The sequence below is a fragment of the Actinosynnema sp. NPDC020468 genome (assembly GCF_040642015.1).
In the GTDB taxonomy this organism is placed as follows: Bacteria; Actinomycetota; Actinomycetes; order Mycobacteriales; family Pseudonocardiaceae; genus Actinosynnema.
This window is the reverse complement of sequence record NZ_JBFAEO010000014.1, coordinates 1-57,671: the sequence shown is the minus strand read 5'-3', so window position 1 is coordinate 57,671 and position 57,671 is coordinate 1. Positions and strand designations below refer to the sequence as shown.

Annotated in this window: 50 protein-coding genes (1 of these 50 running past the window's edge); 19 read left to right on the top strand and 31 right to left on the bottom strand. The window is 73.6% G+C overall.

The features are described from left to right. Positions 1–69, bottom strand: partial view of a cupin domain-containing protein gene (locus AB0G50_RS12850; RefSeq protein ID WP_360106308.1) — the 5' end (the start) only. The gene continues 456 nt to the left of window position 1, outside the view; 69 of the gene's 525 nt are visible here — the first part of the coding sequence; the start codon lies at positions 67–69; its stop codon lies off the left edge, out of view. A gap of 17 nt (positions 70–86) precedes the next feature. Here AB0G50_RS12850 and AB0G50_RS12845 point away from each other — a divergent pair, with 17 nt between their 5' ends. Both AB0G50_RS12845 and AB0G50_RS12840 read left to right on the top strand, forming a co-directional pair. Beyond that, complete coding sequence (locus AB0G50_RS12845) at positions 87–896, top strand: LysR substrate-binding domain-containing protein (protein WP_360106305.1); 810 nt, start codon at positions 87–89, stop codon at positions 894–896. 9 nt (positions 897–905) lie between these two features. Then, entirely contained in the window at positions 906–1,043 is a 138-nt protein-coding gene (locus AB0G50_RS12840; protein WP_360106302.1) for a hypothetical protein, read from the top strand. 9 nt (positions 1,044–1,052) lie between these two features. Here AB0G50_RS12840 and AB0G50_RS12835 read toward each other — a convergent pair whose 3' ends face one another. Then, positions 1,053–2,297, bottom strand: coding sequence for an MFS transporter (locus tag AB0G50_RS12835; RefSeq protein ID WP_360106299.1), 1,245 nt, complete (start codon positions 2,295–2,297; stop codon positions 1,053–1,055). Between the two features lie 52 nt (positions 2,298–2,349). Then, positions 2,350–4,266: an Hsp70 family protein gene (locus AB0G50_RS12830; RefSeq protein ID WP_360106296.1), complete on the bottom strand. Its 1,917-nt coding sequence runs from the start codon at positions 4,264–4,266 to the stop codon at positions 2,350–2,352. Positions 4,267–4,361: 95 nt separating this feature from the next. Between AB0G50_RS12830 and AB0G50_RS12825 the strand changes: the two genes are divergently transcribed. From AB0G50_RS12825 to AB0G50_RS12815, 3 genes are all read left to right on the top strand, one after another. Continuing rightward, entirely contained in the window at positions 4,362–9,179 is a 4,818-nt protein-coding gene (locus tag AB0G50_RS12825) for a DEAD/DEAH box helicase (protein WP_360106293.1), read from the top strand. Positions 9,180–9,919: 740 nt separating this feature from the next. Next, on the top strand, positions 9,920–10,366 hold the full coding sequence (locus AB0G50_RS12820) for a GNAT family N-acetyltransferase (RefSeq protein ID WP_360106290.1): 447 nt from the start codon (positions 9,920–9,922) through the stop codon (positions 10,364–10,366). Positions 10,367–10,430: 64 nt separating this feature from the next. After that, positions 10,431–11,243, top strand: coding sequence for a PHP domain-containing protein (locus tag AB0G50_RS12815; RefSeq protein WP_360106287.1), 813 nt, complete (start codon positions 10,431–10,433; stop codon positions 11,241–11,243). Here the strand turns inward: AB0G50_RS12815 and AB0G50_RS12810 are convergent. From AB0G50_RS12810 to AB0G50_RS12795, 4 genes are all read right to left on the bottom strand, one after another. Continuing rightward, the gene (locus AB0G50_RS12810; protein WP_360106284.1) at positions 11,240–12,235 is read right to left on the bottom strand and encodes a 1-aminocyclopropane-1-carboxylate deaminase; all 996 of its coding nucleotides are present in this window, start codon (positions 12,233–12,235) and stop codon (positions 11,240–11,242) included. The genes AB0G50_RS12815 and AB0G50_RS12810 overlap by 4 nt on opposite strands. 1 nt (position 12,236) lies before the next feature. Continuing rightward, the gene (locus tag AB0G50_RS12805; RefSeq protein WP_360106281.1) at positions 12,237–12,875 is read right to left on the bottom strand and encodes a GntR family transcriptional regulator; all 639 of its coding nucleotides are present in this window, start codon (positions 12,873–12,875) and stop codon (positions 12,237–12,239) included. A gap of 22 nt (positions 12,876–12,897) precedes the next feature. Next, the gene (locus tag AB0G50_RS12800) at positions 12,898–15,549 is read right to left on the bottom strand and encodes an ATP-binding protein (protein ID WP_360106279.1); all 2,652 of its coding nucleotides are present in this window, start codon (positions 15,547–15,549) and stop codon (positions 12,898–12,900) included. Positions 15,550–15,808: 259 nt separating this feature from the next. Continuing rightward, entirely contained in the window at positions 15,809–16,519 is a 711-nt protein-coding gene (locus AB0G50_RS12795) for a VOC family protein (protein WP_360106276.1), read from the bottom strand. A 24-nt stretch (positions 16,520–16,543) separates the two neighbouring features. Here AB0G50_RS12795 and AB0G50_RS12790 point away from each other — a divergent pair, with 24 nt between their 5' ends. Further along, positions 16,544–18,145 carry an alkaline phosphatase D family protein gene (locus AB0G50_RS12790; protein ID WP_360106274.1) on the top strand — a complete coding sequence of 534 codons (1,602 nt, stop codon included), beginning with the start codon at positions 16,544–16,546 and terminating at the stop codon, positions 18,143–18,145. On the opposite strand, the gene AB0G50_RS12785 is transcribed toward AB0G50_RS12790, so the two are convergent. Both AB0G50_RS12785 and AB0G50_RS12780 read right to left on the bottom strand, forming a co-directional pair. Beyond that, on the bottom strand, positions 18,135–18,896 hold the full coding sequence (locus AB0G50_RS12785) for a maleylpyruvate isomerase N-terminal domain-containing protein (protein ID WP_360106271.1): 762 nt from the start codon (positions 18,894–18,896) through the stop codon (positions 18,135–18,137). The genes AB0G50_RS12790 and AB0G50_RS12785 overlap by 11 nt on opposite strands. Next, positions 18,893–19,309 carry an SAV_6107 family HEPN domain-containing protein gene (locus AB0G50_RS12780; RefSeq protein WP_360106268.1) on the bottom strand — a complete coding sequence of 139 codons (417 nt, stop codon included), beginning with the start codon at positions 19,307–19,309 and terminating at the stop codon, positions 18,893–18,895. Before AB0G50_RS12780 ends, AB0G50_RS12785 begins: the two co-directional genes overlap by 4 nt. 178 nt (positions 19,310–19,487) lie before the next feature. Here AB0G50_RS12780 and AB0G50_RS12775 point away from each other — a divergent pair, with 178 nt between their 5' ends. Both AB0G50_RS12775 and AB0G50_RS12770 read left to right on the top strand, forming a co-directional pair. Then, positions 19,488–19,988, top strand: coding sequence for a YbaK/EbsC family protein (locus AB0G50_RS12775; RefSeq protein WP_360106265.1), 501 nt, complete (start codon positions 19,488–19,490; stop codon positions 19,986–19,988). Beyond that, on the top strand, positions 19,985–20,554 hold the full coding sequence (locus AB0G50_RS12770) for a GNAT family N-acetyltransferase (protein ID WP_360106262.1): 570 nt from the start codon (positions 19,985–19,987) through the stop codon (positions 20,552–20,554). The genes AB0G50_RS12775 and AB0G50_RS12770 overlap by 4 nt, the downstream gene beginning before the upstream one ends. Positions 20,555–20,603: 49 nt before the next feature. Here AB0G50_RS12770 and AB0G50_RS12765 read toward each other — a convergent pair whose 3' ends face one another. Beyond that, positions 20,604–22,283, bottom strand: a complete 1,680-nt coding sequence (locus AB0G50_RS12765; RefSeq protein WP_360106259.1) for a DUF885 domain-containing protein — start codon at positions 22,281–22,283, stop codon at positions 20,604–20,606. A gap of 103 nt (positions 22,284–22,386) precedes the next feature. Between AB0G50_RS12765 and AB0G50_RS12760 the strand changes: the two genes are divergently transcribed. Next, a complete protein-coding gene (locus AB0G50_RS12760; protein WP_360106256.1) occupies positions 22,387–23,037 on the top strand; it encodes a DUF3153 domain-containing protein in 651 nt (216 codons plus the stop codon). Here AB0G50_RS12760 and AB0G50_RS12755 read toward each other — a convergent pair. Next, on the bottom strand, positions 23,034–23,432 hold the full coding sequence (locus AB0G50_RS12755) for a VOC family protein (protein ID WP_360106253.1): 399 nt from the start codon (positions 23,430–23,432) through the stop codon (positions 23,034–23,036). The genes AB0G50_RS12760 and AB0G50_RS12755 overlap by 4 nt on opposite strands. A 35-nt stretch (positions 23,433–23,467) precedes the next feature. Further along, positions 23,468–24,352 carry a methylenetetrahydrofolate reductase gene (locus AB0G50_RS12750; RefSeq protein WP_360106250.1) on the bottom strand — a complete coding sequence of 295 codons (885 nt, stop codon included), beginning with the start codon at positions 24,350–24,352 and terminating at the stop codon, positions 23,468–23,470. 102 nt (positions 24,353–24,454) lie between these two features. Here AB0G50_RS12750 and AB0G50_RS12745 point away from each other — a divergent pair, with 102 nt between their 5' ends. Further along, entirely contained in the window at positions 24,455–25,522 is a 1,068-nt protein-coding gene (locus tag AB0G50_RS12745; protein WP_360106247.1) for a polyprenyl synthetase family protein, read from the top strand. Positions 25,523–25,524: 2 nt separating this feature from the next. After that, on the top strand, positions 25,525–27,024 hold the full coding sequence (gene crtI, locus AB0G50_RS12740; RefSeq protein ID WP_360106244.1) for a phytoene desaturase family protein: 1,500 nt from the start codon (positions 25,525–25,527) through the stop codon (positions 27,022–27,024). On the opposite strand, the gene AB0G50_RS12735 is transcribed toward crtI, so the two are convergent. Together AB0G50_RS12735 and AB0G50_RS12730 are read right to left on the bottom strand one after the other, a co-directional pair. Further along, on the bottom strand, positions 26,957–27,682 hold the full coding sequence (locus AB0G50_RS12735) for an ABC transporter permease (protein ID WP_360106241.1): 726 nt from the start codon (positions 27,680–27,682) through the stop codon (positions 26,957–26,959). The genes crtI and AB0G50_RS12735 overlap by 68 nt on opposite strands. Then, positions 27,679–28,392 (bottom strand): ABC transporter ATP-binding protein, encoded by a 714-nt coding sequence (locus AB0G50_RS12730; RefSeq protein WP_360106238.1) that lies wholly within the window; start codon positions 28,390–28,392, stop codon positions 27,679–27,681. Before AB0G50_RS12730 ends, AB0G50_RS12735 begins: the two co-directional genes overlap by 4 nt. A 243-nt stretch (positions 28,393–28,635) precedes the next feature. Between AB0G50_RS12730 and mptB the strand changes: the two genes are divergently transcribed. Further along, positions 28,636–30,117 (top strand): polyprenol phosphomannose-dependent alpha 1,6 mannosyltransferase MptB, encoded by a 1,482-nt coding sequence (gene mptB, locus AB0G50_RS12725; protein WP_360106235.1) that lies wholly within the window; start codon positions 28,636–28,638, stop codon positions 30,115–30,117. Then, positions 30,114–31,001, top strand: a complete 888-nt coding sequence (locus AB0G50_RS12720) for a phytoene/squalene synthase family protein (RefSeq protein ID WP_360106232.1) — start codon at positions 30,114–30,116, stop codon at positions 30,999–31,001. The genes mptB and AB0G50_RS12720 overlap by 4 nt, the downstream gene beginning before the upstream one ends. A 135-nt stretch (positions 31,002–31,136) precedes the next feature. On the opposite strand, the gene AB0G50_RS12715 is transcribed toward AB0G50_RS12720, so the two are convergent. Then, positions 31,137–31,502, bottom strand: a complete 366-nt coding sequence (locus AB0G50_RS12715; protein WP_360106229.1) for an Rv2175c family DNA-binding protein — start codon at positions 31,500–31,502, stop codon at positions 31,137–31,139. A 184-nt stretch (positions 31,503–31,686) separates the two neighbouring features. On the opposite strand from AB0G50_RS12715, the gene AB0G50_RS12710 reads away from it, so the two are divergent. Beyond that, complete coding sequence (locus AB0G50_RS12710; protein WP_360106226.1) at positions 31,687–33,696, top strand: PASTA domain-containing protein; 2,010 nt, start codon at positions 31,687–31,689, stop codon at positions 33,694–33,696. Between the two features lie 156 nt (positions 33,697–33,852). Here the strand turns inward: AB0G50_RS12710 and AB0G50_RS12705 are convergent, their stop codons facing one another. The 4 genes from AB0G50_RS12705 to AB0G50_RS12690 form a co-directional block, all read right to left on the bottom strand. Continuing rightward, entirely contained in the window at positions 33,853–35,241 is a 1,389-nt protein-coding gene (locus tag AB0G50_RS12705; RefSeq protein WP_360106223.1) for a class II 3-deoxy-7-phosphoheptulonate synthase, read from the bottom strand. Between the two features lie 160 nt (positions 35,242–35,401). Beyond that, positions 35,402–36,427, bottom strand: coding sequence for a 6-phosphofructokinase (locus tag AB0G50_RS12700; protein WP_360106220.1), 1,026 nt, complete (start codon positions 36,425–36,427; stop codon positions 35,402–35,404). Positions 36,428–36,529: 102 nt separating this feature from the next. Continuing rightward, positions 36,530–37,042 carry a polyadenylate-specific 3'-exoribonuclease AS gene (locus tag AB0G50_RS12695; RefSeq protein ID WP_360106217.1) on the bottom strand — a complete coding sequence of 171 codons (513 nt, stop codon included), beginning with the start codon at positions 37,040–37,042 and terminating at the stop codon, positions 36,530–36,532. Between the two features lie 20 nt (positions 37,043–37,062). Beyond that, complete coding sequence (locus tag AB0G50_RS12690; protein ID WP_360106574.1) at positions 37,063–37,785, bottom strand: lysophospholipid acyltransferase family protein; 723 nt, start codon at positions 37,783–37,785, stop codon at positions 37,063–37,065. 197 nt (positions 37,786–37,982) lie between these two features. On the opposite strand from AB0G50_RS12690, the gene AB0G50_RS12685 reads away from it, so the two are divergent. Then, positions 37,983–38,444: a hypothetical protein gene (locus tag AB0G50_RS12685; RefSeq protein WP_360106214.1), complete on the top strand. Its 462-nt coding sequence runs from the start codon at positions 37,983–37,985 to the stop codon at positions 38,442–38,444. Between the two features lie 152 nt (positions 38,445–38,596). On the opposite strand, the gene AB0G50_RS12680 is transcribed toward AB0G50_RS12685, so the two are convergent. From AB0G50_RS12680 to AB0G50_RS12645, 8 genes are all read right to left on the bottom strand, one after another. After that, positions 38,597–39,502 carry an anti-sigma factor RsbA family regulatory protein gene (locus AB0G50_RS12680; protein WP_360106211.1) on the bottom strand — a complete coding sequence of 302 codons (906 nt, stop codon included), beginning with the start codon at positions 39,500–39,502 and terminating at the stop codon, positions 38,597–38,599. Next, on the bottom strand, positions 39,499–40,302 hold the full coding sequence (locus tag AB0G50_RS12675; RefSeq protein ID WP_360106208.1) for an MEDS domain-containing protein: 804 nt from the start codon (positions 40,300–40,302) through the stop codon (positions 39,499–39,501). Before AB0G50_RS12675 ends, AB0G50_RS12680 begins: the two co-directional genes overlap by 4 nt. Positions 40,303–40,647: 345 nt before the next feature. Then, positions 40,648–41,586: an ROK family glucokinase gene (locus AB0G50_RS12670; RefSeq protein WP_360106206.1), complete on the bottom strand. Its 939-nt coding sequence runs from the start codon at positions 41,584–41,586 to the stop codon at positions 40,648–40,650. Then, the gene (locus AB0G50_RS12665) at positions 41,580–41,903 is read right to left on the bottom strand and encodes a hypothetical protein (protein WP_360106203.1); all 324 of its coding nucleotides are present in this window, start codon (positions 41,901–41,903) and stop codon (positions 41,580–41,582) included. The genes AB0G50_RS12670 and AB0G50_RS12665 overlap by 7 nt, the downstream gene beginning before the upstream one ends. Before the next feature lie 5 nt (positions 41,904–41,908). Then, positions 41,909–43,099: an ArsA family ATPase gene (locus AB0G50_RS12660; RefSeq protein WP_360106200.1), complete on the bottom strand. Its 1,191-nt coding sequence runs from the start codon at positions 43,097–43,099 to the stop codon at positions 41,909–41,911. Beyond that, entirely contained in the window at positions 43,096–43,533 is a 438-nt protein-coding gene (locus AB0G50_RS12655) for an SRPBCC family protein (protein ID WP_360106197.1), read from the bottom strand. Before AB0G50_RS12655 ends, AB0G50_RS12660 begins: the two co-directional genes overlap by 4 nt. 27 nt (positions 43,534–43,560) lie before the next feature. Beyond that, positions 43,561–44,349 carry a metallophosphoesterase gene (locus AB0G50_RS12650; protein ID WP_360106195.1) on the bottom strand — a complete coding sequence of 263 codons (789 nt, stop codon included), beginning with the start codon at positions 44,347–44,349 and terminating at the stop codon, positions 43,561–43,563. Between the two features lie 11 nt (positions 44,350–44,360). Beyond that, a complete protein-coding gene (locus tag AB0G50_RS12645; RefSeq protein WP_360106193.1) occupies positions 44,361–44,741 on the bottom strand; it encodes a polyketide cyclase / dehydrase and lipid transport in 381 nt (126 codons plus the stop codon). A gap of 113 nt (positions 44,742–44,854) precedes the next feature. On the opposite strand from AB0G50_RS12645, the gene AB0G50_RS12640 reads away from it, so the two are divergent. Further along, positions 44,855–46,663, top strand: a complete 1,809-nt coding sequence (locus AB0G50_RS12640) for a long-chain fatty acid--CoA ligase (RefSeq protein ID WP_360106190.1) — start codon at positions 44,855–44,857, stop codon at positions 46,661–46,663. Positions 46,664–46,913: 250 nt separating this feature from the next. Next, the gene (locus AB0G50_RS12635; protein WP_360106187.1) at positions 46,914–49,778 is read left to right on the top strand and encodes a BTAD domain-containing putative transcriptional regulator; all 2,865 of its coding nucleotides are present in this window, start codon (positions 46,914–46,916) and stop codon (positions 49,776–49,778) included. A 520-nt stretch (positions 49,779–50,298) separates the two neighbouring features. Here the strand turns inward: AB0G50_RS12635 and AB0G50_RS12630 are convergent. From AB0G50_RS12630 to AB0G50_RS12615, 4 genes are all read right to left on the bottom strand, one after another. Continuing rightward, complete coding sequence (locus tag AB0G50_RS12630; protein WP_360106184.1) at positions 50,299–51,408, bottom strand: glycosyltransferase family 4 protein; 1,110 nt, start codon at positions 51,406–51,408, stop codon at positions 50,299–50,301. 10 nt (positions 51,409–51,418) lie between these two features. Next, entirely contained in the window at positions 51,419–52,651 is a 1,233-nt protein-coding gene (locus AB0G50_RS12625) for a hypothetical protein (protein ID WP_360106182.1), read from the bottom strand. A 47-nt stretch (positions 52,652–52,698) separates the two neighbouring features. Next, entirely contained in the window at positions 52,699–53,652 is a 954-nt protein-coding gene (locus AB0G50_RS12620) for an NlpC/P60 family protein (protein WP_360106179.1), read from the bottom strand. A gap of 362 nt (positions 53,653–54,014) precedes the next feature. Then, on the bottom strand, positions 54,015–55,334 hold the full coding sequence (locus AB0G50_RS12615) for an NYN domain-containing protein (protein WP_360106571.1): 1,320 nt from the start codon (positions 55,332–55,334) through the stop codon (positions 54,015–54,017). Between the two features lie 145 nt (positions 55,335–55,479). On the opposite strand from AB0G50_RS12615, the gene AB0G50_RS12610 reads away from it, so the two are divergent. Next, a complete protein-coding gene (locus AB0G50_RS12610; RefSeq protein WP_360106176.1) occupies positions 55,480–57,183 on the top strand; it encodes a DEDD exonuclease domain-containing protein in 1,704 nt (567 codons plus the stop codon). A gap of 32 nt (positions 57,184–57,215) precedes the next feature. Beyond that, a complete protein-coding gene (locus AB0G50_RS12605; RefSeq protein WP_360106173.1) occupies positions 57,216–57,500 on the top strand; it encodes an Lrp/AsnC ligand binding domain-containing protein in 285 nt (94 codons plus the stop codon). The last annotated feature ends 171 nt before the right edge of the window (positions 57,501–57,671 follow it).

The following is a 57,671-nucleotide window of genomic DNA, read 5'->3' as shown; positions in this document are numbered from 1 at the left end:
ATCCCTGATCTCCACACCAGGAACGATCCCCCACCCCACCAGCGCGAACAACGCCGACTCGGGTATCAACCGATAACCTGAGGGTTATGGAACACCGGGACCTGGAGATCTTCCTGACCCTGGCCGAAGAACTCCACTTCAGCCGAACGGCAACCCGCCTGCACATCTCCCAGGCCCGGGTGAGCCAATCGATCAAACACCTGGAACGCCACGTCGGCGCGCCGCTGTTCACCAGAACCAGCCGCCGGGTGACCCTGACCCCGCTGGGCGCCCGACTCCGAGCCGACCTGGCCCCGGCCTACCAAGGCGTCCTCGACGCGATCTCCCGAGCCACCCGAGCAGCACGAGCCCACCTCAGAATCGGCTTCGAGGCGCCGGCACTGGCCGACCTCCTCCCCCACCTCCACGCCTACCGCAAATCCCACCCCACCACGGAAATCCACATCCGGGAGGCAGACTTCCGCACCCCGCTCGCCCTCCTCCGGTCGAACGAGGTGGACGTCCTGATCACCACCCGCCCGCCCACCCCGGACCTGATCCTCGGTCCCGCGGTCCTGACCGAACCCCTGGTCCTGGCCACCGCGACCACCCACCGCCTGGCCGAAGCCCCCACGATCACCCTGGCCGACCTGGCCGGCGAGGAGATCTTCACCGCCTCCTACACCCCTCCACTGCCCACGAGCCCCCGCGGCTTCGCCACCTTCCAGGAACTCCTGACCGCGATCGCCGCCGACGAGGGCGTGTGCCCCCTGGCCGCCCACGCCGCCACCTACTTCACCCGCCCGGGAATCACGTTCACCCCGATCAGCGACGCGCCACCCCTGCGCTGGTCCATGCTCTGGCGAAAATCCGACGAACCACCCACAGTGCGCGATTTCGCCGCGACAGCACGCTAATCTCGAGCCGTGCTGCTCCTCATGGACACCCTCACCGACGACCCCACGGGCATGTCCTCCCCGATCGCCACGATCGCGATCATCGCGGGCCTGGTGGCCGCCATCGTGGTGGGCCTCCGCGCCCTCTGGACCAACCGCAAGCGCTGACCCGCGGGATCAAGCCCTCCGCAGGGAGGCGAACAGGCACACCACCAACAACGGCAACGCGGTGAACCCGACGATCAACGCCAACGTCGCGTAGGACCACCCGGTCACCACGATCCCGGCGACCACCCCGCCGGCCGCACCACCGATGTTCATGCACAGGTCCGACAACCCCTGGGCAGCCGGCCGATCGGCCACCGCCACGGACTCGGTCAACAACGCCGAGCCCGACACGAGCCCGGCCGACCACCCGAGCCCCAACAGCGCCAACCCGACGGCCAACTGCGGCGCGTCGTGCGACTGGGCCATCCCGGCCACCCCGGACGCCGCCACCAGCAACGCGGCCCCGATCGCCAGCACGGTGATCCGCCCGATCCGGTCCGCCAGCCACCCGAACAGCGGACTGGCGATGTACATCGCCGCCACGTGCAGGCTGATCACCAGCCCCACCACCCGCAGCGACGACCCGGCGTGGTCCATGTGCACGGGCGTCATCGACATCAGCCCGACCATCGCCATGTGGCACAACACGACACCGGCCAGCGCCAACCGCGCCATCGCCGACAACGAGCGCCACAGCGTCAGCGCGCCCCGGGTGTCCCCACCCCCACCGGCGCAGTGCGCGGCGGGCGCGACCACCGCGGCCCGCGCCACGACCAGCGGATCCGGCCGCAACCCCCACAGCACGACCAGCGCCGCGCCGCCGAACAGCGCGAACGACAGCAGGTAGGGCCCGGCCCCGACCGGCAGCTGCACCCGCACGGCCAACCGCCCGGCCGGGTCGGCCAGGTTCGGCCCGAGCACCGCGCCCAGCGTCGCCGCCCACACCACGAGCGCCAACGACCGCGCCCGCCGCCGCGGGTCGGCCAGGTCCGTGCCCGCGTACCGGGCCGCCAGGTTCGCCCCGGACGCCGCGCCGAACAGCACCAGCGCCCCGACCAGCACGTACCACGACCCGAGCACCACGCCGCAGGCCGCGACCGCGGCGCCCGCGGCGCCGATCCCGTACCCCGCGACGAGCGCCGGGCGTCGGCCGAGCCGCTCGGCCACCCGGGCCGCCGGCAGCGCGAACAGCGCCGCGCCGACCACCGCGGCGGTCTGGGCGAGCCCGCCCACCGCGTCCGAGCCGGACAGCGCCGCGGCGATCAGCGTGCTGACCGCCAACCCGATCGTCACGCCCGCCGAACCCAGCACCTGGGTGACGGACAGCACGCGCAGCACCTTGCGCTGCACCTGGTCCACCGAGGTAGTCGTCATGGTCTGAAAACCGTCGCACGCACGCTCGGAGACCGGACAGCCGCCGTCCGGGTCAGGTGCCCGGCTGGACATGGGACTCGAAGAAGTCGGCGATCGCGTCGGCGGTGAGGTCGTCGCCGCCACCGCTCTTGGTGATGATGCCCAACAGCGGCCGGTCGTTCGCGGTGAACGCGAGCAGCCCCAGCCCGCCGTCGGCCGACGCGCGGTACTTGCCCTCGAGCCCGTTGCCCGACCACGGGGCCTCGACCACGTCGGCCTTGAGCGACCGCACCACCGCGTCCGCGCCCTGCTGGGCGCCGGTGACCGTCTCGGTGAGGATGTACTGCACGGCGTAGTCGTCCTGCAACGCGCAGCTCACGACGGTGCCCTTGATGGCGTCCAACCCGGACACGCCCGCCGAGCCGCCCACCTTGCAGGTGGCCGAGTCGGGCACCGCGCCCGCCAACTGGCGCAGGCACCGGGAGAAGCCCTTGTCGTCGGCGGCGGTGTCGTTCTTGCAGTCCGCGGCGCTCGGCACGGCCGAACCCGGGAACACGAAGATCCCGCCCACCACCAGCAGCGCGACGACGACCGCCGCGCCGACGCCCAGCAGCGCGCGGTGGGGCTTCTTCTTCTCCTCGCGGGTCACCGCCGGGAAGTTGAACTGCTGCTGCCCGACCCGGTACGGGCCGCTGACCGCCGGGTTCACCTGGTAGGGGCCACTGGCGTTCGGGTTGACCTGGTAGGGCCCGCTCGCGTGCGGGTTCACCTGGAACGGACCGCTCGCGTGCGGGTTGACCTGGTACGGACCGCTGACGGTCGGGTTGTGCGGACCGCTCGTGGCCGGATTCGGCGGCGGCGGCCCGACCGGCTTGGTGACCACCGTTGCCGGTTCGGCCGACTTGGGCGGCGAGTCCTGGGTGCGCGGGCTGATGCCGTCCTTGGGCACGTGGTGCGCGCCGAGCGCGACGGCCGTCTCCGGCTGGTCCAGGCTCGTCGGCACGACCCGGACCTGCTCCGCGATCATGGTCGCGACCAGCGGGATCCGGCTCGCGCCACCGACCAGGTAGATGCCCGCGAGGTGTTCGGGCGACATGCCCGTCGACCGGATCGTGGCGGCGAGCAGCTCGACGCTGCGCAGCATGCTCGGCCGGACCAGCGCCTCCAGGTCGGACCGGCTGACCAGCACGTCCTCGAACGGCTCGGGCATCGGCACCTCGGTGTGCGGGTGCCGGGACAGCGACTCCTTGGCCGCGCGCACGTCCTCCTGGAGCGCGCGCCTGGCCCGCCGGTCCGCGGTCGACTCGGGCCGCAGCAGGCGCTGCCAGCGCGCCGGGTCGCGGTGCGAGACCTGCCGGCCGACGTGCTCCAGCAGGGCCTGGTCGACGTCCAGGCCGCCGAGGTCGGGCAACCCGTTCTCGGCCAGCACGGTGAAGCCGCTCTGGGTGGCGCCGACGATCGCGACGTCGAACGTGCCCGCGCCGAGGTCGTAGACCGCGAGGGCCTGCCCGATGGACAGGGACGCGTAGTGCGACGCCGCCGCGACCGGTTCGGGCACCAGCACCAGCTCGCCGGACACGCCGGCCAGCCTGGCCGCGGACGCCAGCACGTTGCGCCTGGTGGGACCCCACTCGGCGGGGTGGGTGAGGCGGACCTCGTCCACGACCTCGCCGCCCAGTTGGCGCGCCGTCTCCTCCAGCACCCGGCGCAGCACGGCGGCCAGCGCGTCGGTGACCGGCACGACGTTCTCGCCCAGCAGCAGCGCGCCCTCGTCCACCCGGCGCTTGGGGTTGGGCTCGAACCGCGACGGGTCCAGCCGGGCGCGCCGCTCGGCGTCCCGGCCGACGACGAGGGTGCCGTCCTCCTCGCAGTAGACCGCGGAGGGCATGGTGGCGGACCCGTCGACCTCGACCACGCGCGGTGGCCTGCCGCGCGCGGCCAGCACCGCCACGGTGTTGGAAGTCCCCAGGTCGACGGACAGCACGCGCATGGGCACAGACTCTGCCACAGCGCTGATCACGCCGATGGCGGATACCGCCCCGGCCGTAATCGGAAATTGTCGTACCCCTCGGTCAAGATGTCACCGTGGACGTTCTGGCGGCTTTCTCCCCGGCGACCCGGCAGTGGTTCGCCGGGGCCTTCGCCGCGCCCACCGCCGCCCAGGCGGGCGCGTGGGCCGCGGCGGCCAAGGGCGAGCACGCGCTGGTCGTGGCGCCGACGGGCTCGGGCAAGACGCTGGCCGCGTTCCTCTGGGCGCTGGACAAACTCGCGTCCGGCCCGGCGCCCGCCGACCCGAGGCGACGCTGCCGGGTGCTCTACATCTCACCGCTGAAAGCGCTGGCCGTGGACGTGGAGCGGAACCTGCGCGCGCCGCTCGCGGGCATCCGGCAGGCCGCGCACCGGCTGTCGCTGCCCGAGCCCGCGATCACGGTCGGCATGCGCACCGGTGACACGCCGGCGGACGAGCGGCGGTCGTTCGCCCGCACGCCGCCGGACGTGCTGGTGACCACGCCCGAGTCGCTGTTCCTGGTGCTGACCTCGCAGGCGCGCGAGTCGCTGCGCGGGGTCGAGACGGTGATCGTGGACGAGGTGCACGCGGTCGCCGGCACCAAGCGCGGCGCGCACCTGGCGCTGTCCCTCGAACGGCTGGACGCGTTGTTGGAGCGGCCGGCCCAGCGGATCGGCCTGTCGGCGACGGTGCGGCCGGTCGAGGAGGTGAGCGCGTTCCTCGCGGGCGGGCGGCCGGTGACGCACGTGCAGCCGAAGATCGCCAAGACCATCGAGGTCGAGGTGGAGGTGCCGGTCGAGGACATGTCCGTGCTGGGCGAGCCGACGGGCGAGGTGTCGGGTTCGGCGGCGGGCGCGGAGCGGCGGGCGTCGATCTGGCCCGCGGTGGAGCAGCGGGTGCTGGACCTGGTCCGGCGGCACCGGTCCACGATCGTGTTCGCGAACTCGCGCCGGCTGGCCGAGCGGCTGACGGCGCGGCTGAACGAACTGGCCGAGGAGGAGGCCGAGCGGGCCGCCCTGCCCGACCTGGACCTGCCCGAGGGCGTGCCGGCGGACGAGCGGTGGCGCGACCTGGGCCTGGCCGACTTCGGCCGGCTGCCCGCCGACCTGCTGGACGACACCGACTCCCCCGACGCCGACTCGCCCGATACCGACGCGTCGTCCGACCGCCTCGGTCCGGTCTTCGCCACCGGCTTCCCCCGGGACGGGCGGCCCGACGTCGGCGCCGCGATCCGGGCCGAGGTCCGCACCGACGTCCGGCCGGACGAGCGGCGGGCGCGGCGGGAGAAGTTCGCGGCGGAGGCGGTGGGGCAGTCGGGGGTCACCACGCAGCGGGCGGCGACGATCGCGCGGGCGCACCACGGGTCCATGTCGCGCGAGCAGCGGACCGTCGTGGAGGAGGAGCTCAAGTCCGGCCGGCTGCCCTGCGTGGTCGCGACGTCGTCGCTCGAACTCGGCATCGACATGGGCGCGGTCGACCTCGTGGTCCAGGTCGAGGCGCCGCCCACGGTCGCCTCCGGGCTGCAACGCGTGGGGCGCGCCGGGCACCAGGTGGGCGCGGTGTCGCGCGGGATCATGTTCCCCAAGTTCCGGGGCGACCTGGTGTCGTGCGCGGTGGTCGCCGAGCGCATGCGGGACGGCGCGATCGAGGCCGTCCGCTACCCGCGCAACCCGCTGGACGTGCTGGCGCAGCACGTGGTCGCGATGGTCGCGATGGAGACGTGGACGGTCGAGGCGCTGGCCGGGCTGGTGCGCCGGGCCGCGCCGTTCGCCGCGCTGCCCGAGGCCGCGCTGCGCGCCGTGCTCGACATGCTGTCCGGCCGCTACCCGTCCGAGGAGTTCGGCGAGCTGCGGCCGCGGATCACCTGGGACCGGATCACCGGCGAGCTGCGCGGGCGGCCCGGCGCGCAGCGGCTGGCGGTGACCTCCGGCGGCACGATCCCCGACCGCGGCCTGTTCGCGGTGATGACGCCGTCGTCCGAGAGCGGTCCGGGTTCGCGGGTGGGCGAGCTGGACGAGGAGATGGTGTACGAGTCGCGGGTCGGCGACACGTTCCTGCTGGGCACCTCGTCGTGGCGGGTCGAGGACATCACCCACGACCGGGTGATCGTGGTGCCCGCGCCCGGTCAACCCGCGCGGATGCCGTTCTGGAAGGGCGACTCGCCCGGTCGTCCGCTGGAACTGGGGCGGGCGCTGGGGAAGTTCCTCCGCGAAGTGTCCACAATGGACCCCGAGGCGGCCGCCGAGCGGACCGCGCGGGCCGGGCTGGACGCGTGGGCGACCTCGAACCTGGTGGCGTACCTGACCGAGCAGCGCGAGGCGACCCGGCACGTGCCGAACGACCGCACGGTGCTGGTGGAGCGGTTCCGCGACGAGCTGGGCGACTGGCGGCTGGTGGTGCACTCGCCGTTCGGCGCGCAGGTCAACGCGCCGTGGGCGCTGGCGATCGCGGCCGGGTTGCGCGAGCGGCGCGGTGTCGAGGTGCAGACGGCGCACTCGGACGACGGCATCGTGATCCGGCTGCCGGACGCGGTCGACCTGGACGGTGCCGCGGTCGTGGCGGGCGCCGAGGACGTGCTGCTCGACCCGGACGAGGTCGAGCAGGTCGTGGTGGCCGAGGTGGGCGGCTCGGCGCTGTTCGCGGCCCGGTTCCGGGAGTGCGCGGCCCGGTCCCTGCTGCTGCCCCGCCGCGACCCGCGCCGCCGCACCCCGTTGTGGCAGCAGCGGCAGCGGTCGGCGCAACTGCTGTCGGTGGCGGCGAAGCACGAGAGCTTCCCCGTGGTGCTGGAGGCGATGCGCGAGTGCCTCCAGGACGTGTACGACGTGCCGGGGCTCAAGGAGCTGATGTCCGACGTGCGGGCGCGCCGGGTGCGGGTGGTCGAGGTGGAGACGCCGTCGCCGTCGCCGTTCGCGCGCAGCCTGCTGTTCGGCTACGTCGGCATGTTCCTCTACGACGCGGACACGCCGTTGGCCGAGCGCCGGGCCGCCGCGCTGTCGCTGGACTCGGCGCTGCTGGCGGAACTGCTGGGGTCCGAGGCCATCCGCGAGCTGCTCGACCCGGAGGTGGTCGAGGAGGTCGAGCGCGCGCTGCAACGCCTCGCTCCCGACCGGCACGCGCGGGACGCGGAGGGCGCCGCCGACCTGGTGCGGTTCCTGGGCGACCTGTCGGAGGCGGAGGCGGCCGAGCGCGGCGTCCGGCCGGAGTGGCTGGCGGACCTGGTGGCGCAGCGGCGGGTGCTGCGGGTGCGGATCGCCGGGCAGGAGCGGGTGATCGCGGTCGAGGACGCGGGCCGGGTGCGCGACGCGCTGGGCGTGGCGCTGCCGGTCGGGGTGCCCGAGGTGTTCACCGAGCCGGTCGCGGACCCGGTGGGAGATCTGCTGTCCCGGTACGCGCGCACGCACGGTCCGTTCCCCGCCGCGCAGGCCGCCGAGCGGTTCGGGCTGGGCGTGGCGGTGGTGACGGGCGTGCTGGAGCGGATGGCGGGCACCGGTCGGCTGGTGCGCGGCGAGCTGCGGCCGGGCGGCACGCACACCGAGTACTGCGACGCCGACGTGCTGCGGCGGTTGCGGCGGGCGTCGCTGGCGCGGCTGCGCGCCGAGGTGGAGCCGGTGGAGCCCGCCGCGCTCGGCCGGTTCCTGCCGGGCTGGCACGGGATCGGCGTGCGACGGCGGTCCGGGCCGACGGTCGACGACGTGTACTCGGTGGTCGAGCAGCTGGCCGGCGCGCCGCTGCCGGCGAGCGCCGTCGAGTCGCTGCTGCTGCCCTCGCGGCTGCCCGGCTACCACCCCGCGCTGCTGGACGAGCTGACCGCGTCGGGCGAGGTCACCTGGACGGGGTGCGGCTCGCTGTCCGGCGGTGACGGCTGGGTCGCGCTCGCGCCGACGGACGTGGCCGACCTGCTGCTGCCGGACCTGGTGCCCGAGGCGCGGCCGGAGTCGCCGCTGCACCTGGCGGTGCTGGAGTCGCTGGGCGGTGGCGCGCTGTTCTTCCGGCAGGTGGTCGACCGGGTGTCGCTCCAGGGGCCGACGTCCGACGGCGAGGTGGTCGGCGCGCTGTGGGACCTGGTGTGGGCGGGCGTGGTCACCAACGACACCCTCGCGCCGTTGCGCGCGCTGGTCGCGGGTGGCGGCGCGGCGCACAAACCCCGGCGTGCCGCGCCGCGCGGCCGGTACGCGCGGATGCGGGCGGGCCGGCCGGACCTGCCCAGCCGCACGGGTCCGCCGACGGTGGCCGGGCGGTGGTCGCTCGCCGTGCTGCCGGGCGCCGACCCGACCCGCCGGGCGCACGCGCGGGCCGAGGCGTTCCTGGAGCGGCACGGCGTGCTGACCAGGGGCGCGCTGGACACCGAACGGGTGACGGGCGGGTTCAGCGGGGTGTACCGGGTGCTGCGGATGATGGAGGAGTCCGGCCAGGTGGTGCGCGGTTACGTGGTCGAGGGCCTGGGCGCCGCGCAGTTCGCGGCCAAGGGCGCCGTGGACCGGCTGCGCGCGTCGTCCCGCGCGCCGGACCAGGACCACCTGGGCGACCCCCGTGCCGTGGTCCTGGCCGCCGCCGACCCGGCCCAGCCCTACGGCGCGGCGCTGTCGTGGCCGGACCCGGTCGGCGACACGAAACACCGCCCGGGCCGCAAGTCCGGCGCGCTGACCGTGCTGGCGGACGGCGTGCCCGCCCTGTACGTGGAACGCGGCGGCCGCTCGCTGCTGACCTTCACCGACGACGAACCGGCCCTCCGCGCCGCGGCCCAAGCCCTGAGCCGCGCGGTCCGGGACGGCTGGCTCGGCCGCCTGGCCGTGCAGAAGGCGGACGGGGAGGTGGCGCTGGGCACGAAACTGTCGACAATCCTCCAGGAAGCAGGCTTCCGAGCCACACCTCAGGGCCTACGCCTCCGCCCCTGACCACCCGCCCTCCGGCCACCGCCACGTCGACCGGCCCCGAACGCAGAGGTCGAGCCTGGCCGCTGGTCCAGGTACCTGAGGCCTGGGGTCTGAGGCCTGGACGCCGCCCGGAGGCCGCCGCCCGCGAGGCCTGGGGCCTGGGCGCAGCCCGATGGCCGCCAGTCGCGAAGCCTGGGCCGCCGGCGGGGATCCGGGGCCGCCGGTCACGAGGCCTGGGGCCTGGACGCAGCTCGGAGGCCGCCGGTCGCGAGGGCTGGGCCGCGCCGATCATGGGCCGCCGGCGGGGATCGGCAGTCGTGGGCGACGGCCGGGTGTCGGGCCGTAGGTCGCGGGGGCGGGCCACAGGCCGCTGGTCGGGTCCCGAAGCCTGGGACCGCGGATCGCGAGGCCTGGGCGCAGATCGGAGGCCGTCAGCCGCCGGTCGCGGAGGCTGGGCTGCCGAGCGGGGGCGCCGGCTGCGGTGCGGCGATCGCAAGGCGTCGGCTCGGGGGCGAGCACGTCGGTCGGGCGAGCGGCGTCGGTCGGGCGAGCGGCGCGGGCGTGGAGCGGGTTGGGTGTGCAAGTCGCGTGTCGGGGCACGGGTGCCTTCGCCTGACTGTGCCGGCGGCGGGAAACGTTGTCGTGCAACGGAAGTGCGCCTGCACGTGCCGGCGCGGTCCGAGTACGGGCCTCCGATGTCGCTCAACCCGGCGGAAAGCGCGGCGGGTCGGGTGGGGCCGGTTCTCGGGCAGGATGGGGGTGTGGTGGAGATCCGCGTGCTGACCGAACCCGACCGCGCCGAGTGGGAGGTGCTCGCCCGGGCTCACCACGGGCACTTCGGCGGCGAGATGGGCGACGACAGGTACGAGCGGACCTGGCGGCGGATCGTGGGGGTCGAGCGGGTGCGCGGGGTCGGGGCCCGGGTCGACGGCAGGATGGTCGGCATCGCGAACTACCTGTTCCACGACAGCGTCTGGTTCGGCGGGAAGTGCTACCTGGCGGACCTGTTCGTCGACCCGCGGGTGCGGCGGCGGGGTGTCGGGACGGCTCTGCTCGCGTGGGTGGCGCGGGACGCCGAGGAGCACGGGTTTCCCGGCCTGTACTGGAACACGCTGGAGGACGCGCCGGCACGGGCGTTGTACGACCGGGTGGCCAGGCACCACCAGGGGCTCGTGCTCTACACCTACCACCGCCGGGAACAGGTCTGAGGAACGCGGCCGGGACAGGGGTTCCGGTGCGCAACCCGTTCCACAAGTCGCACGTCCTGTGATCATGAGATCCTTGCCGCAGGACGGGCACGTGCACAGCGAGTGGTCCTGGGACGCGCCCGGCGGGGCGATGGCGGAGACGTGCGCGCGGGCGGTGCGGGTCGGGTTGGACTCGGTCGTGTTCACCGAGCACGCCGACTTCACGCCGTGGTTCGTGCCGGCCGAGGCGGTGCCGCGGTTGCCCGGGTTCCTCCGCGAGCGGCTCGGTGCGGACGGGGTGGTGCGGGCGCCCGCGTTCGACGTGAACGGCTACCTGGACCGGGTGCGCAAGTGCCGGGAGCTGTTCCCCGGCCTGCGGATCCTGACCGGGGTCGAGTTGGGCGAGCCGCACCTGCACCCGGCGGAGACCGCGGCCCTGCTCGGCGGTGACCGGTTCGACCGGGTGGTCGGCGCGGTGCACGCGGTGCGCGACGGGACGTGGTGGCGCGAGGTCGGCACGGTCGACGCGCCCGCCGCCGAGATCGTGCGCGGCTACCTCGCCGAGGTGCTGGAGCTGGTGGACTCCGCGGTGCCGTTCGAGGTGCTGGCCCACGTCGACTACCCGTTCCGCTACTACCGGGAGAACCCCGCCGACTTCGAGGAGGAGTTCCGGGTCGTGCTGCGGGCCCTCGCGCGCAGCGGCCGGGTGCTGGAGATCAACAGCCGGGTGCCGCTGTCCGAGCACGTCGTCCGCTGGTGGCGCGGCGTCGGCGGACGGGCGGTGGCGTTCGGCAGCGACGCGCACGAGCCGACCGAGGTCGGTCGGGGTTTCGCGCACGCCGCCGCCATCGCGCAGGCGCACGGCTTCCAGCCGGGCCCGGACTTCTGGACCCGCTAGCGGAACAACGCGCTGTAGGCGTTCACGGCCGGCTGCCCGCCCAGGTGCGCGTAGAGGACGTTCGAGTCGCGCGGGATCTCGCCCGTCGACACGAGTTCGACCAACCCGGCCAACGACTTGCCCTCGTACACCGGGTCGGTGATCATGCCCTCCAACCGGGCGCCCAGCCTCATGGCGTCCACGGTGGACTCGCCGGGGACGCCGTAGACGCCCTCGTGGAACCGCTCGTCCAGCAGCACGTCGGCGTCGGCCACCTCGACGTCGAGCAGCCGCCCGGTGGCCCGGGCGATCCGCAGCACCTGGTCCCGGGTCTCGGCGGGCTTGGCGGACGCGTCGACGCCGATGATCCGCCGACCCGACCCGACGAACCCGGCCACCATGCCCGCCTGCGTGCTGCCGGTCACCGAGCACACCACCACGGTGTCGAACCGGACACCCAGCTCGGCCTCCTGCCGTTCGACCTCGGCCGCCCACCCGGCGAACCCGAGCCCGCCGAGCGGGTGGTCCGACGCGCCCGCCGGGATCGGGTACGGCGTGCCGCCGGCCGCGCGCACGTCCTCGATCGCCTGTTCCCACGCGGGTTTCACGCCGATGCCGAACCCGGCCTCGACGAGTCGCACGTCCGCGCCCATCATCCGGCTCAGCAGGATGTTGCCGACCCGGTCGTACACCGCGTCCGGCCAGTCGACCCAGCTCTCCTGCACCAGCACGCACTTCAACCCGGCCCGCGCCGCCGCCGCGGCGACCTGCCTGGTGTGGTTGGACTGCACGCCGCCGATGGACACCAGGGTGTCGCAGCCGGTCGCCAGCGCGTCCGCCACCAGGTACTCGAGCTTGCGCGTCTTGTTGCCGCCGTAGGCGAGGCCGGAGTTGCAGTCCTCCCGCTTCGCCCACACCGACGCGCCGCCCAGGTGCCGGGTCAGCCGCTCCAGCGGGTGCACCGGCGACGGCCCGAACGTCAGGGGGAAGCGCGCGAAGTCGGTCAGCGCCATGTCAGTTCTCCTCCAGCAGTGCGGTCAGGGTCGCCCAGTTGCGCTCGGTCAGCCGTCCGGCCAGGTCCGCGTCACCGGCGGCGCAGGCGGTGACGATCTCCTCGTGCATGGCCACCGAGTGGCGGCCGGGCGGCGAGGAGAAGCGCAGCAGTTCCAGCCGCCGCACCAGCGGCGTGTAGCGCTCGATCGTGGCCGTGACGGCGAAGTTCGCGCCGACCCGCACCGCCACCCCGTGGAACCCGTCGTCCGCCGCGAGCGCGCCCGGCACGTCACCGGCCGCCAGCGCCGCCGCGAACCGGGCGTTGGCCTCGCGCATCTCCGCCACGTCCGCGCCGGTGAACCGCGGCACCGCCAGCCGCGCCGCGAGCGCGTGCATCGCCTGCACCACGGCGTGTGCGTCCTGCACCGCGCTCGTGTCCAACGGCGTCACGCGCGTGTAGCTGTGCGGCTTGGACTCCACGAGCCCCTCGTCGGTCAACCGCGCCAACGCCTCGCGCACCGGCGTCCGCGACAACCCGAGCCGCTCGGCCAGCTCGACGTCTTTGATGGGCGTGCCAGGAGCCAGTTCGCCGACCAGGATCGCGGCCCTGATCTGGGTCAACGCCTGATCCCGGTACAGCGCCCGGCCAATATATTGCATACCGCACCCTAGGCCGAACGGCTCACATCAGCAACAGGCCACTGGGGTACCTGCCGTGGTGGGCGAGGTTGTCGAGGTCGTCGGGCGTCCAGAGCTGCCCCAGGTCGGCCATGGCGGCGGTGAACGCGGTGGTGAGCGGACCCGGGCCGTTCACGTGCCCCAGGCCGCAGGCGAGGCGGTAGAGGCGAGCCTGCTCGAAGTCGTCGGCGGCCCGGAACGCGGTCCGGCGGGCGAAGGCCGCCGTGCGCTCGTCCGGGCCGTGGACGACGGTCTCGGCGACCCGCTCGGCCAGGACGAGGTGGTGGTAGAGGTGCAGTTCGCCCAGCCGGGAGGCGCGCGACCGGAGTTCCGCCCGGTCGGGTACCCGGTCGACCGCGGTGAGGACCTTCGGGTCCACGTCGTCCTGGAGGGTGATCCAGAGCCCGAGCACGGCCGCCTCGACCAGGTCGGCCAGGCCCGCCCGGACGTCGCGGTCGTCGTGGAACCACGCGGCGCTGCCGAGGAAGGCCTCGAAGGACTCCACCACGTTGCCGCCCTTGACGGTCGCCGAGACCCGGGAGAACCAGGCCCGACCGGACAGGAACCGGCTGGTGAAGTGGGGCCGGGGACCGTGCGACCGGAGGGACCTCAGGTGGCTGTCCGCGAGGACGGCCCACCACTTCTCGGCCTTGACGTGGTCGAACGCCTGGGAGTGGTGCTCGACCGCGGTCGCCGCGACGTCGAGCGCGGAGGACCACCGCTCGCCGTGGTCCTGGTCGGCGTTGGCGGTGATCAGGTCGAGCATCCGGGTCCAGATGTCGTCGGCGTCTCGGAGGTCACCCGTCCACGCCCGGGAGTCGGCGACGACGGCGCACGCCTCGCCGAACCGGCGCAGGGTGTCGGTGCGGAAGTGCTCGCCCGCCGATTCGGCGATGGCCGAGGCCCTGATCCAGGCGATCTCCGCGCGCTGGGAGTGCTGGTAGGACAGCGCGTAGAACGTCTCGGACGCCTCGGCCACACCCATGACCCGCTCGACCTCGTCCTGGTTCGCGACGAGGTGGCGCAGGTACTCGGCCCGGGTGGTCGCGCCGACGAGGCACTTGAAGCTCTCCGCCCAGAGCACGACGGCGGGCGGCAGGACGAGGTCGCCCCGCGCCTCGAGCCCCGCCAGGTGCCGCAGGAGCATCTCGCAGCCGAACCGCTCGCCCAGGGCGGTCAAACCGGTGCACGCCGCGAGCACGGTCGCCCGGAAGTCGACCTCCGGGTCGCGGGACAGCGGCGCCGCGAAGTGGTACAGCGCGTCGGCGAGCCGCCAGATCCACGGCAGGCGGGTGATCTCGTACGCGGCGGGGACCTTCTCGACGGGCAGCGCCGCGTAGGCGTGGACCACCGCGCGGGAGACGACCTCGCGGCGGGGCTCGAACAGGTCGGCGAAGATCCGACCGGTCAGGGTGTTCACCCGGACCAGGCCGCCGTGCCACCGGTCGAGGTTCAGCCGGGTGGTGACGACGTACAGGCAGCGCTCGAACTCCCCCGCGCGAAGCGGGTTCCCGGCCTCGTCGGCGAGCCGGGCGAGGACGTGGCGCAGCATCTCCTCGGAGGCCGGGCGGAACGCGGTGAGCGCGAGGACCGCGAGCAGTTCGTGTGCCCGGGGGTCGTGCTCGGCCAGTTCGGCGGCGAACGACTCGTAGGCGTGGACCACGGACCGCTCGCCTCGGCCGACCGAGGACAGCAGCGCGCGGGGCGAGGTCGACAGCTGGTCGCACAGCGCGTCGACCGTCATGCCGAGCGTGGCGAACACGCTCAGGCAGTCGATGACCACCCGCGGTTTGCCGCCGGTGTGCCACAGCACCCGCCGGGCGTCCTCGTCGCCGATGTCCGGGACGAACCGGCGCACCAGGGCGGTGCCGGCCGCCACCGACAGCGGCCCGACCCGGACGCACGTGTGCGGCACGTCGGGCGGCACGAGGTCGTGCGCCGCCGTGACGACCACCGTGTCGGCGACCTCGAGGAAGCGCTTGACCAGCGGGTACGCGACCACGTCGTCCAGCCCGACGACCACCGGGCCGCGCGCCCTCCGGGCCGCGAGGTGCGCCAGCAGGCGCGGCAGGACGTCGGCGGGCGCGTCGCCGGCCACCCGGTCGCCCAGCCGGCCGATGACGCTCTCCACCAGCGTCGGCTCGCTCTCGGCGCTGAACAGGTGCACGGTGCCGACCCGGTCCGCGTGCAGCCGGTTCAGCACCTCGTACACCAGGCGGGACTTCCCGTTGCCGGAGTCGCCGGTCACCACCACGAGCCGGACCGCCGGGTCGGCGACCGCGTCCGCGACGGACCCGCCGACGTCGTCGCGGTCGACGTAGGCGACCGCGGGCGCCACCGCCACCAGCGGGCGCTCGTCACCGCCGGTGGTCGCCGGCACGCCCTCGCGGTAGCGGCGCAACCAGTGCTCGGCGGACCGCTGCCCCGCGGTGAGGTCCGGGTCGGCGCGCCCGGACAGGAAGTGGACGCACGCCGACACGAAGGCGGCCACGGTCCGGGCCCGCGGCCTGCCCCTGCCGCCCAGCAGGTTGGCGAAGGCCTGATCGGACACCGGGTCGCCGTCGATCTCCGAGCGGCGGGCCAGGTCGGCGTACGAGGGACTGCCGCTGCGGCGGTGGAGGTCGAGCAGGACGTCCCGACCACCGTCGACACCCATCAAGGCCTCCCGTGCACCAAGAAAACCAAGTCCGCCAAGTGTGGCCGCCGGGCCCGGAACCGCTGCTTTCCTTGCCGCACAAGGACAAGGAGGCGGTAATGACGGAACTGCTCACGGAGGCCACCGCGTGGTTGTCGCTCACCACGACGCTGCTCCAGCTCTGCGCCGCGGTCGTGGCCGCGGCACGGGCCGGGCGTGAGGACCGGTCCGACTGACCGCGTCGACCGGGTCCGGCGAACCCCGCCGGACCCGGTCGGGGTCAGCGCGGGGTGAGAACGCAGAACTCGTGGGACTCGGGGTCGGACAGGACGGTCCAGCGGACCGCGGACTGACCCACGTCGGCGCGGCGGGCGCCCAGGGACTCCAGGCGGGCCACCTCGTGCCGGGTGTCGCCGCCGGGACCGGGCGCCACGTCCAGGTGCACGCGGTTCTTCACCGACTTGGGGGTCGTGGTGCGGACGAACTCCAGCCACGGTCCCGTTTCGGGGCGCAGCGAGGCGAACTCGTCGTGCGAGCGGGCCAGGGGCAGGCCGGTGGCGTGCGACCAGAACACCGCCGAGGCGCGCGGGTCGAGCGCGTCCACCACGATCGCGGCGACCGGGCCCAGGTCCAGGTACTCGTCGCGCGGCTCCAGCACGCAGAACTCGTTGCCCTCGGGATCGGCGAGGACGACCCAGGGCACGCCGCGCTGTCCGATGTCGACCCTCCGGGCGCCTAATGCCTCCGCCCGGGACACGATCGCCCGCTGGTCGCCCTCCGAGGCGGACGCCAGGTCCAGGTGCACCCGGTTCTTCACCTTCTTCGGCTCCGGCACCGGCACGAACACCAGGTCGAGGCCCCCGCCGAGGGCCACGCCCACCTCCCCGTCGTCCTCGACGACCGCCGTCAGCCCGAGCAGCCGGGCCCAGAACCGGCCCACCGCCGCCGGGGCCGCCGCATCCACCACCACGTTGCACAGCCTGGTAGCCACGGAGCAACGGTAACGTCTGCGGCCATGGCGGAGCTGGTTCTGGGCCCGGTGTTGCGGCACGTCGACGCGACCTCGGCGACCGTGTGGGTGGAAACCGACGGCACGTGCGAGGTGTCCGTCGCCGGGCACCGCGCGCGAACCTTCCAGGTGGGCGACCAGCACTTCGCCCTGGTGGTCGTGGAGGGGCTGGAGCCCGACACCTCGACCGCGTACGACGTGCGGCTGGACGACGAGGTGGTGTGGCCCGAACCGGGTTCGGACTTCCCGCCGTGCCGGATCCGGACGCACCCCGTCGAGCGGATCGTGTTCGGCTCGTGCCGGGCGGCCAAGGCCGTGCCGGGCGCGCTGGAGGCGGACAAGCTCGGCCCCGACGCGCTGGACGCGTACGCGCTGCGGATGAAGGACCAGCCCGAGGGGCAGTGGCCGCACGCGCTGCTGCTGCTCGGCGACCAGGTCTACGCCGACGAGCCGACGCCCCGGATCAAGGAGTGGCTCGCGCAACGGCGCGGCGACGAGGAGCCGGTGGGCGAGGTGGTGTCCTTCCGCGAGTACGCCGAGCTGTACCACGAGTCCTGGTCGGACCCCGAGATCCGCTGGCTGATGTCGACCGTGCCGACGTCGATGATCTTCGACGACCACGACGTGCGCGACGACTGGAACACCTCGCGGCCGTGGCGCGAGCAGATGGCGCGCACGCCGTGGTGGGGCCGGCGCATCCGGGCCGGTCTCGCGTCCTACTGGGTCTACCAGCACATCGGCAACCTCGGCCCGGAGGAGCTGGCCCGCAACGAGTTGTTCCGGCAGGTCACCGAGTCCACCGAGGACGTCCGGGGGTTGCTGGAGGACTTCGCCGAGCAGGCCGACAAGGAGGTGGACGGCCGCAAGTCGACCCGGTGGAGCTACCGCCGCGACTTCGGCCGGATCAGGCTGCTGGTGATCGACACCCGCAGCGGCCGGATCCTCGACGGCCCCGAGCGGCTCATGGTCGGCGACGAGGAGTTCGACTGGATCGAGGAGAACGCCTCCGGCGACTTCGACCACCTGCTGATCGGCTCGTCGCTGCCGTGGCTGATGCCGCACGGGCTGAGCCACCTCCAGTCGCTCAACGAGCGCGCGGCAGGTCTCCCGGGGTGGCGCGGCCGGCTCGGCGAGAAGGTCAGGCAGGTCGCCGACCTGGAGCACTGGCCCGCGTTCCGGGCGTCGTTCGAGCGGCTGGCCGGGCTGATCCACCGGCTGGGCAGCGCCGCCGACGCGCCGGCCACGATCTGCGTGCTGTCCGGGGACGTGCACCACAGCTACGCGGCGCAGGCCCGGTACGCCGAGCCCACCCGCTCCAGGGTGCTGCAACTGGTGTGCTCGCCGGTGCACAACGACCCGCCGAAGATCTTCCGCGCCGCGTTCGCGCTGTCCTGGGCGAAGCCGATCGCGAGCGCGCTGCGCCGGCTCGCGGACCTGCGCGGCATCTCGCCCGACCCGGTGGCCTGGCGGAAGGTGAGCGGCCCGCACTTCGGGAACTCGATCGCGTTCCTGGAGATCACGGGCCGCTCCTCCCGGTTCACCCTGGAGACCGCGCGGCAGGGGCGCGGTCTCGTCAAGGTGGCCGAGCTGGGGTTGCCTACTTCGTAGCCAGCCGCAGCAACGCCCACAACTGGGCGATCGCGTCGCGGTCGCCGCGGGTCACCACGTCGCGGTCCGGCAGCCGACCCCACAGCCAGCGGTACAGGGTGGTCGGCGGCGCGGTCACGTCGCCGTCCGCCGACCACGGCCCGTCGCGCGGCACCAGCCGGGCGGTCGCGGGCCGCGGACCGGAGCCCGCGAGCCACACCCGGCCGCCGGTGCGCAGCGACACGGTCGCCTCCCGGGTGCCGCGCACGCCCAGCACGTCCAGCCGGTGCCCGAGCCACAGCGACAGCACCTCGTCGACGCCGTCCACCGCCACGTCGTCGGCCACCGGCGAGAGCGGCAGCCCGGCCGCCGACTGCACGTCCATCCGGTGCACGGTCGACTCGTGCGCGAGCCGGCGCGCCCAGAACGCGTGGTTCTGCTCGTCGGGCCACCACGTGCGGCAGAACGCCTCGGGCTCGCGCACGGCCAACTCCTCGACCAGCGGGCCCGCGCCGGCGCGCACGTACTCGGCGAGCGTCTGCCCGTCGAACGGGTCCTGCTGCCACACCAGCGGCTGACTGCCCTCGCGCAGCCACGTCGTGACCATCCGGTAGGTGCTGCCCACGTGCCGCGCGGCCTCGCCCAGGTTCAGGCCGGGGCACGCCGGCACCTGCCGTTCGGGGCGCTGCCCGTCGACCGCGGCCGCCAGCAGCCCGGCCTCCGCGGTGATCACGTCCAGCAGCACCCGGTAGTCGACCAGTCCCCTGCTCACGGCCCGCCCTCGTACACGATTGCGTCGACCAGCCCGGTGAACTGCTCGGCCTGGCGGACCAGGTCGTCCGCCTCGCGCGGGGTGACGTGCCGGGTCACGCCCGCCAGGACCAGCGCCCGCGCCGCCGAGCAGGACGCGAAGAACGTCGCCCACTCGCGCAGCTCGGGCGCGAGCCCGGGCAGCAGCACCCACACGCTGGTCGGCTTGGCGCGGCCCCGGTGCGGACGACCGCGCACGGCGAGCACGGCCGCGGCGGCGCGCAACCCGGCCAGGTAGGCGGCCGCGAACCGCTGCGCGGGCTCGGGTTCGCGGTGCGCCTCGGCGACGCACCGCACGGCCTGGTGGAGGAGTTCGACCGCCGACGCGGGCGGGAGGGGAAGGGGAACTCGGTGGAAGTCGGTCGCAACGGACATCGGCGGCCTCCTCGCGGCGTCGGGACATCGACACCGCCGCGGGGAGACGGCGGCTCCTGGTGTGGGGCGCTTCCCCCGCCCCACACCAGGGCATAGCTCGAACAGATGTTCGAACCTCGCCAGCGTAACCCGTAAACCCGGAAGTCCTCAACCCGACCCCGCGTGGTCTCATGAACGCGTGAGCGCACTCGACCACCCCGGTATCCGCAAGGTCGCGGCGGCCCTCGCCGAGGCGGGCCACCACGAGTCGGCCGACGGCGTCCGCGTGCTGGCGGACGCCGTCCGCACCGCCGCCGAGGCCGCCGCCGCGGTGGACGTGCCCGTCGGGGCCATCGCCAACAGCCTGCTCTTCGCCGCCGAGCACGACGGCGTGACGACACCGCTGCTGGTGCTGACCTCGGGCGCGCACCGCGCGGACACCGACCTGCTGGCCGCCCTGACCGGCGCGGACGCCATCCGCCGGGCGACGCCGGAGTTCGTCCGCGAGCACACCGGCCAGGTCATCGGCGGCGTGTCGCCGGTCGGCCACCCGGCGCCGATCCGCACGTTCGTCGACGTCGACCTTCGGCAGTACGAGGTGGTGTGGGCGGCGGCCGGTCACCCGCACGCCGTCTACCCGACCACGTTCGACGGCCTCGTCGGGCTGACCGGCGGCACACCCGCCGAGGTGGCGAAGTGACCGCCGCGCCGGCCACGCGCGTGGTCCAGCTGTCGCCGCGCGAGCTGAACGCCCGGCTGAACGAGGCGCTGGCGCTGTACGTGAGCGCGATGGACTACCCGCCCGGCACCGCCGAGCAGCGCGCGCCCATGTGGTTGGCGCACATGCTGCGCGAGGGCTGGCGGTGCGTGGTGGCGCTGGGCGAGCACGACGAGCTGATCGGCATCGGCTACGGCTACCGCGGCTCGGTCGGCCAGTGGTGGCACGAGCAGGTGCGCCACGGGCTGACCCTGGTCGCCGGGCCCGGCGCGGTGGACGAGTGGATGCGCGACTACTTCGAACTGACCGAGCTGCACGTGCTGCCGCGCGCGCAGAGCCGGGGCATCGGCGAGCAGCTGCTGCGCAGCCTGCTCGACGGCGTGCCGACGGCGCGGGTGCTGCTGTCCACTCCGGAGGGTCCGAGCAAGGCCTGGCGGCTGTACCGCCGGATGGGCTTCGCGGACGTGCTGCGGCACTACCAGTTCACCGGTGACCCGAGGCCGTTCGCGGTGCTGGGTCGGGAACTGCCGGTCGAGCAGTCCTCTTAGGACCGCGAGGGCCGGCCGGGTGCGCCCCGACCGGCCCTCCGCGTACCGCTCAGAGCTCGGACAGGCGCTCGCGCAACGTGTCCAGGCCCATGGCGCCCATCTCCAGCGCCTGCTTGTGGAACGCCTTCAGGTCGAACGCCTCGCCGTGCCGGGCGCGGGCCTCGTCGCGGGCCGCGAGCCACAGCCGCTCGCCGAGCTTGTACGACGGCGCCTGACCCGGCCAGCCCAGGTAGCGGTCGATCTCGTCGTACACGTGGGCCGCGTCGGTGATGGTGCGGTTGAGCATGAACTCCAGGCCCAGCTCCGGCGTCCAGCGCTCGCCCTCGTGGAACCCGGTGCCCCGCGGGATCTCCAGCTCCAGGTGCATGCCGATGTCGACCACCACCCGGGCGGCGCGGAACAGGTGGGCGTCCAGCATGCCCAGCAGGTCGCCGTCGTCGCCGAGGTAGCCCAGCTCCCGCATCAGGCGCTCGGCGTAGAGCGCCCAGCCCTCGCCGTGGCCGGACACCCAGCACAGCAGCCGCTGGAAGTCGTTGAGCTTCGCCGCCTGGTACACCGCCGTGGCGACCTGGAGGTGGTGGCCGGGAACGCCCTCGTGGTAGACGGTCGTGACCTCGCGCCAGGTCGAGAACTCCTGCTTGTCCGCGGGCACCGACCACCACATCCGGCCCGGCCGGGAGAAGTCCGGCGTGGGACCGGTGTAGTACGCGCCGACGCCACCGCCGGGCGGCGCGATCCGGCACTCCAGCGCCATCAGCTCGTCGGGCAGTTCGAAGTGCACGTCGCGCACCGCGAGCAGCGCCTTGTCCGACAGGTCCTGCATCCACGACTGGAGCCCGGACTGGCCCTGGACGAGGTAGCGGCTGTCGGCGTCGAGCGCGGCGGCGGCCTCGGCGGGCGTCGCGCCCGGCCTGATCCGCGCGGCGACCTGCTTCATCTCGGTCTCGACGCGGGTGAACTCGGCCCAGCCCCACTCGTAGGCCTCGGCCAGGTCGAGCCGCGAGCCGATGAAGTACCGCGACCACAGGCGGTAGACGTCCTCGCCGACGGCGTCCTTCGACGGCGCGCGCGGCGCCAGGTCCTCGCGCAGGAACACGGCCAGGTCGGCGTAGGCCTCGGCGGCGGCCTTCGCGCCCGCCTCCAGGTCGGCCCGCAGCGCGGTGTCCTCGGGCGCGTCGGCGATGAAGTTCGCGAAGTACGAGCGGCCGTCGCCGCGACCCGCCCAGGTGTCGCACTGCGCGGCGACCTTGGTCACCTGGCGCAGCGCGGCGACCTTGCCCGCGTCGGCGGACGCGCCCAGACCCGCGCGCACCCCCGCGACCGCCTCCGGAACGGCGGCCAGCCGGCGGGCGATCACCGCCCAGTCCTCGGTGGTGGCGGTCGCCATCTGGTCGAACACCTCGCGCACCAGCTGCACCGGGCTCGCGATCACGTTGAGCTGGGCCGACATCTCGCCCGAGTCGGCCAGGTCGACGTCGACGCCCACGCGCTCGAGGAACACCGCCTTGGCGTCCGCCTCGGACTTGTCGACGGGGTCGGCGGCCGCCACCGCGGCCACCGCGCGCCGGGCCAGCTCGGCCCGGGCCTGCACACCGTCGGGTGAGAAGTCCGTCAACCGCTCGTCGTGTCCGGGAACACCGATCATGGTGGCCACGATCGGGTCCGCGGCGGCGTAGTCGGCCACGTACTGGTTGCTGATGCCGTGCACGCCGGCGGTCGAAGATGACATGACCGGCACGGTACCTCCGGCTCTTGTCACCCCGACAGGCGTTTAGCGACGCTCACGACCGCTCACGCGGGTCAACTTTTGACCCGGCCGGCAGGATGACCGCGTGCCCAGGGCCTCCGCGCTCCTCTTCCCGGTCTTCGTGCTGCTCGCGCTGTCGCTGAGCGGCTGCGTGCGACTGCACGCGGCGATGGCGATCTCCCCCGACGACCGGGTGTCCGGCGAGATCGTGGCCGCCACGCCGCCGACCCAGGACAACGACCCCGGGCCGCAGCTCAAGGTGCCCTCCGAGCTGGCCAGCCGGGTGACGACCAAGCCGTACAAGCAGGACAACTACGCCGGTACGCAGTTGAACTTCAGCGGGTTGACCTTCGAGGAGGTCCGCACGCTCTCGATGGCCACCAGCTCGTCGAGCAGCCGGTACCAGCTCAACTTCCGCCGGTCCGGCGACCTGGTGACGCTGTCCGGCTCGGTCGACCTGAGCACCGTCCCGGTGGACCGGGCGGACATCCAGGTGAAGATCAGCTTTCCGGGTGAGGTGATCGACACGAACGGGCGAGAGGAGGAGGACGCCACGGTCGCGTGGGCGCCGAAACCGGGCCAGGCCTCGATGATCACCGCCACGGTCCGCTACCCGGGCGAGAACGAACCCGCCTACGGCGGCTGGGCGCTGCTCGTCGCGGGGTTGACCGGCGGCGCGGCACTGATCGTGGTGATCCTCGCGCTGGTGTCGCACCGCCGGAGCCTGGTCGCCTAGTTGTAGTTGAGCTGCCAGCTGACGCCGAAACGGTCGCTGAGCCACCCGAACTTCTCGCTGAACCCGTAGTCGTCCAAGGGCATCAACGGCATTCCGCCGTCCGACAGGGCCGCGTACACCCGGTCGATCTCGTCCTCCGACTCGCACTCCACGAAGAGCGAGACCGACGGGGTGAAGGTGAAGTCGTGCGGGACTGAGCTGTCCATGCACATGTACTGCTGCCCGCCGATCCGGAAGGTGGCGTGCGACACCGATCCCTCCGATCCGGGCTGGTCGGGTCCGAAGTGGGTCACCGACAGCACCTCGCCGTCGTCGAAGAGCGACGTGTAGAACGTCATGGCCTCTTCGGCCTGGCCCTGGAACATCAGCAACGCGGTCACCTTTGGCGCGTTCACAGAGCACACCATAGGGCCATTACCGACATCTGCGGCTACGCCCGAGCGGACACCAGTCCCAGCCTGCCCACGACCTCCTTGGTCGCCTTGGAGCGGTTGAACGTGTAGAAGTGCAGACCCGGCACGCCCTCGGCGAGCAGCCGCTCCCCGACCTCCGTCACCAGGTCGATGCCCTCCTTGCGGAACCCGATCGGGTCGTCCGCGAACGGGTCCAGCCTGCGCGCCACCGAGTCCGGCACCGGCACGCCCGACAGCTCGGCGGTCTTGGCCAGCGTCCTGGCCGTGGTCAACGGCATCAGGCCGGGCAGCAGCGGCGCGTCGCAGCCCCGCGCGGCGAGCCGGTCGCGCATCCGCAGGAAGTCCTCGGGCTGGAAGAACAGCTGCGCGATCGCGAAGTCCGCGCCCGCGTCGAACTTGGCCACCAGGTGCCGGGTGTCGGTGTCCACGTCGCCCGACCGCGGGTGCCCGTAGGGGAACGCGGCCACGCCGACGCAGAAGTCGCCGAGCTCGCGGCACAGCCGGACCAGCTCCTCGGCGTAGGTCAGGCCGTCGGGGTGCCGCACCCACTCGCCGTTGGGGTCGCCGGGCGGGTCGCCCCGCACCGCGAGGATGTTGCGCACGCCGACCGCCGCGTACCAGCCGATCACATTGCGCAGCTCGGCGATCGAGTGCTCCACGGCGGTGAGGTGCGCCATGGGCGTCAGCGTCGTCTCCTGCACCACCCGGGCGGTGGTGCGGATGGTGCGGTCGCGCGACGAGCCGCCCGCGCCGTAGGTGATCGACACGAAGGCGGGGTCCCACGACTCCAGCTCGCGGATCGCCCGCCACAGCACGACCTCGTCCGCCTCGTCGCGAGGAGGGAAGAACTCGACGGAGAACACGGGTGAACCCCGGTCCAGGCGCTCGACCACCGACGTCATGGCACCAGCCTAGTGGGCGGCCGAGGCGTGGAAGACAACGTTCACGAGGTGGGACGACCCCCCGGTGAGGCGGCCGGACACCCCAGAGGTGACGATAGACGGGTGCCGCTCCACCCGTTGGACCTAGAACTGCCCAAGCACGTCGACACCGCGTTGGCGGACTACCTCGCCGACCGCCGAGAGCTGGGCGAGCGGATGGAGGAGAACTTCACCGGCGCGGTCGACGCGCTCGCCGACTTCGTCCTCGGCGGCGGCAAGCGGATCCGGCCCACCTTCGCGTGGTGGGGCTGGCGCGCCGCGGGCGGCGACCCCGAGGGCGCGCTGGCCGGCTCCGTGCTCACCGCCGTCAGCTCGCTCGAGCTGATCCAGGCGTGCGCGCTGGTGCACGACGACCTGATGGACGCCTCCGAGACCCGGCGCGGCATGCCGACCGTGCACATCCGGTTCGCCCGCGAGCACGTCGCGCGGGGCTGGCTCGGCGAGCCCGAGCGGTTCGGCCTGGCCGCCGCGGTGCTGATCGGCGACGTGGCGCTGGCCTGGGCCGACGACATGCTGTTCGCCGCCGGCCTGCCGACCGACGCGTTGCAGCGGCTGAGCCTGCCGTGGCGGGACATGCGCACCGAGATGCTCGCGGGCCAGTACCTGGACGTGCTGACCCAGGCCCGCGGCGACGCCTCGCCGGACGCCGCGCTGCGCATCGACCGGCTCAAGACCGCCGCGTACACCGTCGAACGGCCGCTGCACATGGGCGCCGCGATCGGCGGCGGCTCGCCGGAGCTGGTGGAGGGGTTGCGCTCGTTCGGCCGCGACATCGGCGTGGCGTTCCAGCTGCGCGACGACCTGTTGGGCGTGTTCGGCGACCCGGCGGTGACCGGCAAGCCCGCGGGCGACGACCTGCGCGAGGGCAAGCGGACGCTGCTCGTCGCGCTGGGCATGCGGTTCGGCGCGGACGTGCTGCACGAGGCGCTGGGCAAGCCGGACCTGGACGTGGCCGTGGTCGACGAGGTGCGCGCGCGGCTGGTCGAGGTCGGCGCGGTGGCCGCGGTCGAGGAGCGCATCGGCGAGCTGACCGCGTCCGCGCTGGCCGCCCTGGAGCGCGCGCCGGTGGCCGAGCCCGCGTGCGAGCGGCTGGCCGAGCTGGCGATCAGCGCCACGAAGCGGACCCGCTGAGCATGCGCGCGGTCACCGGTCGCACCGACCACGTCGTGGTGGTGGGCGCGGGGCTCGCGGGCCTCTCCGCGACGCTGCACCTGCTGGGCGCGGGCCGCCGGGTCACCGTCGTGGAACGGGACGAGGTGCCCGGCGGGCGGGCGGGCCGGCTCGACCTCGGCGGGTACTCCTTCGACACCGGCCCCACCGTGCTGACCATGCCCGAGCTGGTGGACGAGGCGCTGCACGCGGTGGGCGACTCGCTGGCCGACCGGCTGCCGCTGGACCCCGTCGACCCGGCCTACCGGGCCCGGTTCGCCGACGGCGCGGTGCTGGACGTGCACGCCGACGGCGACGCCATGGAGGAGGAGGTGCGCCGGTTCGCCGGTCCCGCCGAGGCGGCCGGCTACCGGGCGCTGCGGGCGTGGCTGACCGAGCTGTACCGGGTGGAGAAGGACGCGTTCATCGGCGCGAACTTCGACTCGCCGCTGAGCCTGGTCACGCCGGGGCTCGCGCGGTTGGCCGCGCTGGGCGGGTTCGCCAGGCTCGGCCCGTCGGTGGCCCGGTTCCTGCGCGACGAGCGCCTCCAGCGCGTCTTCTCCTTCCAGTCGCTGTACGCGGGTGTGCCGCCGCGCAAGGCCCTGGCCGCGTACGCGGTGATCGCGTACATGGACACGGTCGCGGGCGTCTACCACCCGCGCGGCGGGATGCGGGCGCTGCCGGACGCGCTGGCCGCCAGTGCCCGGGACGCGGGCGCGGACCTGCGGTTCTCGACCCGGGTGGCGTGGCTGGAGCGGATCGGCGGTCGGGTCACCGCGGTGCGCACCGCGCAGGGCGAGCGGATCCCGTGCGACGCGGTCGTGCTGACGCCGGACCTGCCCACGTCCTACCGGCTGCTCGGCCACCGACCGCGCCGGCCGGTGCGGATGACCTGGTCGCCGTCGGCGGTCGTGCTGCACGCGGGCACCCGGCGGCGCTGGCCGGAACTCGCCCACCACACGATCTTCTTCGGCCGCGAGTGGGACCGCACGTTCGAGGAGCTGACCCGGCGCGGCACCCTGATGAGCGACCCGTCGCTGCTGGTCAGCGCCCCGCCGGGGCAGGGCGTGTTCGTGCTGGCGCCGGCGCCGAACCTGCGGGTGGGCCCGATCGACTGGGAACGCGTCGGCCCGGCCTACCGGGACGAGCTGGTCGGCGTGCTGGAGTCGCGCGGGCTGACCGGGTTCGGCGCGTCGGTCGAGGTGGAGCGGCTGGTCACGCCGCGCGACTGGGCCCGGCTCGGGCTGGTCGCCGGCACCCCGTTCTCGGCCGCGCACACGTTCGCCCAGACCGGCCCGTTCCGACCGCGCAACCTGGTCTCCGGCCTGGAGAACGCGGTGCTCGCGGGCTGCGGCACCACGCCGGGCGTCGGCGTGCCGCCGGTGCTGATCTCCGGCCGGCTCGCCGCGCGGCGGATCACGGGGTCCGGCGCCGCAGCGTCGCCGCGCCGAGCAGCAAGGCCGCGAGCGCGCAGCCCGCGATGACCAGCAGGTTGCGCACCAGCGTGCCGTCGACGTCGGCGGACGTCGTCACGTGGGTCAACGCGTCGACCGCGTAGGACAGCGGCAGCACGTCGGACACCGCGCTCAGCACCGGCGCCATGTCACCGCGCGGGGTGAACAGCCCGCACAGCAGCACCTGCGGCATGACGATCGCGGGCATGAACTGCACGGCCTGGAACTCGGTGCGGGCGAACGCGCTGGCGAACAGGCCCAGCGCCGTGCCCAGCAGCGCGTCGAGCACCGCGATCAGCACCAGCAGCCACACCGGCCCGGCCACGTCCAGGCCGAGCCAGGTCAGCGCGACCACCGAGGCCACCGCCACCTGCGCCACCGCGACCAGCCCGAACGCGATCGCGTAGCCGAACAGCAGCTCGAGCCTGCCCATCGGCATGGTCATCAACCGCTCCAGCGTCGCGGTGAGCCGTTCCCGCAACGTGGTGATCGACGCCACGATGAACATGATCGCGAAGGGGAAGACGCCGAGCAGCGCGGGCGCGGCCCGGCCGAACGCCCGCTCCGAGTCGAACACGTAGCGCAGCAGCACGAGCAGCACCGACGGCATCAGCACCAGCAGTGCGACGGTGCGCCGGTCGTGCCGCAGCTGGGTGAGGATCCGCCGCGCGGTGGCCAGGGTGTTCACGCCGCCTCCTTCACCAGGGCCAGGAACGCCCGCTCCAGGTCGCGCTCGCCGGTCCGCTCGCGCAGCCGGTCCGGGGTGTCGTCGGCGAGCAGCGCGCCCGCGCGCATCAGCAGCAGCCGGTCGCACCGGGCCGCCTCGTCCATCACGTGGCTGGACACCAGCAGCGCCACGCCCGTCTCCGCCAGCCGGTGGAACAGGCCCCAGAGCTGTTCGCGCAGCACCGGGTCCAGGCCCATGGTCGGCTCGTCCAGCACGATCAACTCGGGCGCGCCGAGCAGGGCCACGGCGAGGCTCGCCCGACCGCGCTCGCCGCCGGAGAGCGTGCCGACGAGCTGCCCGGCGTGCCCGGTCAACCCGACGTCGTCGAGCACCCGGTCCACGTCGGAGGCGGGCGCGCGGAGCACGGACGCGAAGTAGCGCAGGTTCTCCACCACGGTCAGGTCCGCGTACACCGACGGGCTCTGGGTGGAGTAGCCGATCCGGGTCCGCAGCGCCGGGCTGCCCGCCGGCTCGCCGAGGACGGTCACCACGCCCGCGCGCACCGCCTGCACCCCGACGACGGACCGCAGCAGGGTCGTCTTGCCGCACCCGCTCGGTCCCAGCAACCCCGTGACCGAGCCGCGCGCGGCGGTGAAGCTCAGCCCGCGCACGACCTCGCGCCCACCCCGCGCGACGGTCAACCCGTCGACGTCGACCGCGTAATTGGACATGTGTTGAATTATTGCCCCGGCGACCGGCCGGCGGCAAGATCGGCGCTGGTCCCGGCGTCGGGAATAGGCCGACTGGGCCCTCGCCGTCGCGGGCGCGCGCGTGCGAGGATCCCCCGGGGTGTCACAACACCGTCACGCGAGTGCGCCATTGCGTGCCGACGCGCCGACCTGTTGTGCGACGATGTTGCCGCGATGGCCGCGACCCCGTCTCCTCCCCGATCGAGCGCCGCACCTGCCGACCCGGTGCCGTCCGCCGCTACCCAGGTGGACGACGCGCGCGGTCGACCGGACCCCGGCGGCATCCCGATCCGCACGATCCTGCTCGGCGTCGCGGGCGTCATGCTCGTGGCGCTCGGCGGCTCCGGCGCGGGCGCGATCCTCAAGCAGGACCCGCTGCTCACCGACACGTCGCTGAGCTGGATCCGCTACGGGCACGGCCGCGACCTCGCCACCGCCGTGCTGTACCTGGGCCTGGCGCTGGTGATCTGGGCGTGGGTGCGGCTGGGGCGCATGGTGCGCAACCGGCACGTGGGCAGCAACGCCGTGCTGACCGCCGTGGTCGCCTGGACGCTGCCGCTGCTGTTCGCGCCACCGCTGTTCTCCAAGGACATCTACAGCTACCTGGCGCAGGGCCAGCTCGCGCTCAACGGCCTCGACCCGTACGCGGTCGGACCGGCGGTGCTCCAGAGCTCGCTGTCGGACAACGTCAGCTGGGTCTGGCAGAACACCCCGGCGCCCTACGGGCCGTTCTTCATGATGCTCGCCGAGGGCGTCGTGTGGGCCACCGGCGCGAGCGTCATCGGCGGTGTCGTGCTGATGCGGCTCGTGCTCGCGGCCGGGCTCGCGCTGGTCTGCTGGGCGCTGCCCGGTCTCGCCAGGCACCTCGGCGGCACGCCCGCCGTCGCGCTGTGGCTGGCCGCGGCGAACCCGCTGGTGCTGGTGCACCTGATCGGCGGCGCGCACAACGACATGCTGATGGTCGGCCTGCTCGCCGCGGGCACCCTGTTCGTGCTCGACCGCCGGCACGTGCTGGGCGTCGCGGTCGTGACGCTGGCGTTCGCGGTGAAGGCGACGGCCGTGGTCGCGCTGCCGTTCCTGGTGCTGGTGTGGGCCAGGCGGCTGACCGGCACGCGGCGGGCGCAGCTGGTCAAGGCGATCGCGGGCGGCGTGGCCGTGTTCACCGCGGTGTTCACCGGCTGCACCGTGGTCGCGGGCCTGGACCTGGGCTGGATCCCGGCGCTGAGCACGTCGTCCACCATCGTGAACTGGCTGTCGGTGCCCACCGCCATCGGCGATTTCGCGCATACGCTGGCCAGTGGGTTCGTGCAGGTCGAACCCGACTGGTTCCTGACCGTCGCGCGCGGGATCGGCTCGCTGCTGCTGGTCTTCATCGCGTGGCGGCAGTGGCGCGCGGCCGACGACGGCGGTCCCGAGGCGGTGCGCCGGGCGGCGATCACCATGCTGGCCGTCGCGCTGCTCTCCCCCGCCACCCTGCCGTGGTACTTCAGCTGGACGCTGGTGCTCGCCGCCGGGCTCGCGTGGACCGCGGGCGGGTTGCGCGCGGTGGCGTTCTTCTCGGTGTTCCTGCTGCTGGTGACCTTCCCCAACGGGGACACGGCGCTCTACTCGTGGGGTTACCTGGTGTTCGCGGTGGGCGCGTCCGCGCTGGCCGCCGTGACCGTGCTGACCCCCGACCCGTTGCGGCTGTCGAGCAGGTACACGTGACCGACACGGCCGCGGCCTACGCCCGTTGCCGCGAGCTGAACGCCCGGCACGGCCGCACGTTCTTCCTGGCCACGAGGCTGCTCACGCCCGAGCGCCGACCCGCCGTGCACGCCCTGTACGGGTTCGCCCGCTGCGCCGACGAGATCGTGGACGCGGGCACCTCGCCGGACCCGGCGGCCGAGCTGGCCGAGCTGGCCGCGCAGCTGACCGAGGAGCTGGCGGGCCGGCCGACCGGGCACCCGGTGCTGGTCGCGCTGGCCGACACCGCGCGCCGGTACGACCTCGACCACGCGCTGTTCGACGACTTCCTGCGGTCCATGCGGATGGACCTGACCGTGACGTCGTACGCGACGTTCGCCGAGCTGGACGACTACGTGCACGGGTCGGCGGCGGTGATCGGGCTGCAACTGCTGCCGGTGTTCGGCACCGTCGTGCCGCGCGCCGAGGCCGAGCCGTCGGCGGCCGCGCTGGGCCGGGCGTTCCAGCTGACCAACTTCCTCCGCGACGTGGGCGAGGACCTCGACCGGGGCCGGGTCTACCTGCCGCGGGACGTGCTGACCGCGTACGGCGTCGACCGGGAGCTGCTGGAGCACGGCAGGCGGACGGGCGTGGCCGACCGGCGGGTCCGGCGGGTGCTGCGGCACCTGGTCGCGCACACCCACGCGGTGTACCGGGAGGCCGAGGCCGGCGTGCCGATGCTCGCGCCGGTGTCCCGCCCGTGCGTGCGCACGGCGCTCGTGCTGTACCGCGACATCCTGGAGGGCATCGCGGAGGCCGACTACGACGTCCTGGACCACCGCGTGGTCGTCCCGAACCGGCGACGCCTGGCCGTGGCCCTACCCGGCCTCGTCTCGGCCCTCCTGGCCCGCGCCAGGACCCGCTGACCGCCGCGGGGCCGCGCTTCGACGCCGTCCCGGCCGTGGGTTTGCCGTCTCGGCGCGCCGCGCAGCCTCGGGACGCACGACGGCCGGACGGCTCGTGGTGAGCCGCCCGGCCGCCCGGGTCTTGTCGTCAGGTGCTCAGAACCCCATCGCCTGCGCCCGCCGCTTCACCTCGCGGCCCCGGTCGCCGCGCAACGCCTCGATCGGCGTGCCGGGAAGGGTCTCGTCCTCGGTGAACAGCCACCGGAGGATCTCGTCGGTCGAGTAGCCGGAGTCGCGCAGCACCGTGATGGTGCCGGGCAGTCCCTTGACCACGCCTCCGGCGGCGAGGAAGTCGGCGGGGACCACGAGCGTGCCCGCACGGCGTTCCGCGAGCAGTTGGCCGTCGCGCAGCAGTTGGTGGACACGGTTGACCGGGAGGGCCAGGCGCTCGGCGACCTCGGGCAGGTCCAGGACCTCGAGGTCGGGAGCCAGCACATCCGCAGCGGCAGGAATCGCACTCACGAGCGTCACGATGCCACAACGACGGGAGCAACGCCCTGCGCCAACCGGGTGGAAGCGGTACACCCGCGGGTCGACCCGGGTACACCCCCTGTTTCCCAGGGCTTTTGACACCGACCCCACACGTCGCCCACGATCCTCGATCACGGGGCACCGGTCAGCCCACCCCACCGTACGATCCACGGCTGTGGAAAGGTCGGCGACGAACGTGATCGGCGGGTTGCTCGAACAACGCTACCGGGTCGGCGACCTCGTGGCGCGCGGCGGGATGTCCACCGTCTACCGCGGCGTGGACACGCGGTTGGAACGCCCGGTCGCGATCAAGGTCATGGAACCGCAGTTCTCCGCGGACCCGGCGTTCGTCGCCCGGTTCGAGCGGGAGGCGCGCGCCGCGGCCGGCCTGCACCACCCCGGTGTGGTCGCCGTGCACGACCAGGGCGTCGACGAGGACCGCGTGTACCTCGTGATGGAACTGGTCGAGGGCGGCACGCTGCGCGACCTGCTCACCGCGCGCGGGACGCTCGACGTGCCGCTGGCGCTGACCGTGCTGGAGAAGATCCTCTCCCCGCTGGCCGCCGCGCACCGCGCCGACCTCGTGCACCGGGACATCAAGCCGGAGAACGTGCTCATCGGTCGCGGCGGTGTGGTGAAGGTCGCCGACTTCGGCCTGGTCCGCGCGGTGTCCGGGGTGGGCGTCACCAGCGACACGACGATCCTCGGCACCGTCGCCTACCTCTCGCCCGAGCAGGTCTCCACGGGTTCGGCGGACGCGCGCAGCGACGTGTACGCGGCCGGGATCGTGCTCTACGAGATGCTGACCGGCACGCCGCCGTACGTGGGCGACAACGCGATCTCGGTCGCCTACCGGCACGTGAACGACGACGTGCCGCCCCTGCTGGACGTGCCGCCGCCGGTGGCCGAACTGGTCCGCCGGGCGACCCGCCGCGAGCCGTTCCTGCGCCCCAAGGACGCCGAGGCGTTCCTGGGCGAGGTGGAGGCCGCGCGGGCCGAACTGGGCATCGCGACGGTGGACGTGCCGGTGCCGGGCGTGCAGCGGCCCGTCGCGGTCGAGGCGGGCACCGTGCGGGTGCTCCAGCAGGCCGCTCCCGGCGCGCCGTCACCCGCCGAGCTGACCATGCCGGTGCTGCGGACGCCCACGCCCGCGCCGGTGGGTCCGCAGGGCACGCGGGCGATCTCGCGCGCCGAACTGGCCGCGCCGGTCGCCGCGCCGCCCGCTCCCCCCGCGCCGCCCCGGCCGCGCAAGAAGCGGCCGAAGAAGACCCCCGAGCAGCTGCACGAGGAGATGCGCCGCAAGAGCAAGCGGCAGTTCGTCACCTGGATGTCGGTGGTGGTCGTGGTCGGCGTGCTGGTCGGCCTCGGCTCGTGGTGGATGGCCGTCGGCCGGGTGTCGACCGTGCCCGACCTGGTCGGCAAGGAGGAGAAGGTCGCCACCGCGCTGCTCGACGACGTGTCGCTGAAGTCCGCGATCACCAGCCAGAACAGCGACACCATCCCGAACGGGGTGGTGATCGGCTCCGAGCCGAAGGCGGGCACCGAGGCGCTGCACGGCGACCTGGTGCGGCTGGTCGTGTCGCGCGGCAAGCCGGTGGTGCCGACCGTGCAGGCGGGCGTCGACGTCGCGGCGGCGCAGAGGGAGATCGAGTCGGTCGGGTTGAAGGCCGAGCTGAACGAGGGCGAGGCGGCGTTCAGCGACCGGGTGGCCAAGGGCAAGGTCGTGACGCTGAACCCGGCACCGGGCACCGAGGTCGCGATCGGCTCGACGGTGCGGATCGTCATCAGCAAGGGCTCCCAGCCCAAGCCGGTGCCCAACGTCGCGGGCAAGTCCAAGGACGAGGCGTTCGCGGCGCTGAGCGCGGCGGGCTTCGACCCGGTGGAGGGTCCCGCGGAGTTCGCCGACGGCGTGGAGAACGGCAAGGTCGTGCGCACCAACCCGCCGGCCGGCACGAACGTCGCCAACGGCGGCGACCGCAAGGTGACGGTGACCCTGTCCACCTCGGTGACGGTGCCGAACGTCGAGGGCAAGCGCATCAAGGACGCCAAGAAGACCCTCGAGGACGCGGGCCTCCAAGTCGAGGTCCAGTTCAACAACCGCGACCGCGCGACCGTCGTGAACCAGTCCGTGCGGCCGGGCACCAAGGTCGCCAAGGGCACCAAGGTCGTCCTGATCGCCCTGTAGGCCCCGTCCGGCGCGGGTCGGTGCCACCGCCGGCCGACTCGCGCGGGGGGACCGAGCGGGTCCGGGGGTGCGCGCTTCGTGGTGGTTCCGGGAAGGCCCGGAAAAGCACGACGCCCCCGGATCGGTGAGGATCCGGGGGCGTCGGGAACGCCGTGGTCAGCTGCGCAGCATCTCGGCCACCAGGAACGCCAGTTCCAGGGACTGCTGCGTGTTCAGCCGGGGGTCGCACGCCGTCTCGTAGCGGCCCGCGAGGTCGGTGTCGGAGATCTCCTGGGCGCCGCCCAGGCACTCCGTGACGTCCTCGCCGGTCAGCTCGATGTGGATGCCGCCCGGGTGGGTGCCGAGCCTGCGGTGCACCTCGAAGAAGCCCTGGACCTCGTCCACGATGCGGTCGAAGTGGCGGGTCTTGTAGCCGGTGGACGACTCGTGGGTGTTGCCGTGCATCGGGTCGCACTGCCAGATGACCTGGTGACCCGACGCGGTGACCTTCTCCACGATGGGCGGCAGCACGTCGCGCACCTTGCCGTTGCCCATGCGGCTGATCAGGGTCAGCCGGCCGGGCTGGTTGTGCGGGTCGAGCCGCTGCACGTACTCCACGGCCATCTCGGGCGTGGTCGTCGGGCCGATCTTGAGGCCGATCGGGTTGGACAGCAGCTCGGCGAACGCGATGTGCGCGCCGTCCAGCTGCCGGGTCCGCTCGCCGATCCACAGGAAGTGCGAGGACAGGTCGTAGAGCCGCGGCTGCTCGCCGTTGGTGTCCAACCGCAGCAGCGCCCGCTCGTAGTCCAGCAGCAGCGCCTCGTGCGAGGCGAAGATCTCCGTGGTGTGCAACGACGAGTCGTCCACGCCGCAGGCGGACATGAACCGCAGGCCGCGGTCGATCTCGGCGGCCAGGGCCTCGTAGCGCTCACCGGCGGGCGAGGTGCGGACGAAGTCCTTGTTCCAGTCGTGCAGGCGGTGCAGGTCGGCCATGCCGGCGGTGGTCATCGCGCGCAGCAGGTTCATCGCCGCGCCCGCGTTCGCGTAGGCGCGGATCATCCGGCCCGGGTCCGGGACGCGGGCCTCGGGCGTGGCCACCAGCGAGTTGACGATGTCGCCCCGGTAGGACTGGAGGCCGAGCGCGTCGATGTTCGAGGAGCGGGGCTTGGCGTACTGGCCCGCGATGCGGCCGATCTTGACCACGGGCAGGCTCGCGCCGTAGGTCAGCACGACCGCCATCTGGAGCAGGGTGCGCACGTTGGCGCGGATGTGCGGCTCGGTGTTGTCCGCGAACGTCTCCGCGCAGTCGCCGCCCTGTAGCAGGAAGGCCTCGCCGCGGGCGACCTGGGCGAGGTTGTCGCGAAGGCGGTCGATCTCGGCGGGCACGGTGATCGGCGGCACGCTCTCCAGCACGGCCCGCACCCGGCGCACGAAATCGGCGTCGGGCCACTCGGGCTGCTGCGCGGCGGGCCGGGCCAGCGCTTCGTCGAGTCGGGACCGGAGGTCCGGCGGAAGGGGCGGGAGCTCCGGAAGCGTGTCCACAGGCACGTCCACGGTCCAGTTCACGTCGCCAACCGTACGCGGTCCACGCTGCGGGACGGGGTCGGGTCGGGCTGGACATGACGAGCGTCATGTCCGTCACCCGGTCGGGCGACTACCGGACGTACCGGACACGCGGAAGGGGGACGCGGAACACCCCGCGTCCCCCTTCCGGGTGGGCTCGAACTCAGCCGAAGAAGACCTCGGCCTCGGCGTAGCGCTCGTGCGGGACGGTCTTCAGCTCGGCGGTCGCCTCGGACAGCTTGACCCGGACGATGTCGGTGCCGCGCAACGCGACCATGACGCCGAAGTCGCCCTCGGCCACCGCGTCGACCGCGTGCAGGCCGAACCGGGTCGCGAGGACCCGGTCGTAGGCGGTCGGGATGCCGCCGCGCTGGACGTGGCCCAGCACGACCGCGCGGGACTCCTTGCCGGTGCGCTCGGCGATCTCCTCGGACAGCCACTGGCCGACGCCGCCCAGGCGGACGTGGCCGAACGCGTCCTTCTCACCGGAGTGCAGCACCTCGGCGCCGCCCTCGGGCACCGCGCCCTCGGCGACCACGATGATCGGCGCGAACTCGGCCTCGAAGCGGCGCTCGACCCACTCCACGACCTTCTCCACGCTGAACGGCCGCTCGGGCACCAGGATGCCGTTCGCGCCGCCCGCCAGGCCGGAGTGCAGCGCGATCCAGCCCGCGTGCCGGCCCATGACCTCGACCACGAGGGCGCGGTGGTGGGACTCGGCGGTGGTGCGCAACCGGTCGATCGCCTCGGTCGCGATGTGCACGGCCGTGTCGAAGCCGAACGTGTAGTCGGTCGCGCCCAGGTCGTTGTCGATCGTCTTCGGCACGCCGACGACGCCGATGCCGTCGTCGGTCAGCCGCTTGGCGACGCCGAGGGTGTCCTCGCCGCCGATCGCGATCAGCGCGTCGATCCGGTGCTCGGCCAGCACCTCGCGGATGCGGTCGACACCGCCCTCGACCTTGTAGGGGTTGGTGCGCGAGGAGCCGAGGATCGTGCCGCCGCGGGTCAGGATGTCCTCGACGTCGGCCAGGCCGATCGGCTTGGTGAGACCCTCGATCGGACCCTGCCACCCGTTGCGGAAGCCGACGACCTCCCAGCCGTGGACCTCGACGCCCTTGCGGACGACACCGCGGATCACGGCGTTGAGGCCGGGGCAGTCGCCACCGCCGGTGAGCACACCAATGCGCATTTGCTTAGCCAATCTCTTCGTGGCGCTTGTCACCCAAGCGTGACACGAGCTGGATCGGTGCAGCAAGGCAGGGTCCCACCTGCCGGACGGCCGTCGGAGTGCCTACCGGAGCGCGAACCCCCGGCGCAGCCGCTCGGTCTCGATCACCTTCCAGCGGGCGAGGTTGTGCCGGGCGTCGGCGAGCGCGTCGTGCGCGTCCGCGGGCGGCAGCGGGAGCCGGGGTTTGCCCACGTCCTCCCAGCGCTGCCGCAGGTCGCGGGTGAACCTCGGCAGGCAGCGCGGCAGCGCGGGCATCGCGCCCCACAACTGGGCCAGGGCGACGTGGTCGTAGGCGGCGAACCACGCCCACAGCTCCACGTCGTCCCGGTTGGCCTTGGCACCGCCGAAGAACTCCAGCAGGTCCGCCTTGATCCGCTCCCGGCTGCGCCACGCCTGGTCGGCGGGCGACGGGAGCTGGTTGAGCACGTTGGCGCGCACCCACGGCCCGGCCTTCGCGGGGTCGAACTCCGTGGAGACGGCGTAGTACTCGCGGCCCTCCTCGTCGACCACCCCGATGGAGACGAGGTCGATCGTCACCCCGTCCTCGATGAACTCACAGTCGTAGAAGAACCGCACCCGCACACCCTAGGGGCCGGTCAGCCCGCCTTCGTGTCGGGTAGCCGGTCGACGGGCTTCGCCGAGCCCTGGTCCTCCTTGGCCTTCGTCGCGTAGACGTCGACGTACTCCTGGCCGGACAGCTCCATGAGCGCGTACATGATCTCGTCGGTGATCGACCGCAGCACGAACCGGTCGCCGGACAGGCCCTCGTAGCGGGAGAAGTCCAACGGCTTGCCGATCTTGATCCGGATCGGGTACGGCCGCCACATCCTCGAGCCGATGGGGTTGGCCTTGTCGGTGCCGAACATCGCGACCGGGATGACCGGCGCGCCGGACTCCAGCGCGATCCACGCGACGCCGACCTTGCCCTTGTACAGCCGGCCGTCGGGCGAGCGGGTGCCCTCGGGGTAGATGCCGAGGAGCTTGCCCTCCCGCACGATGCGCACGCCCGTGTCCAGCGCGCCCTGCGCGGCGGACGCGGACGACCGGTCGATCGGCACCTGGCCGACGCCGGAGAAGAACCAACGCTGGAACGCCCCCTTCAAGCCCTTGCCGGTGAAGTACTCGATCTTGGCCGGGAAGGTGACCCTCCGCGACAGCTTCAACGGCAGGAAGAACGAGTCGGAGACCGCGAGGTGGTTGCTCGCCAGGATCGCGCCGCCCTCCTTGGGGATGTTCTCCGCGCCCTCGATGATGCGGGGGCGGAAGAACAACTTCAGGATCGGCCCGAGAAAGATGTGTTTCATCAACCAGTAGAGCACCGCTGGGAGCGCCTCCTCGACGTGCTTGATCCCCGCCACCAGCCTACGGAGCGGACCGCGCACACCACAACGAAGACCCGCGGGCAGGGGGTACGGTCGCAAGTCCCTACGGCTGTCGTGGTCCGCAACACAACACCGTCGTGGGACGATGACCCGGGCAGGAAGCGCCTTCACGACCGGAGGGCTGGAGCACGCCGATGAACTCCCGACGCGACCCGACCGACGGGCCGGACGACGTCGACGCGACCTTCGCCGAGATCGTGGCCGGCCTGGAACGCGAAGGCGTGGGGAGGTCGTGGCCGGGCGACCACGTCGACGTCGAGCCCGATCCGACACCCGCCGCGGCGCCGCCGTCGTCCCCCTCGGCCGCGGCCACCGTCGAGGTGGACGACGGCGACGAGCCCGACGACCCGGACGACCACTTCGTGCCGCCCGAGCCCCCGCCGCTGCCCGCGTTGCGCAAGGGGACGATCGCGGCGTTGGCGGTGATCGTGCTGGGGTTGGTGGTGCTGCTGTTCCCCGGGATCTTCGGGTTGAGCGGCGCGTTGGGGACGACGTTGGCGCTGGTGGTCCTGTGCTGCGGGGTGGGGTGGCTGGTGCTGCGGATCAAGAGCGGGCCTCCGCCGGACTCCGGGTGGGACGACGGCGCGGTGCTCTGAGCGCCTTTCTTGGCCGCTGTTCTTCGAGTTTGTGCGGTGGGTCCGGTGTCGTGGGACCTCGCGGTGGGGCTGTGGGTGGGTCGGGCGTGGCCGGGCGGTGTTCGTCGCGGTGAGTCGGGGTGCGCGGATCTGTGCGGTGGGTCCGGTTTCCCCTAAACCGCGAACATGATCGTGTACCCGTGCGCCGCCCGCCGGAGCGTGACCTCCGCGCAGGTCCGGTGCGTCAGCCACAGGCCGAGGCCCGCCGTGCTCGTGTGCGCCTCGGGCACCAGCCCGGCGGTCGGGCTGGTCGGGCCCTCGCCCCGGTCGGACACGGTCGCCACCACGCCGCCCGCCCAGCGCCACGCGCGGACCACCACCGGGGGCACGCCGTGGCACATGCCGTTGGTCACGGCCTCGCTGACGGCGTACACGATGTCGTCCCGGCGCGTGCCGTCCAGGTCGGCGGCGATCGCGCCGACGGCGTGGCGGGCCACCGCCGGGGTCGGGTCCACCAGGTCGATCAGCGGCGGCGTCGACTCGGCCGGGTGCGGGTCGGGGTGGGCGACGCGGGTGCCGAAGTCGGGGTTCGGACGGCGGCCCGCCCGTTCCACCACCTCGGGGTGGGTGCGCAGCACGTCGTCCACGACGGCCGCCGGGGTGGTGCGCAGGTCGTAGGCGCACATCGCCCACATCGGGAACTCGCCGTAGACGGAGTCCACCGCGACCTCGTAGCGCGCCCACCAGTCCCACGGCGCGCCGACGCCGGGGTGCGGGATCTCGCCGACCACCCTGATCCGCGCCGCGCCGCCCGCCACGTGCTCGGACAGCAGGCGGCGGTAGTTCAGGATCGCGTCGGTCGGGCGGGCGTAGTGGGTCGCGCCGGGCAGGAAGGTGATCCGCTCCGGGTGGCGCACCGCGTCGCGCAGCAGGTTCTCGTTGACCGCGCCGAACGCGGCGATCGCGGGCTCGCCGCCCGCGGTGGCCTCGTCCACGAACGGGACCACGACCTCCAGGAAGTCGTCGTCGGTGGCGTAGAAGGCGGTTTCGTGGCGGAAACCGCTGTGCGTCGGGGTCATCGCACCACCCGGACGCCGGGCATGTCGAGCAGGTCCACCAGGCGGCGCGCGGTCGAGAGCGGGGTGCGCAGCACCACGTCGCCCAGGTCGGACAGCGCGTACAGGCCGTGGTGGTCGATGAAGTCCAGGTCGGGCGCCTCGACGAGGACCTGGCCGTTGCGGCCGAGGCCCGCGCGGTGCAGGGCCAGCGGGAAGCGCTCGCGGCTGTCGAGGTCGATCTCGCCCTCCAGTCCCACGCCGTCCTCGGTCGCGAACAACCGGAACTGCGCGCCGCCCGCGCCGCTCGCCGGGTGCAGGCACGCCAGGTGGCCGATCTCGTCGTCGGTGAGGACGCGGCGGTCGTAGGCGCACATCGCGGCGAACGGTTTGGCGGTCATGTAGCGGTCGACCAGGTGTTCGTAGCGGCAGAACGCGTCCAGCGCGGCGTCGCCGCGGACCAGCGGGGTGGCCTCGGCGGCCACGCGGAGGCCGGTGTAGCCGGCGGCCAGGGCGTCCTCGGTGGCGACGGCGTAGGCGGCGGCCTGGACGTGCGGCTCCACGGCGCGTTCCTGGTAGGCGTCGTTCAGGGAGACGACTTTCAGGGCGCCCGAGGTGAGGGCGTCCTCCAGGCCGGACAGGTGGGTGGTGAGTTCCTCCACCGGGCCTTCGGCGATGTACCAGGCCTCTTGGCCTGCCGCCAGGCCGTCGGTCAGGAATTCCCTTGCTCTGGCGATGAAGTCGGCTTGGGTGTCGAACGGCCAGCACACGTGGTCGTGCAGTCCTAGACCTTGGACGGCGTCTAGTACGCCGGACGTGCGCATGGGGGCAGGTTACGCGGGCGGGTGGGGGTTGGGGAGTGGGGTCCGGGGGGTGTGTTTGTCGGGGTGCGTTTGTCGGGGTGTGGCCGGGTGTCTGTGGGTGTGGGTGCTGTTTAGGGCGTTAAAAGCGTCCTCGCCGGACGGGCAGCGCCTCCGGGGGTGAAGGGCGTCGTGTTCTCCCCGTATGGCCTGCCAGAGGCAACCACATGCGTCAAGGGGGCCGTTTGTGAGTTTGGGCGGCGGTGGGCGGTTCGGTGCCCCCTTGACACATGCGGTTGGGCTTCGCCCAGGCCATACGGGGAGAACACGAGGCCACTGGCTTGGGCTTGCGCGCCCTGTGGCGCTTGGCTAAGGGGTTCGGGCCAGCGTGGCTGCGCCTACCAGGCCTGCGTCGTCTGCGAGGTGGGCTGTTCGGATTCTGGCCAGCGGGCGGTGGCCTGCTCCGGTGACGACTGTTGCGTAGCGTTCCCTTGCCTCGTCCAGGAACAGTGGCGCCGAGCCTGAGACTCCGCCTCCCACGACGATGACCTCCGGGTCGTAGACGTCCGCCACCAGGGCCAGGCCGTCTCCCAGCCAGCGGGCCAGGTCGGAGAGGGCTCGGCAGGCTATTCGGTCTCCCTCCCTCGCCGCCGCTGCCACTCGGCGGCCGGTGATGGAGCGGGGGTCTCGGGTTGCCTCCCTGGTCAGGAGGGTCGAGGTGCCCGGGTTCCTGGCCAGGAGTTCCACTGCCGTCGTGCTCAGGGCCGTGCCGCTGCAATAGCGCTCCCAGCAGCCGCTCTTGCCGCACGGGCACGGGCGGCCGTCGGGGACCAGGCGCAGGTGGCCCAGTTCCGGGGCCACGCCGTGGGCTCCTCGGAAGATCTCGCCGTCGATCAGGAGGGCGCCGCCGATGCCCGTGCCGATGGCGACCAGGACGGCCACCCGGGCGCCTCTCGCGGCGCCGAAGCGGTGTTCGGCCAGGGCCGCGGCGTTGGCGTCGTGTTCCAGGACCACCGGGAGTCCCGTCCGCTTCGCGATTCGGTCCGCCACCGGGGCTTGACGCCAGGCCAGGTGGGGGGCGAAGTGGACGGTGCGGCGGTCGGAGGCCACGAAGCCCGCCACCGCCAGGCCCACCGCCGAGACGTCGTGGCGGGACGCCAGTTCGGTCACGGTGGCGGCGATGACCTCTTCCAGGGCTTCCTCGCCGGACGGGGTCGCGGCTCGGGCCGTGTCCAGGACCGCGCCCCGGGAGTCCACGACGCCGGCTCGCACGCTCGTGCCGCCGACGTCGACGCCCACCGTCAGCACGGACGGTCTCGGCGCACCACCGGGATGTGCTGGACGCGGGGTTTCGCGGGCGGGTGTTCCGGGTCCTCCGGCGGCGTCGGGTCGGCCAGGGCGGCGCGCAGCACGGCGATCAGGCCGACCACGTGTTCGGCGGCCTTCGCGGCCAGTTCCGAGCGGTCGCCGCGGATCAGGGCCGCCGCGTTGCACACCGGGCACCAGCCGCAGGTCGACGGGTCGTGGCCGGCGTCGGCGGAGGCGAGTCGGTGCAGCCAGGGTTCGGCGCGCTCGGCCGCGGCGTCGAGCAGGCCGCGGAGTTCCTCGGTCAGCCTGGGGTCCACCGCGCTCACCGCATCCAGAGGTCGGGGTCGGGTTCGAAGCGGACCACGAGGGCCGCGTCGTCCAGTTCGGCGCCGGTCACCACGCACCGGCGCAGCAGCGACGGCAGGGCGACCAGCTTCCGCCGGCCGTCCACCGTCACCGCGAGGTCGTCGCCCACCCGGGCCAGGTCCAGTGGCGAGTCGCCGACGGACAGCGGGATCCGCAGGGCGTAGCAGTGCCCCTCCTCCCGCACCACCTCGACCGGCGGGATGCCGGTGGGCGCGGTGAAGGGCTCCAGCGGGTCGTCGCGGCCGTACAGGCCGGTCGCGACGGTCAGCAGGGCGGGCAGGCCGACGGGTTCGGCCGCGTGGTGCTCCACCGTGCGAGCGTCGTCCCACTCCGCCAGCACGGCCCGCTGTTCGCGGTGGCGGGCGCGCAGCCACTCGGCCGCCGGTCCGACGTCGTCGCCGGGGTCGGGCACGAGGCGGTTCGCGATCACGCCGTCGACGCGGACGCCCTGGAGCGCCAGCGCGGTGACGGTGCGCCGGGTTTCCGCCGCGACCACCCGTTCCGGCGTCATGACCAGGCGCACCGCGGTGTCGGTCGAGGTCAGCAGGGCGCGCAGGCCGTCGAGGTGCTCCGCGAGCCTGCCGAGCGCGTCGGCGGTGGCGTCCCAGCGGTCCACGTTGGCGCTGCCCGCGACGCCCGCGAGCAGGCCGCGCACCACCCGGCGGTGGGTCGGGAACAGCCGTTCCACGTACCCGGCGAACGCCTCGGGCAGGGCGAGCAGGCGCAGCGTCTCGGCGGTCGGACCGCAGTCCACGACCACCACGTCCCACGGGCCGGTCGAGGCGAGCCGGCGCACCTCGGACAGCGCCAGCAGCTCCTCGACGCCGGGCAGCACGGTCAGCTCCTCGGCGTCCACCTCGTCCACGCCGGCACCCGCCAGCAGGGTCCGCAGGTGGCCGCGCAGGTCGCGCCACGTCGAGTCGACCAGCGCGCGCGGGTCGACCTGGGCGGCGGCCAGGCCCGCGTCGACCTCGGTGACGGCGGCGGTCAGCGGCACGTCGAGCGCGTCGCCCAGCGAGTGCGCGGGATCGGTGGAGACGACCAGGGTTTTGCGGCCGGCCGCGGCGAGCGCGGCGGCGGTGGCCGCGGCGAGGGTCGTCTTGCCGACGCCGCCCTTGCCGGTGAACAGCAGCAGTCGGGCGGTCATCCCGTGCTTTCCACCCGGCGCTTGAGCTCCTTCAACGCGGTATCCATGATCATCTTCTCGGCCTTGCGGCGGAACAGCCCGATCATCGGGACGACCAGCTGCACCGACAGCGTGTAGGTGACCTCGGTGGTCGAGCCGCTCGCGGTCAGCACGTAGCTGCCCTCCTGCGACTTCTGCATCTGGCCCTTGACGAGGTGCCACGACACCCGCGAGGGCGACCACTCGTCGTAGGCGAGCACGTACTCGTCCTTGATCGGGCCCTGGTCGATGTTGAACCTGACCTGCGCCGCCAGTCCGTCCGCGCCGGTGTCCAGCACCTCGGCGCGCTTCACCCCGTTGGCCCACTCCGGGTAGGCGTCGAAGTCGGCGATGACGGCCAGGATCCGCTCCGGCGCCGCGTCGATCACGATGGACTGGGTGGACTCGTCGGCCATGCGGGGGAGGCTACCCGGTGGCCCGTCTCACCAGCGCAACACGTACGGCGTGCCACTGCGCTGGAAGTGGCCGACGTTCACGCACTCGGTCCAGCCGACCCGCACCCGCCGGGCCAGCGGCTGGTGCACGTGCCCGAACACCGACCACCGCGGCCGGTCGCGCTCGATGGTCTTGAGCAACGACGTCGAGCCCAGCTCCGGTCGCTGCGCCACCACGTCGTAGGTCAGCTCCGCGACGGCCGGCGGCACGTGGGTGCACAGCACGTCCACCTCGCCCAGACCCGCCAGCCCCGCGCCGAACTCGTCCTCGGTGCGCAGGTAGGGCCGCCACGGCCCGCGGTTGCCCGGCACGAAGCCGGGGTAGAGCAGCGCGCCGCCCGCGAACCCGAACCGCAGCCCGCCGATCTCGGCGGTCTCGCCGTCCAGCACGCGCACGCCGTCGCGGGCGAAGCGCGGCCACAGCTCGGGGCTGTCCACGTTGCCCGGTGTCGCGTAGGTCGGCGCGGTCATGGCCGCGAACAGCTCGGTGTACTGCTCGAAGATCGCCTCGCGCACCACGGCCGCCGCGTCGTCCAGGCCCTCCCACAGCGACCGCATGTAGCGGACGGTCTCCGCGCCGAGCCGCTCCCGGCGCAGCCGGGCGAACACCGCGACCTTCTCCGCGCCGAAGATCCGCCCGAGGATGCCCTTGCCGTGGTCGTAGTAGTCGACGAAGTCGACCAGGTCGCCGAGCACGACCAGCGCGTCCGCGCCCTCGCCCGCCCTGGCCAGGGCCTCGGCGTTGCCGTGGACATCGGAGACGACGTGTACCCGCACAGTCGCCGAATCTACGGCAGCGCGGGCGCCACCCCGGGTGGTCGACCGGCTTCCAGTGCGATCTTGAGACCGAGCGAGACGGCCTTCGCGGCGAGCTGCCTGGTGCGGACCTCGCGGCGGACGAGCTTCGGCTTCGGGTCGCCGCCGAGCTCCGCGCGCAGGAAGTAGTGCAGCAGCGTCCCGTCGAGGACGGGTTCGAGCCACACCTCCATCGTTCCGACCAGCGCGCCGCCCACCGTCCAGCGCAACCCCTGGAGCCCCCGGTCGGCGTAGACGTCGAGCACCAGGTCCGGCCAGTGCCGCGACCACGAGGCGGGGTCGGCGAACGCGGCCGCGACCACGGCGGGCGGCACCGCGATGAAGGTCTCGTCCACGACGTCCACACTGGGCATGACGGGGAAGAGTGCCACGACACGATTACGGAAGAAGGCCCCGGCCTGGTGTATCGCCGGAATCACAGGCTAAGTTTCCCCACCGGTAACAAACAACTCGTCCGGAGGTCGACGTGCGCGAGTTCAGCGTCCCCGCCACCGCCACTGTGGCTGCCGAGGAGAACCTCACCGACATGGTGTGGGCGAACGCGGAGCGCTTCGGCAACGCCGTGAGCTTCCGCCGCCGGGTGGACGGGACCTGGGTGGACGTCACCGCCCGCGACTTCGCCGCCCAGGTGCTCGCGGTGGCCAAGGGCCTCGTCGCGTCCGGCCTGCGACACGGCGACCGGGTGGGTCTGATGTCCAAGACCCGCTACGAGTGGACCCTGCTGGACTTCGCGATCTGGCACGCGGGCGGTGTCGTGGTGCCGATCTACGAGACGTCCTCGGCCGAGCAGGTCGAGTGGATCCTGGGCGACTCGGGCGCCAAGGCGGTGTTCGTGGAGACCGACGCGCACCGGGCCACGGTGGACTCGGTCGTCGCGGGCCTGCCCGAGGTGCGCAGCGTGTGGCAGGTGGACGGCCCGTCCGGCGCGGACGCGGCGGGCGCGATCGACGAGTTGACCGCGCTGGGCGCGACGGTGACCGACGACGACGCGCGGGCGCGCCGCAAGGAGGTCGGGGCGGACGACACCGCCACGATCGTGTACACCTCCGGCACGACCGGGCGACCCAAGGGCTGCGAGCTCACCCACCGCAACCTGCTGGCCGAGATCCGGGCGGACATCACCGCGTTCCCGCAGCTCATGCAGGCGGGCAACTCGCTGCTGGTGTTCCTGCCGCTGGCGCACATCCTGGCCCGCGCGATCGCGCTGTGCGGCTTCTACGCCCGGGTCACGCTGGGCCACAGCCCGGACGTGAAGAACCTGGTCGAGGACCTCGGCTCGTTCCGGCCCACGTTCGTGGTCGCGGTGCCCCGGGTGTTCGAGAAGGTCTACAACGGCGCCAAGCAGAAGGCGCACGCGGGCGGCAAGGGCAAGATCTTCGACGCGGCCGAGGCGGTCGCCGTCGAGTACAGCCGGGCGCTGGACACCGGCGGCGCGGGCATCGGGCTCAAGGTCAAGCACGCGCTGTTCGGCAAGCTCGTGTACTCGAAGCTCCAGGCCGCGCTCGGCGGTCGGTGCATCGCGGCGGTGTCCGGCGGCGCGCCGCTGGGCGAGCGGCTGGCGCACTTCTTCCGCGGCGTGGGCGTGCCGGTGCTGGAGGGCTACGGGCTGACCGAGACCAGCGCGGCGGCGTGCGTGAACACCGAGTCCGCGTTCCGGGTCGGCACGGTCGGCCGCCCGGTGTCGGGCACCTCGATCCGGATCGCCGAGGACGGCGAGATCCTGATCAAGGGCGACGTGGTGTTCCAGAGCTACTGGAACAACGCGGACGCGACCCGCGAGTCGCTCGAGGACGGCTGGTTCCACACCGGCGACATCGGCGAGCTGGACCCGGACGGCTTCCTGCGGATCACCGGCCGGAAGAAGGAGATCATCGTCACGGCCGGTGGCAAGAACGTCTCCCCCGCCGTGCTGGAGGACCGCCTGCGGTCGCACCCGCTGATCAGCCAGTGCATGGTCGTGGGCGACGCGCAGCCGTTCATCGGCGCGCTGGTCACCATCGACCCGGAGTTCTTCCCGGCGTGGCGCGACCAGCACGGCAAGCCCGCCTCCACGACGATCGCCGACCTGGTGGACGACGAGACGCTGCGCGCCGAGATCCAGGCCGCGGTGGACGAGGCGAACAAGGCGGTGTCCAAGGCCGAGGCGATCCGGAAGTTCCGCATCCTGCCGGTGGACTTCACCGAGGCGGGCGGCGAGATGACGCCGAGCCTGAAGCTGCGCCGGTCGGTCGTCGCGAGCACCTACAAGTCGGACATCGACGCGATCTACACGTGACCCGACGTGATCAGCGCCACACTCCGGTGTGAACCGGGCGGCGAACGGGCACAGACGAGTGGCCCGCACCTGGTGAGGTGCGGGCCACTCGACCCCCAGTGATCGCGCATCCGCCCGGAAGCGGACCCGATGTGTCTTTGTCGTCCCGGCCCCCGACCGGGACTTCACAAAGAGTGCCGGAGTGCGCTGTCGTATCGCTGACGCGGTGATGACTCGCGCCGTCAGCGCGGGGTGGACGAGGGGGTCGGCAGTGGCGGCGGGACCGTGGTTCGGTCTGCTCGGGCCGCTGGACGTGCGGTTGGACGGCCGTCCGGTGCCCGTTCGGGCGGGCAAGCACCGCGCGCTGCTCGCGGCGTTGCTGTTGCGCGCGGGCCGCGTCGTGCCGATCGGCGAGCTGGTGTCGTTCCTGTGGGGCGGCGCGCCGCCGGCCCGGACCAGGGGCACCCTCCAGACCTACGTGATGCGGCTGCGGCAGCTCCTGGGCGACCCCTCGTTGATCCGCACCACCTCCGACGGCTACCGGATGGTCGTGCCGCGCGAGCGGGTGGACGCGCACCGGTTCACCGCGGTGGCCCGCACCGCCTCCCGCGCGGCCCGCGAGGGCAACCTCGCCGAAGCCGCCGACCTGTACGCGGAGGCGGTCGGGTTGTGGCGCGGGCCGGCGCTCGCGGACGTGCCGTCGGACGCGTTGCGCGAGGAGGAGGTGCCGCGGCTGACCGAGCGGCTGATGCTGGTGCACGAGGAGCGCACGGACGTCGAGTTGGCGCTGGGCAACCACGACCGGCTGGTGCCGGTGCTGCGCGGGCTGACCGCGGACCACCCGCTGCGCGAGCGGTTCTGGGCGCAGCTGATGCTCGCGCTCTACCGGTGCAGCAGGCAGGCCGAGGCGCTGGAGGCGTTCCGCCGGGTGGACCGGGTGCTCGCCGAGCAGCTGGGCATCGAACCCGGCCCGGAGTTGCGGCTGCTGCACCAGCGGATCCTCGCGGGCGACCCGGGGTTGGCCGCGCCCGGCCGGGACGCGCCGGACGTGCCGCGGCAGTTGCCCGCCGACGTGCCGGCGTTCGTCGGGCGGGAGGCCGAGGCGGAGCGGATCGTCGCGCTGGTCGCGCCGGACGGACCGCGCACGGCGGTGCCGATCGTGGCGCTGACCGGACCCTCGGGCGTGGGCAAGACGGCGCTGGCGGTCCGGGTGGCGCACCGGCTGCGGGACCGGTTCCCCGACGGGCAGCTGTACGCGGACCTGCGCGGGTGCTCGTCCGGGCCGACGCCGGTGGTGGCGGTGCTGACCGGGTTCCTGCGCGCGCTGGGCGTGCCGCCGGAGCAGGTGCCGGAGGACGTGGACGAGCAGAGCTCGCTGTTCCGGTCGCTGCTCGCGGGCCGGCGGATGCTGCTGGTGCTCGACGACGTCGCCGCGCCGGACCAGGTGCGGCCGCTGCTGCCCGGTGTCGCCGGGTGCCCGGTGCTGGTGACGAGCCGGGACGACCTGCGCGGGCTGATCGCGGTCGACGGCGCGCGGCGGGTCGCGCTGGGCGTGCTGTCGCCCGACGAGTCGTGCGCCCTGCTGGGTCGCACCGGCGAGGCGGCGCGCGAGCTGGCCCGGCGGTGCGGCGGACTGCCGCTGGTGCTGGGCGTGGCGGCGGCGGCGCTGGGTGACGGATCGGTCGAGCGGTTCCTCGAACGGCTGGGCGACACGCCGGTCCTGGCGTTCGCGCACGCCGTGCTGCCGCCGCCGGCCCGCCGGTTGTTCGGGCTGCTCAGCGTGGTGCCGGGGGTGGACTTCACGGTCGAGGCGGCGGCGAACACGGGCGACCTGGCGGTGGTCGAGGCCGGGCTGCTGCTCGACGCGCTGGTCGCGGCCCGGCTGGTGGTGCCCGGCGGCGGCCGGTACCGGTTCCACGACGAGGTGGCCCGGCTGGCGGCGTCGGTGGTGGTCGACCCCGGGCCCGCGCGGACCCGGTTGCTCGACTTCTACGTGGCGGCGGTCGAGCGGTGCGGCGCCCTGCTGCACCCGGACTCGACCCGGCCGCCGGCGGACGGGGTGCGGTTGCCGCGGGTGCAGACCCGGGCCGAGGCGCGGGCGTGGTTGGACGCGGAGCGGACGAACCTGGTGGCGGCGGTGCGGTCGGCGGCCGAGCGGGGGCCGGCGGACGTGGCGTGGCGGCTGGTGGACGGGCTGCGCGGGTACCTGTGGATCGGCAAGCACGTGGTCGAGTGGCGGTCGGCCGCCCGGTACGGCCTGGACGCGGCGCACGAGCAGCAGGACCTCGAGGGCGAGGCGGCGATGCGGCACAGCCTGGGGGCATTGCACTGGCGGTTGGGCGACCACCGCGCGTCGGTGGCGCACTACAGGGCGGCCGTGGAGCTGCACCGGGGTGCGGGCGACGCGGTGGCGGAGGCGGACGTGCGCGGGCACCTGGGCGCCGTGCTGCTGGAGTCGGGCGAGCCGGGCGCGGCGCGGGACGAGCTGGAGGCGTGCCTGGCGTTGCGCCGGGAGGCGGGCGCGCCCCGGCTGGGCGACGTGCCGGTGCTGACCGCGCTGGGCGCGCTGGCCCTGGAGACCGGTGCCCTGCCCGAGGCGGTGGAACTGCTCTCCGAGGCCGTGACGACGAGCGTCGGCCACGACCCGCGCGGCGGCGCCGTCACCCCGCGCACCCTGCTGGCACTGGCCCGCCACCTGTCCGGTGACCACGTCCTGGACCACCTGGCCGAAACCCTGCGCCGCAGCCGCGCCGAGGGCTTCCCGGAAGCCACCGCCAAGGTCCTGGAGACCACCGCCCGGGTGCGCCTGGACCTGGGCGACCCGCTCGCCGCGCTGGACCTCGCCACCCGGGCCCTGGCCGAACTCCGGGAGGACGCCGACCAGCGCGTCACCACCGACGTCCTGATCGTGATGGCGGCCGCGAACCACGCCCTGACCGCACACGCCAAGGCCGACGCGCAGTACCAGCAGGCGCTGACCAAGGCCCGACGGATCTCCTACCGCGCCGCGGAGGCCAAGGCCCTGGCCGGTCTGGCCGAAGTGCGCCGCGCGACCGGCAACCCGGGCGAGGCCACCACCCTGGCCACCGAGGCGACGACGCTCGCGGACACCCTCGGCCTGCCCCGCCACCTGTAGGCCTCCGGCCCCGGTCACGATCGTCCCACGCACCACCGACAATTCCCCGCCACCGACAATGCCGCGCGACCGGCGGAGTCCGGCGTGCTCGGCGCGGCCGGGCGTGCGGTGCCGACGCTGCCGCCGGTTCCGCGATCCGGCCCGCAGGGCGGCCGGTCCGAGCACGAGCAGGGCGGCCGGTCCGAGCACCGGTCCGCGCGATTCGGGCACGAGCAAAGCCGTTGTCCGAGCGCCGGACCCGCGCGCGGTTCGACCCGACATCGCGCACGTCCCCGCCGAGTGCCGTGCCCGCCGACGGCCCGCGAGCGGCCCGCGTCGGTACCCTCGAGTCGGCCACCCGGGCACCCGGCGTCCGGGAATCGCCGGCTCCGGCCGCACGCCGCCGACCCCGCGCACCCACCCTGGCCTCGCAGGTTGTGCCCGCACCCCGGGGCGGCAACGCACCGCCTCGTCCCGCGCCCGCCGGTCGGCGATCCCCGGCGGCGGGGGCAGCCGCTCGCCCCTGGGCGCCACGCGGCACTCAGCCGTCGATCAGGCCCGCCAGGCGGGAGGCCAGTGCGTCCCAGCGCCACTCCCGGGACACCCACTCGCGGCCGGCTTCGCCGAGGCGGGCCGCGCGACGGGGGTCGGCGAGGAGGTCGGCGACCGCCTCCGCGACCGACTCGACCGCGCGGCCGTCGACCACGGTGCCCGTCACGCCGTCGCGGACCGTCTCCGGCGCGCCGCCCGATCGGCCCGCCACCACCGGCAGACCGGTGGCCGAGGCCTCCAGGTAGACGATGCCCAGGCCCTCCACGTCCAGGCCGCGGCCTCGGGTGCGGCACGGCATCGCGAAGACGTCGCCCGCGTTGTAGTGCGCCGGCAGCTCCTCCCACGGCACGGACCCGGTCAGCACCACGTCGTCCGCCACCCCGTGCTCGCGCGCCAGCCGCTCCACCGTCGACCGGTACGGCCCGCCGCCCACGACCAGCAGCGCCGCGTCCGGCACCCGCCGCCGGATCGACGGCAGCGCCCGCACCAGCACGTCCTGCCCCTTGCGCGACACCAGTCGGGACACGCACACCACCACCGGGCGCGACCCGAGGCCGTACCGGGCGCGCACCTCCGCGCGGGCCGCCGGGTCGGGGGCGAACACCGCCGTGTCCACACCGGACGGCAGGTGCTCCAGGGCCGCGCGGGCGCCGAAGGCGGCGGCGAAGCGGGACCTGGTGTAGCGGCTCACGAAGGTCACGACGTCCACAGTGGAACCGATGCGGCGCAACGCCTGTCGGGCTCCCGGCACCATCGACCAGCCGACCTCGTGCCCGTGCGTCGACGCCACGACCCGCTCGACGTCCAGTCGCGGTGCCATCAGCGCCAGCGGCGCGGCCGCGCCGAACCACACCGCGGAGCAGTCCTCCGCCCGCGCGACCTCGCGCGCCCGCCGCAGCACGTCCGGTGTCGGCAGCATCAGCGTCCCGGGGTGCCGCACCACCGGAAACGGTTGCGCCGCGTCGAATTCCGCCGCGCCGGGCCACGACGGCGCGTACACCGCGAGCGACGGCAGCCGCAGCGCCAGCGCGTGCAGGTAGGACTGGATGCCACCGGGCCGGGGCGGGAAGTCATTGGTCACCAGGAGGGTCCGACGCACCGGCACCACGTTACGTGAACCGCTCCCGGAGGAAGTCCTGCCAGCCGCGCACCAGCGACGCCCGGTCCCGGCCGGTGGTCTCCCACAGCAGCGCGTCGACGTCCGACCTCCCGGCCGCCGCGATCCGCCGGTACAGCGCCACCAGCCCGGGTTCGCCGACCACCGAGACGAGGTACTCGTTGAACGTCCACGCCTCCTGGTAGGCCAGTTCCATCGACGCGCCGCGGAAGTCCGCGTCCGCCGGGAGGTCCGCGGGCACGCCCGAGCGCAGCACCGCCGCCAGCGCGGGCGCGGCCGACCTCGGCGACACCTCGCTCCCCCGGTAGCCCACGTAGTCCGCGAAACCCTCCAGGAGCCACATCGGCGCGCCGTCGGCGGTCCGCCCGCGCGCCGCGACGTGGGTGATCTCGTGCCGCAGCAACACCCGCAGCGGCAACGGCGGCAGCGCGGAGGCGGTGTCCGGGTTCAGCACCACCCGCTGGCCGAGCGCGACGTGCGTGGTCGGGTCGACCCGGTCGGCCACCGCGACGCCCGCGATCGACCCGTCGGCGAACCCGGGCCCGACGAGCGACCGCATCTCCTCCGCGCCGCCCGGCACCACCACGGCCACCTGGCGCGACCAGTCCTCGCCCCACACCGCGGTCACCGCCGCGACCGCGTCGTCCACCTCGCCCAGCACCTTCGCCGCGAACGCCTCGCCGCCGGGGTGCGCGATCACGAAGCCACCCGCGCCGGACCGCACGACGCACGGCCCGAAGTCCCACGGGCCGCGCCAGGTCTTCCTGCCGACGGGCTCGAGCGCGGTGTCGGAGTTGAGGTACCACCGGTCGCCGCGCCGGGTGAACAGGTACGCCAGGTCCCGGACCGCCGGTTCGGCGTCCACCCCGCGCAACCGGTACGCGAGCCGCACGCCGGGCGCGAACGCCTCGTCCGCGGCCGGCAGCCGCACGCCGTCCAACGGGGTCGCGCCGGCCACCCGGTACGCCCAGTCGCCGACCGGCACGTCCGCGAGGTTGTCGAACAGCTGCTTCTGCCGCGTCCGGAAGTCCGCCGACGCCGACGGGTCGAGGTCGGCCAGGAACGCCTGCTCGTCGCGGGTTTCCACGGCGTGCGCGCGCCGGTCGAGCAGCGCCTTCACCGCGCCGATCCGGGCGGGTTCGAGCACCGCGCCGGACGGCGGGAGCACGGCCAGGAAGCCGAGCAGGACCAGCAGGACGACGACGAGGCCCAGCACGACGCGCACAGGGCCGCCCCCCACCGGAGGACGGCCCTGTGCCACGGTCGTTCCCGTCAGCCCACGCGCCGGATCGTGTCGATCGAGCCCGGTGCGTCCAGGGCCGCGATCTTCACCGGCACACCGTCGGTGGCCGCGTGCACGATCGTCGAGCCGTCCACGGCGATCGCGACGTGCGTGCCACCGTTGTAGATGACCAGGTCGCCCGCGGCGATCTGGGAGCGGGGCACCGACACGCCGACGCCCGCCTGGCCCTGGCTCGTGCGGGGGATGCTGATGCCCGCCGCCGCGTACGCCTTCGAGGTCAGGCCGGAGCAGTCCCAGGTGTCCGGACCGTTGCCGCCCCACGCGTACATGTCGCCGCGCTGGTCCAGCGCGAACTGGAGCGCGATGCCGGCCGCGCCACCGGGCACCGGCACCGACGCGGTGTTGCCCGGGTCCTTCAGCACGGCCTTGTCGGTCGTGCTGAGCTTGTTCAGCGCGGTCTTGACCTCGCTGATCTGGTTGTCCAGGTCGCCCTTGCGCTTCTTGACGTCCTCGGTGATCTTCACCGCGTCGTCGGAGGCCTTCTGGGCGCGCTTCTGCGCGTCGGCCGCCTTGTTCTTGGCGTCCTCGGCCGCGTCCACCGCGCCGGACAGCTTGCCCAGCGCCTCGGTGTTGTCGGCGGCGAGGATGCCGAGCGCGGACATCCGGTTGAGGAAGTCCTGCTGCGAGTCGCTGACCAGCAGTGCGGAGAGCTGGTTGAACCGGGCGCCCTCGAACGACGCCTCGGTGAGCTTGTCGACCTGGCCGCGGAAGGTCTCGACGTCGGCCTTCGCCACGTCGGCCGCCTGCTGGGCCTGCGCGAGGTCGGTGTTGGCCTTGTCCAGCTCCTGCTGGTTCTTGTCCTGCTGCTCCTGGGCGCGGAGCAGTTCCTCGTTGAGCTTGCCCGCTTCCTCGTTGAGCTCGTTGTACTTCTTGAGCGCATCCGATTCGGTGGTCGGCTGGGCCGAGGCGGGGAGCGGAACCACGCCTACCGCTGCGGCGGCCACCGCCGTGGCCGCGATCGCACCGCGCACACCGAGCCTGAGTCGTTGCGACGCCACGTTCGCGCGTCTCTCCTCACATGTGGACCGCCTGCCGGCACGGCCGTCCCCCACTTCAAGGCGGACTCGCGTGCGGTGGTGCGCGTCGACTCCCCGACAGGCCGAGCGCGGCGGTGAACCCGTGTCGCCGCCCAGGGTGGACGGCCAACCCCACAGGATCTCGGCCAGGTTACGAAAAGTGAGCGCCGGCGTCCACCGGCCTGACCGTGAAAAGGCTTCAGATACATCACGATCCCCGAACGGTCCAGCGGCGACACCCGATCGGGGTGTGAAAAACAGGACGCGGGTCACACCCGGCCAAGCCGCGCCAGCAGCACCGCGGAGGGCACCGGGTGCGCGCCGCGGCGACGCACCGAGTCCGCGACGGCACGGTCCGAGGTCACCACGACCACCGGCCGGCCCTCGGGCTCGGCCGTCACCAGCGCCCGGATCACGTCGTCTGCCAGCACTCCGGGATCGCTGAACAACACGCGCACCCCGCGCGGCGCGGACGTCGGCACGGCCACCACGCCGGCGCCGTCGAACACCAGCGTCACCTCGGCGCCGGTCCGCGCGGCCAGCACCGCGAGCTGGTGCACCAATCGATCGCGTTGATCCGAAAGGGACAGCTCGGGGTAACCCGTCTTGGTGACGTTGTAACCGTCCACGATCAGGTGAACGGCCGGGAGGGCGAGCAGCCTGTCCAGTGCCGCGGGGTCCTCCACGCGGCCCACGGCGCCCTGTGCCGCGCTCGCGCCGCGCACCAGGTCGGCCGGTCGCGGACCCGCTCCGCCGAGCGCCAGTTCACGCCGCAGGCCGTTCACCGCGCCGTCCAACGTGTCCACCAGCAGTGCCAGCCGCACCTCGTCGGCCTGGCGGGCCTCCTTGGCCGACTGGCGGGCCACCTCGGCGTCCGCCTCGGCCCGCTGCGCCTTGGCCCGCTCGTTCTCCGCGCGCTCCCGCTCGCGGTCCCGCTCGGCGGTCAGCCGGCGCAACTCGGCGTCGGCCTGCGCGCGCACCCGGCCCACCTCGACCGCCGCCGCCTCGGCCCGGTCCTTGGCCTCGCGCAGCCGCACGCCCTGCTCGCGCAGGCGCTTGCGCAGCCGTTCCAGCTCGACCTCGGCCACCTCGCGGATCTTGTCCGCCGCGCCGCCCGCCTCCGCCCGCTCCGCGCGCAACCGCTCCAGCTCGGCGTCGAGCCGCTCGGCCCGCGCCACGGCGCCGTCCCGCTCGGTCCGCAGCGCCGCGTCCGCGCCGCGCCGGGTCACGAGCTCCACGAAGTGCGCCGCGACCTCCTCACCCTGCAACACCGCCGCCGCGCCCGCCGCGACCGGGTCCGGCGCGGTGGTCTCCAGCGCCGCCGGGCGGTTCTTGCGCAGCCACTCCACGACGGCCGTGCGGAAGTTGGACGAGGACCGCAGCGCGCCGATCAGCGCCGGCGCGCCCAGCCTGGCCCGCTTGGTCGGCGCGAACCGGGCGACGGCGCGCAGCGACTGCGGCACGTCGACCTTCGCCAGCTCGCCCAGCGCGTCCGCGCTCAGCTCCGCGAGCCGGACCCGCAGCGGCTCGGGCAGCCCACCCCAGTCCACAGTGGACTCGACGGCCTGCTCCGGCTCCTCGGCCGGCAGGTCGTCGGCCTCGTCCGCCGGCGTGATCGGGTCCTGCACCCGTACAGGCTACGGCCAGGCCGGAGCAGACACCGATCCGGTGACACGAGGTCGCGCGGCTCGTGACCGACTCTTTGTCGGTGGTCGCCGCTAGCCTTCCGGCCCGATGACCACTCAACTGTCGTTCGACGAGCTCGGGACCCCGTTGCGGGAGACGACGTTCGTCGTATTCGACCTGGAGACCACCGGCGGATCGGCGGACCAGGACGCGATCACCGAGATCGGCGCGGTGAAGGTCCGCGGCGGTCGGGTGGTCGGCGAGTTCGGCACGCTGGTCGACCCCGAGCGGGGCATCCCGCCGCAGATCGTCGCGCTGACCGGGATCACCCAGCTCATGGTCACCGGCGCGCCGACGCTGCGGACCGTGCTGCCCGCGTTCCTCGAGTTCGCCGCCGGCGCGGTGCTGGTGGCGCACAACTCCGGCTTCGACGTGGGGTTCCTCAAAGCGGCGTGCGAGCGGCACGGGTACCGGTGGCCGAAGCCGACCGTGGTCTGCACGGTCAAGTTGGCGCGCCGGGTCCTGACCCGGGACGAGGCGCCCTCGTGCCGGCTCGCCGCGCTGGCCGCGCTGTTCCGGGTGTCGGTCGTGCCGGACCACCGGGCGCTGCACGACGCCCAGGCGACCGTCGAGGTGCTGCACCACCTGCTGGAGCGGGTCGGGAACCTCGGCGTGCACTCGCTGGAGGAGTTGCTCGCCTACCTGCCCGAGGTGACGCCCGAGCAGCGGCGGAAGCGGACGCTGGCGGCCGACCTGCCCTCGGCGCCGGGGGTGTACCTGTTCCGCGGCCCCTCGGAGGAGGTGCTGTACGTCGGGACGGCTTCGGACCTCCGCAGGCGGGTCCGGCAGTACTTCACCGCCTCGGAGGGGCGGCGGCGGTTGCGCGAGATGGTCGCGCTGGCGGTGCGGGTGGACCACGTGGTGTGCGCGCACGCGCTGGAGGCGTCGGTGCGCGAGTTGCGGCTGTTGACGGCGCACAAGCCCGCGTACAACCGGCGGTCCAAGAACGCGGACGGGGCGTGGTGGGTCGCGCTGACCGACGAGGCGTTCCCGCGGTTGTCGGTGGTCCGGGTGCCCCGGGACGGGGCGTGGGGGCCGTTCCGGTCCCGACGGGCGGCCGAGGCGGCGGTGGAGGGGGTGTTGGAGGCCGTGCCGTTGCGGGCCTGCTCGATGCGGATCCCGGCGCGCGGCGGGTCGGGGGCGCCGTGCGCGTTGTACGAGATGGGGCGGTGCAAGGCGCCGTGCGCGGGGTTGCAGTCCGTTGCGGAGTACGCGCCCGGGGTGGAGGCGGTGCGGGCGTTGGTGAGCGGGGGGTCGTCTCGGGCGCTGGGGGCCGTGGTCGAAGCGGTGGAGGGGCTCGCCGGTGAGCAGCGGTTCGAGGAGGCCGCGGTGCGGCGGGATCGGGTGGTGGGGGTGGTGCGGGCGTTGGACCGCGGGCAGCGGTTGGCCTCGTTGGCTTCCCTGGCCGAGGTCGTGGTGGCCCGGCCGGACGGGAGCGGGGGGTGGGAGTTCGTCGTGGTGCGGTACGGGCGGTTGGCTTCGGCCGGGGTGGCCGGGCGCGGGGTTCGGCCGATGCCGGTGGTGGACGCGTTGGTCGCTTCGGCGTCGGTGGTCATTCCCGGGGCCGGGCCGTTGCGCGGGGCACCGGCCGAGGAGGTCGCGGTGATCCTGCGCTGGATCGATCGACCCGGGTCGCGGTTGGTGTACTGCTCGGAGCCCTGGGTGTCGCCGGCCGGGGGTGCAGGTGCCTGGCGCGGGTGGGTGGAGCGGGCCGAGGCCGGTCGCGACCAGTTCCGGGTGGCGGTTCACTAGGATCTGGGCATTCCTACGTTGAGGAGGACGCTGTGATCACCGCGATCGTGTTGATCCAGGCCGCCGCCGAGAGCATTCCGGACGCGGCGCAGGCGATCGCCGACATCGAAGGCGTCACGGAGGTTTACTCCTGTGCGGGGGACGTGGACCTCATCGCTTTGGTGAAGGTCGCCCGGCACGAGGATCTGGCCGACCTGGTGCCCGGGCACATCAGCAAGGTTCCCGGGGTGTTGAACACGGACACCCACATCTCGTTCCGGTCCTACTCCAAGCACGACTCCGAGGCTGCGTTCTCCATCGGGTTGGATGCTGTTTGATCTTTGGCCCGTGGTTGGGGTGCTGTGGGCGTGGCTTGCGTTTGGGGTGTGTCTGGTGGGGTGTTGGCCTGCGTTTAGGGCGTAAAAGCGTCCTCGCCGGACGGGCAGCGCCTCCGGGGGTGAAGGGCGTCGTGTTCTCCCCGTATGGCCTGCCTGAGGCAACCACATGCG

Bases quoted from the DNA above. Each gene is read 5' to 3' on its own strand.
- AB0G50_RS12800 (WP_360106279.1), bottom strand. From the start codon at position 15,549: ATGGGTGTCGACGGTGGTCGGGACGTCCTGCTCGACCTCCACCGCCGC.
- AB0G50_RS12645 (WP_360106193.1), bottom strand. From the start codon at position 44,741: ATGCCCAGTGTGGACGTCGTGGACGAGACCTTCATCGCGGTGCCGCCC.
- AB0G50_RS12830 (WP_360106296.1), bottom strand. From the start codon at position 4,266: ATGCGCGTGCTGTCCGTCGACCTGGGGACTTCCAACACCGTGGCGGTG.
- AB0G50_RS12730 (WP_360106238.1), bottom strand. From the start codon at position 28,392: ATGTCCAATTACGCGGTCGACGTCGACGGGTTGACCGTCGCGCGGGGT.
- crtI (WP_360106244.1), top strand. From the start codon at position 25,525: ATGCGCGCGGTCACCGGTCGCACCGACCACGTCGTGGTGGTGGGCGCG.
- AB0G50_RS12655 (WP_360106197.1), bottom strand. From the start codon at position 43,533: ATGGCCGACGAGTCCACCCAGTCCATCGTGATCGACGCGGCGCCGGAG.
- AB0G50_RS12610 (WP_360106176.1), top strand. From the start codon at position 55,480: ATGACCACTCAACTGTCGTTCGACGAGCTCGGGACCCCGTTGCGGGAG.
- AB0G50_RS12835 (WP_360106299.1), bottom strand. From the start codon at position 2,297: ATGACGACTACCTCGGTGGACCAGGTGCAGCGCAAGGTGCTGCGCGTG.
- AB0G50_RS12810 (WP_360106284.1), bottom strand. From the start codon at position 12,235: ATGGCGCTGACCGACTTCGCGCGCTTCCCCCTGACGTTCGGGCCGTCG.
- AB0G50_RS12765 (WP_360106259.1), bottom strand. From the start codon at position 22,283: ATGTCATCTTCGACCGCCGGCGTGCACGGCATCAGCAACCAGTACGTG.
- AB0G50_RS12675 (WP_360106208.1), bottom strand. From the start codon at position 40,302: ATGCGCACGTCCGGCGTACTAGACGCCGTCCAAGGTCTAGGACTGCAC.
- AB0G50_RS12805 (WP_360106281.1), bottom strand. From the start codon at position 12,875: ATGCAATATATTGGCCGGGCGCTGTACCGGGATCAGGCGTTGACCCAG.
- AB0G50_RS12815 (WP_360106287.1), top strand. From the start codon at position 10,431: ATGAGATCCTTGCCGCAGGACGGGCACGTGCACAGCGAGTGGTCCTGG.
- AB0G50_RS12845 (WP_360106305.1), top strand. From the start codon at position 87: ATGGAACACCGGGACCTGGAGATCTTCCTGACCCTGGCCGAAGAACTC.
- AB0G50_RS12685 (WP_360106214.1), top strand. From the start codon at position 37,983: ATGAACTCCCGACGCGACCCGACCGACGGGCCGGACGACGTCGACGCG.
- AB0G50_RS12780 (WP_360106268.1), bottom strand. From the start codon at position 19,309: ATGTCCGTTGCGACCGACTTCCACCGAGTTCCCCTTCCCCTCCCGCCC.
- AB0G50_RS12790 (WP_360106274.1), top strand. From the start codon at position 16,544: ATGGCGGAGCTGGTTCTGGGCCCGGTGTTGCGGCACGTCGACGCGACC.
- AB0G50_RS12660 (WP_360106200.1), bottom strand. From the start codon at position 43,099: ATGACCGCCCGACTGCTGCTGTTCACCGGCAAGGGCGGCGTCGGCAAG.
- AB0G50_RS12680 (WP_360106211.1), bottom strand. From the start codon at position 39,502: ATGACCCCGACGCACAGCGGTTTCCGCCACGAAACCGCCTTCTACGCC.
- AB0G50_RS12700 (WP_360106220.1), bottom strand. From the start codon at position 36,427: ATGCGCATTGGTGTGCTCACCGGCGGTGGCGACTGCCCCGGCCTCAAC.
- AB0G50_RS12750 (WP_360106250.1), bottom strand. From the start codon at position 24,352: ATGACGTCGGTGGTCGAGCGCCTGGACCGGGGTTCACCCGTGTTCTCC.